The 47,073-nt window shown below is 72.5% G+C and carries 35 protein-coding genes and 4 pseudogenes; 8 read left to right on the top strand and 31 right to left on the bottom strand.

From position 1 onward, the window contains the following. From CLM62_RS03570 to CLM62_RS03590, 5 genes are all read right to left on the bottom strand, one after another. The coding region (locus tag CLM62_RS03570) for a hypothetical protein (protein ID WP_143658914.1) at window positions 1-398 on the bottom strand (398 nt) is incomplete at its 3' end. 131 nt (window positions 399-529) lie between these two features. Then, the gene (locus CLM62_RS03575) at window positions 530-1,795 is read right to left on the bottom strand and encodes a wax ester/triacylglycerol synthase domain-containing protein (RefSeq protein ID WP_095748411.1); all 1,266 of its coding nucleotides are present in this window, start codon (window positions 1,793-1,795) and stop codon (window positions 530-532) included. 32 nt (window positions 1,796-1,827) lie between these two features. Next, window positions 1,828-3,039 (bottom strand): beta-ketoacyl synthase, encoded by a 1,212-nt coding sequence (locus tag CLM62_RS03580; protein WP_095748412.1) that lies wholly within the window; start codon window positions 3,037-3,039, stop codon window positions 1,828-1,830. Beyond that, window positions 3,036-3,308, bottom strand: a complete 273-nt coding sequence (locus CLM62_RS03585; RefSeq protein WP_095748413.1) for an acyl carrier protein — start codon at window positions 3,306-3,308, stop codon at window positions 3,036-3,038. Before CLM62_RS03585 ends, CLM62_RS03580 begins: the two co-directional genes overlap by 4 nt. A gap of 82 nt (window positions 3,309-3,390) precedes the next feature. Next, a complete protein-coding gene (locus CLM62_RS03590; RefSeq protein WP_179381922.1) occupies window positions 3,391-4,632 on the bottom strand; it encodes a WS/DGAT domain-containing protein in 1,242 nt (413 codons plus the stop codon). 620 nt (window positions 4,633-5,252) lie between these two features. Here CLM62_RS03590 and CLM62_RS03595 point away from each other — a divergent pair. Further along, window positions 5,253-10,742, top strand: coding sequence for an SDR family NAD(P)-dependent oxidoreductase (locus CLM62_RS03595; RefSeq protein ID WP_373559100.1), 5,490 nt, complete (start codon window positions 5,253-5,255; stop codon window positions 10,740-10,742). Between the two features lie 29 nt (window positions 10,743-10,771). Here CLM62_RS03595 and CLM62_RS03600 read toward each other — a convergent pair whose 3' ends face one another. Further along, window positions 10,772-11,461 carry an ANTAR domain-containing protein gene (locus CLM62_RS03600; protein WP_095748416.1) on the bottom strand — a complete coding sequence of 230 codons (690 nt, stop codon included), beginning with the start codon at window positions 11,459-11,461 and terminating at the stop codon, window positions 10,772-10,774. Between the two features lie 196 nt (window positions 11,462-11,657). Between CLM62_RS03600 and CLM62_RS03605 the strand changes: the two genes are divergently transcribed. Together CLM62_RS03605 and CLM62_RS03610 are read left to right on the top strand one after the other, a co-directional pair. Beyond that, window positions 11,658-12,008 carry an STAS domain-containing protein gene (locus CLM62_RS03605; protein WP_257003644.1) on the top strand — a complete coding sequence of 117 codons (351 nt, stop codon included), beginning with the start codon at window positions 11,658-11,660 and terminating at the stop codon, window positions 12,006-12,008. Beyond that, window positions 12,008-12,958 (top strand): sensor histidine kinase, encoded by a 951-nt coding sequence (locus CLM62_RS03610; protein ID WP_095748418.1) that lies wholly within the window; start codon window positions 12,008-12,010, stop codon window positions 12,956-12,958. Before CLM62_RS03605 ends, CLM62_RS03610 begins: the two co-directional genes overlap by 1 nt. Before the next feature lie 16 nt (window positions 12,959-12,974). On the opposite strand, the gene CLM62_RS03615 is transcribed toward CLM62_RS03610, so the two are convergent. The 8 genes from CLM62_RS03615 to CLM62_RS03650 all read right to left on the bottom strand — a co-directional run bounded on the left by CLM62_RS03615 (window position 12,975) and on the right by CLM62_RS03650 (window position 25,313). Next, window positions 12,975-14,012 carry a rod shape-determining protein gene (locus tag CLM62_RS03615; protein WP_095748419.1) on the bottom strand — a complete coding sequence of 346 codons (1,038 nt, stop codon included), beginning with the start codon at window positions 14,010-14,012 and terminating at the stop codon, window positions 12,975-12,977. 206 nt (window positions 14,013-14,218) lie between these two features. Further along, a complete protein-coding gene (locus CLM62_RS03620; protein ID WP_257003645.1) occupies window positions 14,219-17,950 on the bottom strand; it encodes an SAV_2336 N-terminal domain-related protein in 3,732 nt (1,243 codons plus the stop codon). A gap of 49 nt (window positions 17,951-17,999) precedes the next feature. Further along, complete coding sequence (locus CLM62_RS03625) at window positions 18,000-19,004, bottom strand: MoxR family ATPase (RefSeq protein ID WP_095748421.1); 1,005 nt, start codon at window positions 19,002-19,004, stop codon at window positions 18,000-18,002. A 36-nt stretch (window positions 19,005-19,040) separates the two neighbouring features. Beyond that, on the bottom strand, window positions 19,041-20,714 hold the full coding sequence (locus CLM62_RS03630; protein WP_095748422.1) for a trypsin-like peptidase domain-containing protein: 1,674 nt from the start codon (window positions 20,712-20,714) through the stop codon (window positions 19,041-19,043). Next, the gene (locus tag CLM62_RS03635; RefSeq protein WP_095748423.1) at window positions 20,711-21,061 is read right to left on the bottom strand and encodes a CU044_2847 family protein; all 351 of its coding nucleotides are present in this window, start codon (window positions 21,059-21,061) and stop codon (window positions 20,711-20,713) included. Before CLM62_RS03635 ends, CLM62_RS03630 begins: the two co-directional genes overlap by 4 nt. 49 nt (window positions 21,062-21,110) lie before the next feature. Further along, window positions 21,111-22,439, bottom strand: coding sequence for a carboxyl transferase domain-containing protein (locus CLM62_RS03640; RefSeq protein ID WP_095748424.1), 1,329 nt, complete (start codon window positions 22,437-22,439; stop codon window positions 21,111-21,113). Continuing rightward, window positions 22,432-23,895, bottom strand: a complete 1,464-nt coding sequence (locus CLM62_RS03645; protein WP_095748425.1) for an acyl-CoA synthetase — start codon at window positions 23,893-23,895, stop codon at window positions 22,432-22,434. The genes CLM62_RS03640 and CLM62_RS03645 overlap by 8 nt, the downstream gene beginning before the upstream one ends. A gap of 44 nt (window positions 23,896-23,939) precedes the next feature. Further along, window positions 23,940-25,313, bottom strand: coding sequence for an SLC13 family permease (locus CLM62_RS03650; protein ID WP_095748426.1), 1,374 nt, complete (start codon window positions 25,311-25,313; stop codon window positions 23,940-23,942). 197 nt (window positions 25,314-25,510) lie between these two features. On the opposite strand from CLM62_RS03650, the gene CLM62_RS03655 reads away from it, so the two are divergent. Next, complete coding sequence (locus CLM62_RS03655) at window positions 25,511-26,212, top strand: FadR/GntR family transcriptional regulator (RefSeq protein WP_095748427.1); 702 nt, start codon at window positions 25,511-25,513, stop codon at window positions 26,210-26,212. A gap of 160 nt (window positions 26,213-26,372) precedes the next feature. Here CLM62_RS03655 and CLM62_RS03660 read toward each other — a convergent pair. The 5 genes and pseudogenes from CLM62_RS03660 to CLM62_RS03680 all read right to left on the bottom strand — a co-directional run. Further along, a pseudogene (locus tag CLM62_RS03660) lies at window positions 26,373-26,529 on the bottom strand (transposase family protein); the annotation flags it as partial. 71 nt (window positions 26,530-26,600) lie between these two features. Then, window positions 26,601-27,638, bottom strand: a complete 1,038-nt coding sequence (locus tag CLM62_RS03665) for a LacI family DNA-binding transcriptional regulator (RefSeq protein ID WP_257003646.1) — start codon at window positions 27,636-27,638, stop codon at window positions 26,601-26,603. Between the two features lie 637 nt (window positions 27,639-28,275). Beyond that, window positions 28,276-28,752 carry a hypothetical protein gene (locus CLM62_RS03670; protein ID WP_257003647.1) on the bottom strand — a complete coding sequence of 159 codons (477 nt, stop codon included), beginning with the start codon at window positions 28,750-28,752 and terminating at the stop codon, window positions 28,276-28,278. Beyond that, window positions 28,751-28,999: pseudogene (locus tag CLM62_RS50995) on the bottom strand (VapC toxin family PIN domain ribonuclease); the annotation flags it as partial. The gene CLM62_RS03670 and the pseudogene CLM62_RS50995, both read right to left, overlap by 2 nt. Window positions 29,000-29,082: 83 nt before the next feature. Continuing rightward, entirely contained in the window at window positions 29,083-29,286 is a 204-nt protein-coding gene (locus tag CLM62_RS03680; protein WP_095748429.1) for a DUF397 domain-containing protein, read from the bottom strand. A 7-nt stretch (window positions 29,287-29,293) separates the two neighbouring features. Here CLM62_RS03680 and CLM62_RS03685 point away from each other — a divergent pair. Beyond that, window positions 29,294-29,575, top strand: a pseudogene (locus tag CLM62_RS03685) (Uma2 family endonuclease); the annotation flags it as partial. A gap of 164 nt (window positions 29,576-29,739) precedes the next feature. On the opposite strand, the gene CLM62_RS03690 reads toward CLM62_RS03685, so the two are convergent. After that, window positions 29,740-30,813: a MerR family transcriptional regulator gene (locus tag CLM62_RS03690; RefSeq protein ID WP_095748430.1), complete on the bottom strand. Its 1,074-nt coding sequence runs from the start codon at window positions 30,811-30,813 to the stop codon at window positions 29,740-29,742. Window positions 30,814-30,948: 135 nt separating this feature from the next. On the opposite strand from CLM62_RS03690, the gene CLM62_RS03695 reads away from it, so the two are divergent. Continuing rightward, a complete protein-coding gene (locus tag CLM62_RS03695; RefSeq protein ID WP_095748431.1) occupies window positions 30,949-31,821 on the top strand; it encodes a RimK family alpha-L-glutamate ligase in 873 nt (290 codons plus the stop codon). On the opposite strand, the gene CLM62_RS03700 is transcribed toward CLM62_RS03695, so the two are convergent. The 10 genes from CLM62_RS03700 to CLM62_RS03745 form a co-directional block, all read right to left on the bottom strand. After that, on the bottom strand, window positions 31,811-32,425 hold the full coding sequence (locus CLM62_RS03700; RefSeq protein ID WP_095748432.1) for a hypothetical protein: 615 nt from the start codon (window positions 32,423-32,425) through the stop codon (window positions 31,811-31,813). The genes CLM62_RS03695 and CLM62_RS03700 overlap by 11 nt on opposite strands. After that, the gene (locus CLM62_RS03705; protein ID WP_095748433.1) at window positions 32,385-33,233 is read right to left on the bottom strand and encodes an FkbM family methyltransferase; all 849 of its coding nucleotides are present in this window, start codon (window positions 33,231-33,233) and stop codon (window positions 32,385-32,387) included. The genes CLM62_RS03700 and CLM62_RS03705 overlap by 41 nt, the downstream gene beginning before the upstream one ends. Next, window positions 33,230-33,454, bottom strand: coding sequence for a Trm112 family protein (locus CLM62_RS03710; protein ID WP_095748434.1), 225 nt, complete (start codon window positions 33,452-33,454; stop codon window positions 33,230-33,232). Before CLM62_RS03710 ends, CLM62_RS03705 begins: the two co-directional genes overlap by 4 nt. Then, entirely contained in the window at window positions 33,451-34,356 is a 906-nt protein-coding gene (locus CLM62_RS03715) for a hypothetical protein (protein ID WP_095748442.1), read from the bottom strand. The genes CLM62_RS03710 and CLM62_RS03715 overlap by 4 nt, the downstream gene beginning before the upstream one ends. Before the next feature lie 15 nt (window positions 34,357-34,371). After that, window positions 34,372-35,115, bottom strand: a complete 744-nt coding sequence (locus CLM62_RS03720) for a class I SAM-dependent methyltransferase (protein ID WP_095748435.1) — start codon at window positions 35,113-35,115, stop codon at window positions 34,372-34,374. Then, window positions 35,112-36,512 carry a condensation protein gene (locus CLM62_RS03725; RefSeq protein ID WP_095748436.1) on the bottom strand — a complete coding sequence of 467 codons (1,401 nt, stop codon included), beginning with the start codon at window positions 36,510-36,512 and terminating at the stop codon, window positions 35,112-35,114. Before CLM62_RS03725 ends, CLM62_RS03720 begins: the two co-directional genes overlap by 4 nt. Beyond that, window positions 36,509-40,702, bottom strand: a complete 4,194-nt coding sequence (locus CLM62_RS03730; protein ID WP_095748437.1) for a DUF3367 domain-containing protein — start codon at window positions 40,700-40,702, stop codon at window positions 36,509-36,511. The genes CLM62_RS03725 and CLM62_RS03730 overlap by 4 nt, the downstream gene beginning before the upstream one ends. Beyond that, complete coding sequence (locus CLM62_RS03735) at window positions 40,699-41,424, bottom strand: class I SAM-dependent methyltransferase (protein WP_095748443.1); 726 nt, start codon at window positions 41,422-41,424, stop codon at window positions 40,699-40,701. The genes CLM62_RS03730 and CLM62_RS03735 overlap by 4 nt, the downstream gene beginning before the upstream one ends. 5 nt (window positions 41,425-41,429) lie before the next feature. Continuing rightward, on the bottom strand, window positions 41,430-42,584 hold the full coding sequence (locus tag CLM62_RS03740; RefSeq protein WP_095748438.1) for a glycosyltransferase family 4 protein: 1,155 nt from the start codon (window positions 42,582-42,584) through the stop codon (window positions 41,430-41,432). 198 nt (window positions 42,585-42,782) lie between these two features. Continuing rightward, window positions 42,783-43,766 carry a DUF3068 domain-containing protein gene (locus tag CLM62_RS03745; RefSeq protein WP_095748439.1) on the bottom strand — a complete coding sequence of 328 codons (984 nt, stop codon included), beginning with the start codon at window positions 43,764-43,766 and terminating at the stop codon, window positions 42,783-42,785. 412 nt (window positions 43,767-44,178) lie between these two features. Here CLM62_RS03745 and CLM62_RS49705 point away from each other — a divergent pair, with 412 nt between their 5' ends. Beyond that, complete coding sequence (locus CLM62_RS49705; protein WP_172629387.1) at window positions 44,179-44,331, top strand: hypothetical protein; 153 nt, start codon at window positions 44,179-44,181, stop codon at window positions 44,329-44,331. Between the two features lie 3 nt (window positions 44,332-44,334). Next, a complete protein-coding gene (locus CLM62_RS03750; RefSeq protein WP_095748440.1) occupies window positions 44,335-45,570 on the top strand; it encodes a helix-turn-helix domain-containing protein in 1,236 nt (411 codons plus the stop codon). Window positions 45,571-45,879: 309 nt separating this feature from the next. Here the strand turns inward: CLM62_RS03750 and CLM62_RS49710 are convergent. Further along, window positions 45,880-47,073: pseudogene (locus CLM62_RS49710) on the bottom strand (hypothetical protein); the annotation flags it as partial.

Genomic DNA, 47,073 nt, shown 5'->3' on the forward strand with positions numbered 1-47,073 from the left:
TCCCCGTCGCCGTCGGTTCCCGCCTCCGGCGCGCCGACGTCCGCGGCGGAGACCAGGGCTACGACGCGCTCCAGGTCGGCGTCGGGTCCGCAGCCGACGTACACGCAGCCCAGCGTGCCGTTCACCTCGGCGCGGTACACCCCCGGCATCTCCCGCAGCGTGGCCTCGACCTCGCGTGCCGCGCCGGCCGTCCCGGGCCGTCCCAGGCGCTGGACCTCGATCTGCGCGCCACCGGGGGTCCGCCAGAGCCGGGGCGCACGGGGCCGCAGCAGGGGTCCGACCACCGGCAGGGCCGCCGGTACGCCGCTCAGCCACAGCGCGGCGGAGCGAACCGATCCGAACAGCTCGGGACCGGACGGCACGAACCGGGAGAGTGGGGACAGCACTGGCCGGATCACGCGGCCTCCACGCTCGGCCGACGGGGGTCGTGGCCGCCGCCCGGAAGGACACACGGCTCACTCCAGTATGACCATGTTTCATCCGTATCGTCCTGCGTGGGCGCGCCATATACGCCAGAAGGCGTCCCCTTTCAGGCCCGCTTCTGGCCCGCCGCGAGTTGCTCGAGCTCACGCGCGACCGCGTCGCCGAGCACCGTGGCTTCACCGGGCCTGTGGTTGCTGACCACGGTGAGGGTGTAGGTGTCGCCGGTCTGCATGAGGCAGAGGTTGGCCGTGCCCGGCCGGTGCAGTTGGGGAAGGGGGATGACGCGGACCAGCGGGCGTCCGTGCAGAGTGCTGGCCCTGTCTCTCCACTTGAACGCCGTGCACACCGTCGGTGTCACGTCGGGCTGCATCAGATGCCTGGCCAGAAGCGCGGGAACCCAGGGGCCGGGGCGTGCCGCGGCTTCGAGGAGGGGCAGTACCTTGCGGTGGACCTCGGTGCGGGCGGGCAGCTCGGCACACAGCCGCTGGCAGGCGCGCAGGCGGTCCGCGGGGGAGCCGCCGTCGACCGGCAGCGGCAGGCGCAGAGCGGTGACGATGTTGCCCAGTACGTGAGCGTCGGCACCGGAACGCAGGTCCACCGGAACCGTGGCGTGAAGGGGCGCAGGCGCCTTGGGCCACCTCCCGACCGGTCCGTAACGGGCTCGCAGGGCGCCGGCCAGTGATCCCAGGAGCAGCTCGTTGAGCGTGGCGTCCGGCCCACCGGCCGGGAGCCGTCGGGCTGCCCGGATCACCTGGGCCGGAAGGTCCGTCACCGCGACCGAGGCCTCGGCGGCGCGAGGTGAGGGCAGCGGGAGTGCCTGGCCGACTGCCCGCATGCGACGCAGTTCCCTGCCCGCGTCCTTCATCGTCACGGTGGACGCCGGTGGCGTTCGGGCGAAGCGGCGCCAGGACGGAGGCTCGTCCATCAGCAGCCGCATCAGGGTCTCCAGCGAGCGGCCGTCCATCAGACCGTGGTGGGCCAGCAGTACGACGGCGAAGTCGCCCCCGCAGGAGGTGCCCTCGGTCAGCCACATCCGCCACAGCGGCAGGTCCGCGGGAAGCGGCTGCTCGATGACGGTGCGCAGCAGCGGTTCGAGTTTCTCGTCGGCCGCGAGGACCTGGGACTCGGGATCGAACGCGGAGCCGGCGGCGGCCCACCGGTGGCTCGACAGCGAGTCACCCGCGCGGATTCCAGGTCGCCGCGGTGGCGGTCGTAGAGTCCAGCTCACGCGGGGCAGTTCGCTCCAGCGTTCGACGACCCGGGCGCGGATCGTGGCGAGATCGGGCGTACGTCCGGAAAAGACGGCGGCGATCCCGATGACACCGGGGCGGCCCGTACGGATGTGGCCCTCGTCCACAGCCGGCAGTCTCATCGAGTCAGTCATTCCGCATCACCGCATCCTCATCACTCATCTGCACCGGCTTCCGCGAAGACGAGGCAGGCGTTGTGGCCGCCGAAGGCGAAGCTGTTGCTGATCACGGGTCCCGCGCCGAGTTTGCGCGGCTCACCGGTGACCACGTCGATCTCGCACCGGGTGTCGGGCTTCGTCAGGTTGGCTGTCGGCGGTGCGAGTCCCTCGGCCACGGAGAGGACCGTCGCCACGGCCTCCAGGGCGCCGGCCGCGCCGAGGGCGTGACCGAGAACCCCCTTGGGCGCGGTGACCGGCACTCTCCCGGGCCCGAAGACCGCGGCGAGAGCCCGCGCCTCCGCCAGGTCGTTCAGCTCGGTGCCCGTGCCGTGGGCGTTGACGTGGACGACGTCGTCGGGTGTCGTGCCGGCATCGGCGAGCGCCTGCTCGATACAGGCGCGTGCTCCCGCCCCTTCGGAATGGGGCGCGGTCAGGTGGTAGCCGTCGGAGGTACGTCCGTACCCGGTCAGCAGCGCGTAGACACGCGCGCCGCGGGCGCGCGCGGCGTCGAGTCGTTCCATGACCAGGAAAGCCGCCCCTTCGCCCAGGACGAAGCCGAGACGGTCGGCGTCGAAGGGGCGTGAGGCCGTCGACGGGTCGTCGTACCCGTCGGCCATCGCGCGTGCTCTGGCGAAGGCCAGGGCGGTCGTGGCGGTGAGAGGGGCGTCGTGTCCGCCCGCCACCACGACGTCGGCCGCACCCGACCGGATCAGCTGCATGCCTTCGCCGATCGCGTGGGTGCCGGAGGCGCACGCGGTGGAGACGGTCAGACTGGGACCCGTGATGCTGTGCCGGGCGGTGATCCAGTAGGCGCCGGCGTTGTGCATCAGGAGCGGCGCGTACAGGGAACCGGGGTTGCCGAGCCCGTCTTCCTGGGAGATGACCCCGCCGTATCCGGTTCCGGTCACCACGGCACGTCGACGGGGCGGGGCGGCCAGGCCGCCGGCGTCGCGGATCGCGTCGGTGGCGGCGCACACGGCCAGCTGTGCCGACCGGTCCGTACGACGGGCCTCCTTCGGCGTCAGGTAGCCGTCAGGGGTGAAGTCGACGATCGGGCAGGCGGCGTGCTGTACGGAGCGGGCGTCGTCGAAGGCATGGAGGCGTGCGGTGGGCCGGGCCCGCAGCAGGGTCTGCCAGAACTCCGGTGGAGTGTGTCCCGCCGCGCTGCGCACGCCCAGCCCGGTGATGGCGACGTGTCCGCCCGTCATACGACCACACTCGACTGGCTCCCCGCGCGCAGCTCCATGATGAGGCGGACGACGTCCTCGACCGTGGCCACGCCCCTGACCCGGGAGGCCTTGGGCCGCACGCCGAACGTCGCTTCGATGGCGACCTCGAGTTCGGTGAGGTCCAGACTGTCGGCCCCGAGGTCGGCCACGAGTCGGGCCGGGGCGACGACCCGTTCCAGGGGAACGCTCATCACCTCGGCGCACAGGGGGCGTAGCGCATCCAGCACCTGCTGCTGATCAACTGTCATGCGTCCTTGCGGGCCTTCCTGTTGTCCGGCGGCGGCGGCCCGCCGACGGATCGTGGGCATGGTGGACTTTCGGGAGCGGGCGTCAGCCCGCGTACTCGGCCAACGCCTCCATTTCCTGAGTGACCGCCTCCACGAGTCGTTGTGCCTCCCCCGCGGAGAGGTGACAGACCACGGTGAGGGTGACCGTGCCGACTGCGTCCGCGAGACTGAAGGCGGCGCTTCCCGGCCGGTGCAGGGGGGAGAGGCACACGAGCCGGATCAGCGGGCTGCCGTTCCAGGAACCGGCCGGGACCGGCCACTTCAGCGTGGTGATCGCGGCAGCCACGTGGGACGCGTCGGCCCCGTGGGTGCCGAGGGCTCTGGTCAGCCACGGGGCGAAGTGCCGCGCGGTCTCGAGCGCCGACCCGAGCGCCTTCTGAGCCCTGCCGCGGTGCCGGATGTCCGCCACGAGCCGGCCACTGGCCCGCAGCCGGTCCACGGGGTCGTCGAGGTCGAGGGGCAGGGGGAACCGGGGAGCGGCGACGATGTTGCCCAGTTCCGAGGCCTCATGACCGCCGCGCACATCGCAGGGCACCATGGCGTAGACGGGACGGGAACCCCGCGGCCATCGGCCGGCGGGCCCGTAACGGGTGGACAGGGCGCCGGTCACCGAGGCCACCAGCAGGTGGTTCAGCGTGACGCGGCGCCCGTCGATCCGCCGTCGGCAGGCTGTCCGCACGACCTCCGACGGCAGCGCGGCGGTCGCCACCGAGGGGCGGGATCCACCCGTCGCTCCGAGCGGGATGGCCTGACCCGGCGCGAACAAGGTGAGCAGTTCCCTGCCGACCTTCCTCCAGCCCGGGCCTTCCGTGCCCGCGGCACAAGGGGGACGCAGGGCCGGGGCAGGGTCCGGCGCGTCGTCCAGCAGCAGCTCCAGGAGCGTCACCAGCGACCGGCCGTCGAGCAGGGCGTGCTGTGCCACCAACGCCAAGGCGAAGTCACCGCCGTAGGCGGTGTCCCGGACCACCAGCAATCGCCATGGCGGGAGTTCGTATCCGAGCGGACGGTCGACGTGGGAGGCGAGCAAGTCCTCGAGTTTTTCACCCGAATCGAGCACCTGGACCGCGGCGTCGAACCTTCCCGGACACGTCCAGTGAAACCGAGCCGGCTGGTTGTGGGGGGCTGCCCGCACCCAGCTCATCCGGTCCAGCGGTCCCCACCGCTCCACCACCCGGGACCTCACCTCGTCGAGAGGCGGCGGATCTCCCGAGAACACGGCGGTGACACCGACTACTCCCGCGCATCCGTTCGACGCCAGCAACTCATCCGCAAACGGGAATCTCATGCGATTAATCATCATGAACCCTTAGGAGGCAGTGCTGGCGGGAGAAAATGGCGCAATCACCATAACGCACGTTTGGGGCGTTTTTGGACAGCGATTCTTGTGGTTATATGACACATATGAAATTGGCGTGGCCACTTCACGCGCCCGTCACAATGCTGTGCGAGATTCAGATATGGTGTGTGCGGGGCTCAGGGAATTATACGATTCTCATTAACATGCCTTTTACTGGACATTGCAATCGCACACCTCTATCATCGCTCGGGCAGCCGGAAATTCACCGGCTACTGTGTTGTGTGCTGGGATGGGCGTTGCGAATGCAGAGCAAGACGGTGGATTTCCAACTGCTGGGCAGTCTCTCTCCGGCTATGCAGCACACCGCGCTGCTGGAACTGGTGAAGGAACAGATATCCGCAGTCACCGACGCGGAAGGGGCCGGCCGCCCCGTCGAGGCTCAGGCTCCGTGGCGGCGCCTCGGTATCTACCGGCACGTGGCGCAGAAGTTCCGGGACGGAGTGTCGGACGCGACCGGGCTTCGACTGCCGGCCACGCTGCTGTTCGATTATCCGACGCCGCGCGCCCTGGTCGAATATCTGCGTTCCGCACTGCTGGGCGTCTCGGCCGTGCCCGAGGCCGCCGCGACGGAGCCCCGGAGCCTCGCCGACGACCCGGTGGTCATCGTCGGTCTCGGCTGCCGCCTGCCCGGCGGAATCGACTCCCCCGAGGCCCTGTGGCGGCTGGTCGACGAGGGCGGGGACGCGATCGGCGGCCTGCCCCAGGACCGGGGCTGGGATCTGGACGGGCTGTACGACCCGGATCCGGAGCAGCACGGCACCGCGTACACCCGGCACGGCGGATTCCTGGACGGGGTGGGCGAGTTCGATCCCGGATTCTTCGGGATCAGCCCGCGCGAGGCGGCGGCACTGGACCCGCAGCAGCGGCTCATGCTGGAGATCTCCTGGGAGGCGATGGAGCGGGCGGGCATCGACCCGCAGTCGCTGCGCGGCAGCCGTACGGGCGTCTTCACCGGCGTCTCGCTCCAGGACTACGGGCCCGCCTGGCACGAGGCCCCGCACGAGGCGCAGGGACAGATGCTCACCGGCAACGCCCTGGGCGTCGTCTCCGGGCGCGTCTCCTACACCTTCGGGTTCGAGGGGCCGGCCCTGACGATCGACACGCAGTGCTCGTCGTCGCTGGTCGCGCTCCACGCGGCGGCGCAGGCGCTGCGCACCGGTGAGTGCGACCTCGCGCTGGCCGGGGGCGTCACCGTGATGTCGACGCCGGGCATGCTGCTGGAGTTCAGCCGCAAGCGCGGTCTGGCCCCGGACGGACGCTGCAAGGCGTTCTCCGCCGACGCGGACGGCACCGGATGGGCCGAGGGCGCGGCCGTACTGTTCCTCGAGCGACTCTCGGACGCCCGTCGCGCGGGCCGCCGGGTGCTGGCGGTGCTGCGCGCCACCGGCACCAACCAGGACGGCGCGAGCAACGGCCTGACCGCGCCCAACGGGCCGTCCCAGCAGCGCCTGATCCGGCAGACACTGGCCAAGGCCCGGCTGAACGCGGCCGACGTGGACGCGGTGGAGGCGCACGGCACCGGCACCGCGCTCGGCGACCCGATCGAGGCGAACGCGCTGATCGCCACGTACGGCCAGGGCCGGCCCGAGGGCCGGCCGCTCCGCCTGGGATCGCTGAAGTCGAACATCGGGCACGCCCAGGCGGCGGCGGGCGCTGCCGGAGTGATCAAGATGGTGATGGCGATGCGCCACGAGGTGCTCCCGCGCACCCTGCACGTCAAGGAGGCGTCCCCGCACGTCGACTGGTCCGCGGGCGCCGTGGAACTGCTGCGCGAACCGGTGCCGTGGCCGCGCACCGGACGGCCGCGCCGGGCGGCCGTGTCCGCCTTCGGCGTGAGCGGCACGAACGCGCACGCCATCATCGAGGAGGCCCCCGAGCCGGAGCCCGTCGCCGCACAGCCCGCCCTGCCGGTCGTGGTGTCCGCGCGGACCGACGTGGCGCTGCGCGAGCAGGCCGGACGCCTCGGTGCGTACCTGTCCGGCCGCCCGGAAGTCGACCTGCCGGACGCCGGGTTCACCCTTGCGGCCCGTACCCGCTTCGAACATCGGGCCGTCGTCGTCACGGCCGACCGCGACGAGGCCGTACGTGGCCTGCTGACGGTGGGTGAGGGCGGTACCGCGCCGGGCGTGACGCGCGGCAGCGTGCTGCCGGAGGTCGTGGACGGGCGGCTCGCGGCGCTGTTCACCGGGCAGGGCGGCCAACGGCCCGGCATGGGCCGGGAGTTGTATGCCGCGTACCCGGTCTTCGCCGAGGCCCTGGACGAGGTCTGCGCCCGGATGGACGTCCATCTGGAACGGCCGCTGCGGGAGGTGATGTTCGCGGCTGAGGGATCTGATGGGCCAGAGGGATGTGATGGACCAGGGGGCTCTGATGGACCAGAGGGGGCTGAGGGATCTGACGGGGCCGCGCTGCTGAACCAGACCGCCTACACACAGCCCGCCCTGTTCGCGTACGAGACCGCTCTGTTCCGTCTCGTCCAGTCGTGGGGCGTGGTCCCGGACGTGCTGATCGGGCACTCGATCGGCGAGTTGACGGCCGCGCACCTGGCCGGGGTGTGGTCACTGGACGACGCGTGCGCGCTGGTCGCCGCGCGGGGACGGCTGATGCAGTCCTGCCGTGCGGGCGGCGCGATGGCGGCGGTGCAGGCGGCCGAGGACGAAGTCCTGGCGACGCTGGCCGGCTTCGGCGATCGGGTGGTCGTGGCGACGGTCAACGGCCCGGCCGCGACCGTCGTCGCGGGCGACGCGGACGCGGTGGACGAGGTGGTGGCGCTGTGGCGGGAGCGGGGTCGCAGGACCAAGCGGCTGACGGTCTCCCACGCCTTCCACTCCCCGCACATGGACGACATGCTCGACGCCTTCCGCGAGGTCGCCGCGCGCGTCACCTACCGGCCCCCGCTCCTGCCCGTGATCTCCAACCTCACCGGGCGGCCGGCCACGGCCGAGCAACTCGCCTCGCCCGACTACTGGGTACGGCACGTGCGCGAGGCCGTCAGGTTCCTGGACGGCGTGCGCTGCCTGCACGAGCAGGGCGTGACCGCGTACCTGGAACTCGGCCCCGATGCGGTGCTGTCCGCCATGGGAACCGGCTGCCTGCCCGAGGACGCGACAAGCTCCGCCTTCGTGGCGGCGGCGAGGGCCGGACGCCCCGAGGCGGCGACCCTGCAGACGGCGCTGGCCGAACTGCACGTACGCGGTGTGCACGTCGAATGGCGTGCGCTCTACGAGGGGTTGGGCGCGGCGCACGTCGAACTGCCCACGTACGCCTTCCAGCGCAGGCGCTACTGGCTCGAGTCAACCGCGCGAGCACAGAAGCCCGCCCCGACGGCGACGGTGTCGGATCCGGCCCGGTGGCGCTACCGGGTGCGGTGGCGGCCGGTGGTGGCCCCGCCGACCGCGGTGCCGCCCTCGCTGTCCGGCACGTGGCTGCTGATGACACCGCCGGCCGGCGCCGACGAGGAACTCCTCACGCGCATGACATGGGTGATCGACCGGCTCGGCGGCCGCGCCGTGCGGGTACCGGTCGGGCCGCAGGACGCGGACCGCAGGCGGATGGCGGAGCTGCTGGAGAAGCGGATGGCCGACGCGGGCGGCGAGCTCGGGGGCGTGCTGTCGCTGCTGGCGCTGGACTCGACGGGGCATGCGGGGTTGGGCTCGGTCGGGGCTACGGCTGCGGCTGCGGCTTTGGGCTCCGCCGGGGCCATGGCGCTGGATGCCGCTGGGCATGCCACGGCCCCCGCCCCCACCCCGCACACAGCCCCCCACCCCGTCGTCTCCGACGGCCTCGCCCTGACCTGTGCCCTCGCTCAAGCCCTGGCCGACCTGGCCCTCGAGACGCCGCTGTGGTGTGCCACCCGCGCCGCTGTCGCCACCACCGACGACGAGCCGGTCACCGAACCCGGTCAGGCCATGGTGTGGGGGCTGGGCCGCACGCTCGCCCTGGAGCGGCCGCGCGGCTGGGGCGGTCTGATCGACCTTCCGGCCGAGCTGGACGACGAGGCGGTGCTGTGGCTCGGTGCGGCCCTGACCGGCCCGGAGGATGAGGATCAGCTGGCGGTGCGCGGTGCCGGCCTGTTCGCTCGTCGGCTGGTGCGGGTGCAGGACGGCGCCGGTGGCCCGGAGAATGCGTGGCAGCCGCGCGGGACCGTGCTGGTGACCGGTGGTACGGGTGCGCTAGGCGCGCAGGCCGCGCGGTGGCTGGCCGCCAACGGAGCGCGGCGGCTGGTGCTGACCGGCCGCCGGGGCCTGGACGCGCCGGGTGCGCCGCAACTGGTCGGCGAATTGTCCGGGTTGGGTGTGCACGTCTCCGTCGAGGCCTGCGACATGGCCGACCGGGAGCAGGTCGAGCGGCTGCTGGCGTCGATCCCGGCCGACGAGCTGACGGCCGTGGTGCACGCGGCCGGAGTCAGTGGCCGGCTTGCGCCGCTGACGGACATGGACCTCGCCGAGTTCGCGGAGGTCGTCGCGGCGAAGGCCGCGGGAGCCGTCCACCTGGACGCGGCTCTGGGCGATGCCGAACTGGACGCGTTCGTCCTCTTCTCGTCCATCTCCGCCACCTGGGGCAGCACCGGCCAGACGGCCTACGGCGCGGGCAACGCCTTCCTGGACGCCCTCGCCCAGCACCGCCGCGCCCGGGGTCTGGCCGCCACCTCGGTGGCCTGGGGCCCGTGGGCCGAGGCCGGCATGGGCGCCGAGGCCGGCATGCGGGACTTCCTCGCCCGGCGCGGCCTGCCGCCGATGAATCCCGCCGACGCCACCGCCGAGCTGTGGCGGGCCGTCGCCGCCGGGGAGACCACGCTGACGGTCGCCGACGTCGACTGGGACCGCTTCCTGCCGCCGTTCACCGCGACGCGGACCAGCCGGTTCTTCGACGAGATCAGGCCGCCGTCCGCCGCCGAACCCACGGCCGAGGAGGCACCGCGGGCACCCCGGCCGGCGGACCCGCTCCACATGGTCCGTACGGAGGCCGCCGCTGTCCTGGGCTACGCGTCACCGGACGAGATCGATCCGGCACGGCGCTTCCTGGAACTCGGCTTCGACTCGCTCGCCTCGGTGGAACTGCGCAAGCGGCTCGTCGCCGCGACCGGCCTGACCCTGGCCACCCCGGTGGTCTTCGAGCACCCGACCCCCGCCGAACTCGCCCGCCGCATCACCGAGTTGATGGCCGCGCAGCGGCCGGACGAGGCCGCTCCCCGGCGGGACGGCGGCGGGTCCGGGGTGCGCGACCTGTACCGGCGGGCGTGTGAGATCGGCAAGTTCACGGAGGGAATCGGCGTCCTTCAGGCCGCCGCCAAGCTGCGGCCGGTGTTCGCCGGCGCGGCGGAGTTCGGGCGTGAGCAGGAACTCGTACGGCTCGCCTCCGGCCCCGAGCGGCCCGCGCTGGTGTGTCTGCCGTCCATGGTGGCCCCCTCGGGCCCGCACAACTTCGCCCGTCTCGCCCTGCACCTGCACGGGCTGCACGACGTGTACGCGCTGCCGCTTCCGGGCTTCGGCGACGACGATCCGCTGCCCGCGAGCAGCGACCTCGTCGTGGACCTGCACGCCGACGCGGTCGCCCGCGAGCTGGGCGACAGCCCGGTGGCCCTGGCCGGATACTCCTCCGGCGGCTGGCTCGCCCATGCCGTCGCCGCCCGCCTGGAGGCCCGCGGACTCACCCCATGCGGGGTCGTCCTGCTCGACACGTGGTTCCCGAAGGACGACATCCCCGAGGGGCAGATCCGCAGCCAGTTGCAGGGCATCGCGGTCGACGACCGAGCGTTCGCGCTGATGACGGAGGCTCAGGTCACCGCCCAGGGCGCGTACCTGGACCTGTTCGACGGCTGGCGGCCGCAGGCGGTCACCGCGCCGGTCCTGCTCGTACGGGCCGGCGAGCGGATGCCGCAGGCGGCGAACGAAGAGGTGGCCGAGTCCCACGGGTGGAGCAAGGAGTGGGAGTTCGACCACGACACGATCGACGCCCCCGGCGACCACCAGACGATGATGAACGAGCACGCCGCCACCACCGCGGCCGCCGTGAGCGGTTGGCTGCGCCGGCCGTGACCGCCCAAGGCGCCCGGGGTGGCGGGTGCTTACGAGTCGCGTCGCGCTATCGCCGTACGCAGGGCCGTGCGCACCCCCTCCGGCGGTGGTGGGCCGTCGCTCTCGGTGCTGGCGGTGAGCGACGCGGCCACCGTGCGCAGCTTGGTGTTGGAGACCTGGGAGGCCTCGCGGAGGATGCTCCAGGCCTCGTCGGAGGTGATGGCGTGGGTGGCCATGAGGATGCCGCGTGCCTGGTCGATCACGGGCCGGGAGGTGATCGCCTGACGGAGCTGGTCCACCTCATCCTGGAGGCGCCGGAGTTGTTCCTCGCGTTCCAGGGCCACCGCGGACGAAGCGGGCGGGTGCGGCTCGGGTGTGGAGCCGTGGGCCGTGGAACACAGGGGGTCCGTGGTGTCCAGACCGACCAGTTCCAGGATCCGGCGCGGCTGGCCCCGCCAGTTCACCGTCGTGACCGGCATCCTCTGCTGGAGGCCGTAGGTACCGAGGGTCTCCAGGAACTGCAGTCCCGCCGTGTCCATGAAGACGACCCCGGTCATGTCCAGCTCCAGCCGACAGGTACGGGCCGGAAGCTCGGCCAGCGTCCCGGCCAGCACGTCCGCGCTGCCGCGGACGAGCTCTCCGCGCGGCGCGAGCACCGCTCGGCCGCCCTCGTCCACGTGGCTCTCGATGACCAGGGCGTCCAGTCGCCCCGCGAGAGATGTGTGTGCCGCTGAGGTCATTTCCCCGCCTCGATGGTCCTCGACTTTCTTCCTTCTCATGACGTTGCGTTCCCCGTCGCCACCGGGCCGGCCCGCGCGGGCCCGGCTGTGCTGACAGTCGCCTGCCCGCCGTACGGCCCACTACACACCCGCCCCAGGAATGTCATGTTCCTTCCCGGGTAAACGCGGTCTCGTCCGGGACGAGTGGGGAGACGGTGTGGGCATCCGGTATCAGACGCCTTCCGGCGCGGTCGGCGCGGCGCCGGAGTTGAGGTTGTCCCCGCTGCCCGAGCGGAGCGGGCTGCGGGTGGCGGGCGAGGTCGGCCTGTCCACGCACGCGGCCTGGGAACGGGCACTGGAGCAGGCCGTGGGCGGTGATGTGGACGTGTACTACTTGGAGTTGTCCTCCGTGACCTTCGTCGACGTCGCGGGCGCCGAGGTGCTCGCCACAGCCGCCCAGCGGCTTCAGGACGGCCGGCGGATCGTGCTGCACCGGCCGCCGCCCGCCCTGCGGCGGGTGCTGGAGTTGTTCTGGCCCGACCTGCCGGCGATCGAGGTGTCGAAGTGATGAGTGCCGCGGCCGAACCCTTCGAACCCTTCGTCCACCCCGCCCTGTTCTACGGCGACGAGCGTGAGTACCTCGCGGGCACGGTGCCCTTCGTGCGCGCCGGACTGGAGGCCGGCGACCCGGTGGCCGTGGCCGTGCCCGGGGAGAACCTCGACCTGATCCGGGACGGGCTCGGCACGGACGCCGACGCCGTACGCCTCCTCGACATGCGGGAGGCCGGACGCAACCCCGGCCGGATCATCCCCGGTGTACTGCGCGCCTTCGCCGACGCCCAGCCGCCCGGCCGGCGTGTGCGGATCATCGGCGAACCGATCTGGGCGGACCGTACGGAGACCGAGTACCCCGCCTGCGTCCAGCACGAGGCGCTGATCAACGCGGCGTTCCAGGGCCGCACGGTGAGCATCCTGTGTCCGTACGACACCCGGCGCCTGGCGCCGCACGTCATCGCCGACGCGTACGCCACCCACCCCACCGTCGTCCACGCCGCCGGCGGACCGCTGCGGAACAGCGGCTCCTACGCCCCCGAGGACGTCGTCGCCCGCTACAACGCGCCGTTGCCACCCGCCCCCGAAGTACCGCAGGTCTCCTTCTTCCCCTACGACGCGGAGTCGCTCTCGCAGGCCCGGCACATGGCCACCGACGTGGCCGGACGGCTCGGCGTCGACGGCACCCGGCTGCAGGACGTGGCCCTCGCCACCGCCGAACTGACCACCAACAGCGTGGTGCACGGCGGTGGCGAGGGCGTGCTGCGGGTGTGGGCGGAAGGCGAGTTCGTGGTGTGCGAGGTCCGGGACAAAGGACGGATCGCGGACCCCCTGGCGGGGCGCCGGCCGGCTCCGCGGGAGCAACGGGGCGGACGGGGAATGCTGTTGGTGAATCTCATCGCGGATCTGGTGCGCGTGTACACGGGGGACGAGGGGACGACCGTACGGTGTTACGTGCGCCGCTGAGGCGCCGGTGGTGCGCTCACGTGGCCAGAGGGTCCAGCGACAGCGGCTGGACCTTGCCCTCCACCATGTAGCCCAGTCCCTGTACGGCGCACACGTCGGGGCGTTCGGCGATGTACACCGGCATGCCGGTGGCCTGTCGCACCATCTGGTCGAGCCCGGGGAGCAGGGCGCTCCCGCCGACCATCATGATCCCGCGGTCGATGAGGTCGGCCACCAGATCGGGCGGGCAGACCCGCAGCACCCTGCCGATGCCGTCCAGGACGGCGGTCAGCGGCGTCTCGATCGCCTCCCGTACGGCGGCGGTGTCGACCTGCACGGCACGGGCGAGGCCGGTGGCCACGTCCCGCCCGTGGATCTCGGTGGAGGCCGGGCCGTGGGGCGTGAGCCCGTTGCCGGACAGGGCGAGCTGCAGCGGCCGTACGGACTGGCTGGGCAGCATCAGCTCGTGCTCGTGGCGCAGGTGCTGCACGATCGCGTGATCCACCGCCTCACCGCCGACCGGGATGCGCTCGGCGGTGACGATCGACCCGAGGGAGAGCACGGCGACCTGGGTCGCGGCGGCCCCGCACACCATGATCATGGTGGCCTCGGGCCGCTCGACGGGCAGTCCGCACCCCACGGCGGCGGCGATCAGCGTGTCGACCAGCTCCACCCGCCGCGCCCCGAGCCCGACCAGCGTCTCGATGGCCGCCCGCTGGGCCAGCGGGTCCGCGTCGTGCGGGGTGCAGGCGGCGGCGCGCAGGCGGGGTTTGCGGCGCAGGTTACGGCGGATCTTGTCGCCGAGCAGGTGCCGCAGCATGCGCTGCGCCATCTCGATGTCGACGACCGTCCCGCCGGAGACGGGCCGGACGACACGGATGTAATGGGGCGTACGCCCCGTCATCTTCTCGGCGAGCTCCCCGACCGCGATCAGCGCGCCGGTACGGGTGTTGACGGCGGCGGCGGACGGCTGGTCGACGACGAGCCCGGCCCCCTTCACGTACACCCGCGTCCGCGCCGCCCCCAGATCGACGGCGAAGTGGCAGCGGCGCAGCTGCTCCAGACTGGCGGTCATGGAGGCCTCCCGAGAGCACGGACTGTGGGGCCGCCGGGTGGCGGCCCTACTGGCATCGTGCGGGGGTGGGGGAGGGGGCGCCTTTTGGAAGGGGCCGGGTGGGGGTGCCGCTGAACGGGCGTTCTTCAGCGGTACCTGGCTTGAGGGCCTGGAGGAACGCCCCGGTGCAGTGGCTCGCCGGAGGTGCACGGCCCCGGCTTCGGGCGTCAGGGGTGGACCAGGAGGTACCAGCCGGTGTCGTCTTCCAGGGGCGTGAACGGATCGCGGCCTACGGAAGCGCCCTCGACCTCCACGTCGTGCCAGAACTCGGAGACGGCGATGACCGCTCGCGCCTCGGACGCGTCCAGCGCGGCCGCGACCGCCCCGGAGTCGGGCCGGTCGTCGTGGTACTCGTCTTCGCCGTCCCGGGTCTCCGTCTGCCAGAACTCCACCCGGAGGCGCTGGAAGCCGCTCAGATGTGCCAGTCGGTCGCGCAGCCCGGCCGCTGTGGCCCGGAACAGGCCGCCCCCGTCCTCGTACGCCTCCAGCAGCACCGTGCAGCCCTCGTCGTCATCCTGCCGACGGTACTGGTCGAAGGCGAGTCCGCTCGCCCTGAGCAGATCCGTGACGAGGCGGCGCAGCTCCTCCTGCGCCTTCACAGGCTGCGGGCCGTCGGCGAACTCGTAGCGGGCGCAGTCGCGACGCTCGACGTCCGGCTCCTCGTCCCCGGCCCCCGCCGGTTCGTCGTACGCGTCCCCGGCCTCCGCCGGTTCGTCGTATGCGTCCTCGGCCTGCTCGGCCGACAACGCGTCCTCCAGGGCGAACAGGCTGTCCGGCACCTCGTCCCGGGGGAGCGGGGTGCCCTCGGGCAGCTCCTCGCGGAGAGAGGGGAGCGGAGTTTCGTCCTCCGGAGGGATGAAGCCCTCCGGCAGCTCGTCGGGGGCGGCGACGAAGCCGTACGCGGTGTCGATGTCGATGGGAGCGTCGGGGTGTTCCTCGTGCGCCGACTCGTCCGCCGCGTCCTGGGGGGCGTCGCCGAACTCCTCGCGCAGTTCCCGCCCCAGGGCCAGCAGCTCGGGATTCCGGCCGCCGGACAGCTCGTACTCCTCGTAGGCCTCCAGGGCCTCCTCGGTCCGCCCCTGGCGCCGGAGGGCGATGAGGTACAGACGGCGGAAGTCCTCGCGGGCGGGGTGGGCGCGCAGGAGCTCCGCGAGGTCGGTTGCGGCGCGTTCGAACTCGCCGAGTTCCAGGTCGAGTTCGGCGCGGGTGCGATAGAGACCGAGGCGGAGCTGCTGGAGCCGGGCGCGGGCGGTGCGCGCGGCGGGGCCGGGGACGCCGGCGAGGGGTCCGCCGTCGCGCCAGAGCTTCAGGACCCGGTCGTAGTCCGCGCGATCGCGGGGCTTGCGGGCCACGAGGCGTTCGCACGCGAGCAGGTCGACGAAGTCGGCGCTGGTGTGCAGGGCGTAGCCGTCGGGCTGAGTGGCGAGGACGCCGGGCCCCAGGAGGGTGCGCAGCGCGGACGCCTGCCGGTCCAGTTCGGCCATGGTGTCCTGCGGAGCCTCGCCCGGGTCCCACACGCCGGCTGCGAGCTCCTCGTGGGTCACCTTGCGGCCGTGTTTGAGCAGCAGCATGGCGAGCATCGGCTTGAGATCGGGTGGGACGGGAACAAGGTCCGGCCCTTCGACCCGCAAAGGGCCGAGGAGATAGTAGAAGCGCTGGTCGTAGGCCTCCTTGGCCAGATGCGCGGAGTGCAGGGCGGTGAGCTGTTGCAGGCCCGCCCTTCGGGTGCTGAGGTCTGGGGACAGCAGTTGGTCGAGGGCGTCCGCCAGCCACGGCCGCATGGTGTCCGGCAGATGGGCAAGCTGGTCCGGCTGCACCGGCCGCACCAACCACGCGGTCCCCGCCGCCAGTTCGAGCAGCAGCTCGGCCACGGCCCGCAGGTCCTCCGCGTGCCCCTGAGGGCCGGAGGTCCGCCCCGGTGAGAAGAGGCTGAGCTTGACCGTCCCGTCAGGCAGGAGCACGACCCGTGTCATTTCGAGCCCCCCGTGGGTGATGCCGGCCTCGTGACAGGCCAGGAGGGCCCGCGCGAGCTGGTCGCCGATCGACACCAGCAGCGGGGGCGGAAGGCGGTAACCGCCCACCGCGGCCAGCGCGTTGAGCGGGATGCCGTCCAGGTACTCCATGACGACGAACGGCGTGTCGTCCTCGATGCCGAAGTCGTGGACGGTCACCACGCCGGGGTGCTCGAAGCTCTGGAGGATCCGCGCGTCCCGCAGGAACGCCTCCCGTCGGTCCGGATCGGTGACCGGCCGGTGCAGCCGCACCACGACGGTGCGGTCCGCCTCCGTGTCCCGGGCCCGCCACAGCGCCCCACTCGGACTGATCCGCTCCAGCAACCGGTAGCGGCCCCCCACGCCCGGCGGAACGGACACCGGAGTCTCGGCCTCCCCGCCCAGCTGCCGCACACTCTCCGGACTGACCGTCGCGAACGCCTCGCCGTCCACCGCCGTCCGCATACCGCCCGGCGCCGGGGTCGACGCCCGGAACTCGCCCGGTGCCCTTCCGGCCCGCTCGTCGATCAACCCGCCCACCCGGGCCAGCAGTTCCGTGGTGCGGCCCCGCGCGGTGCGCGGCAGACCGCGCAGCAGCAGCTCCCGCACGCCGGGCCGGAACGCGTACGAGCCCGGCGGCCCGGCCACCCCCGTGAGCATGCCGCTGAGGATCACCTCGGCGAGGTGCTGGGGGCGCGGGTGCGGTTCGAGGGCGGCCTGGACCAGGCGCATGACCGGCAGGTCCGGGCGCCCGAGTGCGAGGTGGCCGGCCAGCCGGTACGCCTCCGGGGAGGCCGCCGCGCGAAAGCGCAGGACCAGCTCCTCGGCGGACAGACCGGTGACGTCCGTGCGGTCGTCGGAGTCGGTCGGCAGCGGTCGGCTCAACCGGGCGGCCGCGCCGGGGACTTCCTGGCCCGAGGCGGCCGCGATCAGGGACGCCCAGTTCGCCAGCCAGCGCGGTCCCGGTTCGAGTACGGGCAGCGGGACGAAGCCTTCGGTGCCGTCGCCGTCGCCGTCGTCCCGCTCGTACGGCGTGAAGGCGAGCGCGGTGTTCGGCGCCGCCGGGTGCGGTGCCGACAGCAGACCGGGGGTCGTCGGCAGGGCCGTGTCCCGCCAGAGGTGTTCCGGGAGGGGCTGTACGACGGCCAGCGGCATCCGGTGCGCCCAGCGGCGCAGGGTGCCGTGCCAGAGGGTGCCGGCCGGGCCCTGCCGCCACTGCGGTCCCATGCAGTCGCTGACCAGGAGGGTGACCGTGCGGCCGTCGGCGGGGGTGTGGGCGCCGTGGTGGCGCACGGTGCCGTCGGGTTCGGCGCGGTGCAGGGTCACCGTGCGGAAGATGCCCGACTGGGCGAGCGCCGTGTGCAGTTCGCGGACCAAGGGGCGCCACACCGGCATCGTGGGACCGGCGTCGTACACCAGGTTCAGACGCAGCCAGCGCTCCTGCGCGGGGCGCAGCACCGGCAGCCACCACTTGGGGGCGGCGCCCAGGCGGGCGATGCGGTCGGCGGTGGCGCGCTCGTCCAGTTGGAGGCGGTCGGGTGCGTCGGTACGGCGTTTGAGGGGGCGCAGGGAGCGCTGCAGGGCCAGGGGGTGGCGCAGCATCGGGGGCGCGGGCGCCAGCAGGGTGGTGTGGAGTTCGTTCGACGTTCCGGGCGTCCGGGCCGGGGCGGGCAGGTGCAGTGGGGCGCGGGGGGATTCCGGCGGCGGGGAGGTGGCGCTGTCCTGCTGGTTCGGGGGGAGCGGCGGGGGCGTCCGCCTGGTGGGTTCAGGGGGGCGTACGTCCTCGGTGGGGGGTCGCGGTGCCGGGGCGGCCGGGGTGTCGGCCGGGGGCTCCATGTGGCGGGCCAGCCACAGGAGCTCGGCGAGTTCGAGCGGCGTCGGGCGGACGCCGCCGGCCGCCTCGGTCAAGACGTCGGTCAGGCGGATCAGGGGTGTCCCTGGGCGTGGTCCTGGGCGCTCAGAAGGCATCGGCCTGCGACGCCTCGCCCAGATACGGCATCAGCTGCTCGGCCAGTTCGTCGAGGGACTCGGCGGCCAGGTCGGAGGAGCGGGCCAGGTAGATCGCGTTGAGGAGCTGGTCGGTGGCCAGGTCACCGCCGCCCACCCGGGACAGGAACCGGCTGATCAGGGTCTGGGCGTAGGCGTCGGGCGCCTCGCCGAAGTGGGCGCGGACGATGTCGGCGAGATGGCTGTCGTCGGGCTGCCTCAGCCGCAGGGTCACGCAGCGGCGCAGGAAGGCGGGCGGGAACTCGCGCTCGCCGTTGCTGGTCAGCACGACGAAGGGGAAGGCCCGGCTGCGGATCCGGCCGCGCTCCACCGGGACCCGCTGGTCGGCGCCGTCGATCATCACCTCGGCGGTGGGGGCGTGCCGGGCGGTGCGGAGCAGTTCGGGGATCTCGTACTGGCCCTCTTCCAGGACGTTCAGCAGGTCGTTGGGCAGGTCGAGGTCGCTCTTGTCGATCTCGTCGATCAGCAGGGCGCGGGGGCGGGCGTAGGGGAGGAGGGCGGTGCCCAGGGGGCCCAGACGCAGGTGGTCCTCGATGCCGGCCTCCGCGGCCGGTGCGTTCCTGGCCGCGTACAGCCGGGAGAGCGGGTCGTACTGGTAGAGGCCGTCGTGGAGCGTGCTGCGGCTGGTGATGTTCCAGCGAAGCACCGGGCCCAGGCACAGCTCGCGGGCCACCGCGTACACGAGTGAGGACTTGCCGGTGCCGGGCGGGCCGGTCACGAGGAGCGGACGGCGCAAGTACAGGGCGGCGTTGACCAGTTGGACCGTCGGTGAGGTGGCCCGGTACGTCTCCGCGCGGTGCGTGCGGTCCGGGGAGACGGCGGAGGTGTCGGCGGCCTCGTCCGGCGGGTCGAGCACCGGTCCGCCGTCGAAGGCCCGCCAGGGCGGGGGCGGCGGCAGCCGGTCGATGCCGTCGTGCGGCTCGTTGGTACCGGTGTAGACGGGCCACAGGGGCATGGATCTTCTCTCCGTGGGGGCTGTCGGGGCCGGGGCTCAGGCGACGGGTGAGTGCAGGCTGGCGGGGGGCTCGGGGAAGCGGCGCGGGTCGTCCCAGAGGAGCTGGACGTCTCTCGCCCAGTGCCGGTCCGGGTCCTCGTCGGCGTCGGCGGTCTCACGCAACGCCATGACGTGCCGCGGGAGTTGCGCGGGCGGGACGCCGGTGACGGCGGCGGCGAGCTCGTCGAGGAACGCGGCGCCGGAACAGGGGCCGTCGTGCCCGGTGTCGGCGCAGCCCGTGCGCGGCCACACCAGGACCGGCACCGGGGTGTTGAGACCGACCTCGAAACGCGGTCGCGCGGTGGCGGGCGGGAAGGAGAAACCGGCCAGGTCGGCGTCGTCGTCGCGCAGCCGCTTGCGCAGCATCGGCGGCCGTTCCGGGGTGCCGCACTCGACGCGGTGCAGCCGCGCCCCGGGAAAGGCGTCCAGCTTCTGCCACTTCTTGGCCAGCTGGTGGCGCAGCCGGCCGCTGCGGTGCCGGGACCGATCCACGACGACGAGCGGGTAGGCGCATCCCAGCGGAGTGGAGTCGTCGGCGCCGCACTCCCAGTGCGCCACCGGTTCGTTCAGCCACTCGCGGGGCAGCACGAACGTGATCAGCTCGTCCGCGTCCGGGGCGAGCTGGGTGAACGCCTCGTCGATGCGCTCCTGGACGTACGCCCGTACCGCGGTGCGCGGCAGCCGCCGCGAACCCACGCGCCGCCGGTGTCCGTCACGGTAGGCGGACACCTCGACGGTGACCTGGTCGGGCCCGGCGCCGCTGTGCTCGATCTCGACGAGGATCGGGGACCAGGAAGGGGCGACGGCGGACCGCGCGGGCCGTGCGTCCAGCAGCTCCCGCAGACGGTCGGCGAACCGGTCCACCGCCTCCGTGCCGGGAACTTCCCACTGCACGTACCCGGCGGCCGCCCCCAGCGAGGCAAAGCCGCCCTCCGGCAGCGGCGGGCCGAACAGCCCCACGGCGTCCACGTACAACCGGTCGGGATCGCAGGCCACGCCCTGGACCACCGCCCGTCGCACCAGGCTGTACAGGCGGCGCACCGCGTCCGGGCGGTGCTCGGATGTGGGGACCAGTTCGCACAGCTCGGGCCAGTAGCGCACCATCACCTGGGTGGGCAGCATCCGGCCCACCCGTGCGTCCCGCGCGCCCGCGACCGTCGACACCATGCCGACCACCCGGCCGTCCGCCAGGGTCGCCGCCGCCCCGCTGAACCCGGGTGCCAGGGGCTGCCCGTGCGCCGTCACGGCCTCCAGCTGCCGCCACTCGTCCGAGACCAGCGCCCCCGGCACGGCTTGGTACCGGGCGAGCATGCCCTCGTCGTAGCCCTTGGGAAAGCCGTACGCGACCAAAGTGGGGGCCGCGGCGTCGGGGCCGCCCAGCTCGGCGCCGGGAGGCGCGAACTCGGCCGGTTCCACCGGCACTTCGCGGTCCAGTTCGAGGACGGCCAGGTCACCGGGGTCGGCGGCGCCGCCCGCCCAGCCGCCGTGGACGGCCACGGTGGCGCGCACCGGGCCGGACTCCCTGCTGTTGGGAAAGGTCACCGTCACCTCCGACGCCCCGCTCCACCGGACGACATGGGCACAGGTGACCACGCGGCTGGCGGAGACCAGGAAGCCGGCGCCGACCTCCTTCCCGCAGACGATCCGGGCATGCCAGGCAGCGCCGCTCATGACCGGTCGGCGGCCTCCGGATCCGCCCCGGACCGCCCAGGTGACCAGCTGAGCTTCACCACCAGGTGGCCCTCCGTGGACCCCTTGGCGATGACCGCGCCCGCCTCCGCGCTGAGCTTCACGCCGAATTCGAGCTCCACGGAATCGGGCCGGAGCGAGCCGTCCCTAAAGACCCGCAGCGCGGACTCGGCGGCCGCCCGGACTCCGTCCAGCGCACCCTCGAAGGTGCGCGCCGCCCGGGCCGGCCCGTCGCCGCGCGAGACGAGACGGGCCCCGGACTCGTCGTCGACGGACTCCACGACCACCATGGCGCCGTCTTCGGTCTTGAACTCCATCAGCCCGTCCATGGCGCCGCCGGCTCCCCCGTGGTGTGTGTGACTTGCACGAACTCCATTGTTACGGACGGTGCTCCCGAATCACACCCAGCTCCACCAAGTCCTGCGGCCGGATCCGCAGTTCGTCCGCCGTCGCCTCCACTTCCTCCGCCGGCCGCTTCAGGATCGCCGCCGCCAATTCGGGAGCTATGACCGAGAAGTAACTGTCCGGCGTGGCCCATGTGTTGCCGGGTGCGGCCAGGGCCAGTGCGCCGCCCGAGCCGCCCTCGCCGATGACCAGCGTGGTGATCGGTGTGCGAGCGGACGCCACCGTGAGGAACAGGTCCGCGATCGCCGCGCCCACGGCCTGTCGTTCGGCCTCCGCGTCGTTGGCCGCGCCGGGTGTGTCCACCAGGGTCAGCACCGGGATGCCGAGGCGTTCCGCGAGGCGGATCAGGCGGGTGGCGGTGCGGTAGCCGGCGGGGCGGGTCGCCGTTGCGGTCTGGGCGGCGTACGCGATCGTACGGTCCTCGTGCTCGCCGAAGCCGCAGAGCATGCCGGCCGGGTCGGTACCGCCGCAGCGGTCGCCGCTGATCGCCACCCGGTGCGTGAAGTAGGCGTCCAAGTAGGCATCGGCGCGGGGGCGTCGGGGGTCGCGGGCGCGGTGGACCGCGGCCCAGCCGGTGGCCGGCAGGTCCGTCGCGCCGAGGGGCGTGGGCACGGGGGCCGGTGCGTCCGACGGCGCCGTCAGCAGCCGTAGCCACAGGCCCAGCGTCTCCCGCAGTTCCTCCGGCCGTACGATCGCGTCGGCCGAGCCCGCCGCCACCTGCGCCTGAGCCGTGTACGCCGCCGGGTCCGCGTCCGGCGGCCGGATCCGGGAGCCCGCGAAGCCGACCTGGGCGCCGGGGAGGGCCAGGATCACGTCGGCGCCCGCGCCGAGGGTGGCCCAGCCGCCGCCGGTGGTCGGGTCCCGCAGTACGGCGATCTGCGGCAGGCCCGCCTCGCGGGTGAGCGCCGACTGCCGTGCCACGCGCTGGAGTTGGGTGAGGGCGAGCATGCCCTCCTGCATGCGGCTGCCGCCGGTGGCGACCAACGGCACGACCGGCAGGCGCTGTTCACGGGCGTGCGTGTACGCCGCCTCCAGCCGGTCGCCGGTGCGCTCGCCGAGCGAGCCGCCGAGGAAGCCGAACTCGAAGGCGATCAGCACCGCCCGCGTGCCCTCGACGTGCGCGGTGCCGCAGACCACGGACTCCTGCTCGCCGGTGCGTTCGGCGGCGCGGGCGCGCGAGGCGTCGTAACCCTGCCAGGCGAGGGGACCGTCGGGTGCGGAGTCCTTCGGCGGGTACGGGAGTTCGGTGAAGTCGTCGGAGACGAGGGCGATCGTCTCGCGGGCGGACAGGCGGTCAGTCATGGCTCAGCGCACGCTTCATGATCTTGCCCATGTCATTGCGGGGAAGAGCGTCCAGGTGGTGGACGACCCGGGGCCGCTTGTGCGGGGCGAGGCGGGCGGCCACATGGTCCGCCAACTCCTCGGTGGACGGGGGTGCTTGGGGATCCGCCGGGACGATCCACGCCACGATCCGCTCGCCCAGGTCCGCGTCCGGCTCTCCGGTGACCGCTGCCTCCCGCACCCCGGGATGTTCGAGGAGCGCGTTCTCGATCTCGCCGGCCCCGATCTTGTAACCCCCGCTCTTGATCAGGTCGGTGGCCTTGCGGCCGACGATACGGACATAGCCGTCGGGGTCGCGCACCGCCATGTCGCCGGTGCGGAACCAGCCGTCGGCGGTGAAGGCGGCGGTCGTGGCGTCGGGCCGGTTGAGGTAGCCGGTGAACAGGTTCGGGCCGCGCACCTGGATCTCGCCCACGGTCTCGCCGTCGTACGACGTGATCGGCGCCCCGTCCTCCTCCACCAGCCGCAGCTCCACGCCCGGCAGCGGCACGCCGACGGTTCCGGCGCGCGGTTCGCCGTCCGCCCGCACGCTCGTGTTCATCAGCGTCTCCGTCATGCCGTACCGCTCGATCACCCGCCGCCCGGTCGCGGCCGCGATGCGCTCGTGGTCGTGCACCGGCAGCGCGGCGGAACCGGATACCAGCAGCCGGGCCCGGCCGAGCGCCTTGGCCAGCTCCGGGTCGTCGGACAGGGCCTGGGCGATGCGGTGGTACATCGTGGGGACGCCGAAGAGCATGGTCGCGCCGGCGTTCAGCTCGCGTGCCACGCCCTCGGTGGTGAACCTGCCGAGGTGACGCACGCAACCGCCGCGGCGCAGCGGGCCCAGGATGCCCAGCACCAGGCCGTGCACGTGGAACAGCGGCAGCCCGTGCACGAGGACGTCGTCGCCGGTCCACTGCCAGGCGTCGGCGAGCGCGTCCAGGGTGGCGGCGACGGCCCGGCGGGGGATGAGGGCGCCCTTGGGCGGGCCGGTGGTGCCGGAGGTGTAGACGACGAGGGCGGGGGCCTCGTCGTCGGAGGGGTTCGTGCCGGGGGCGGGGCCGGTGGCGCGCACGTCGACGTCGATGCGGTTCAAGTCGCTTACCGGAGGCGGTAGTTCGTCGCCGGGTGCGGCCAGCACCAGCGCGGGCGCACTGTCGGTGAGGATGTGCCCGAGTTCCTTCTCCCCGGACTTCGGGTTGAGCGGTACGGCGGCGACACCGGCCTCCAGCGCCGCCACCACCGCCACGGCGGTCTCCAGCGCCGGGGTCGCCCAGACGGCCACCCGGGCGTGGCCGGCGATCCGGTCCGCGAGCGCACCCGCCGCGACGGCGAGCTCCGCGTACGTCAGGGACCGGTCGCCGAACCGCAGGGCGGGCCGGGCGTCGGGCCGGGCGTCGGTCCGGCCGTCGCTCAGGGCCGGGAAGAGAGAGGACACGCGTTGTACTCCTTCACTCACTGTTGTTGTCGGGACCTACGGACCTACCCCCAGCCGGGCACGACCATCACCAGCCACGCCACCGCGGGTACCACCGCCACCACGATCCCTCCGTACACCATCAGCTGCCTGAAGAAACGCTCGCGGTCGACGTCCGGTGCCGCGGCCAGCACCAGCGCGCCGTTCGTCGAGAACGGGCTCACGTCCACGACCGTCGCCGACACGGCGAGCGCCGCCACCATGCCGACCGCGCCGATCTCGCCCTGCGCGAGGAAGGGCACGGCGAGGGGGATCAGGGCGCCCATGATCCCGACGGACGAGGCGAACGCCGACACGAGCGCGCCGATGTAGCAGAGCAGGACCGCGGCCAACAGCGGCACGCCGATGCCGCTGACGCCCTCGCCGGCCCAGGTGATGGTGCCCATCTCGTCCAGGACACCGACGTACGTCAGGACACCGCAGATCAGCAGGACCGTCGACCAGGCGATCTGGCCGACCGCCTTGCGGCTGTCCTCCGGCCAGGCGGTGCTCAGGACGACCGCGAGGGTGATCGCGGTCAGACCGGCGTCCAGGTCGAAGGCGAGGACGGCGACGACGAGGGCGACGAGGGAGGTGAGGGTGGCGATCCGGGCCGGGGTGAGGCGGGTGGTGTCGGGCGTGGTGGGTGCGTCGGGGCGGGTGGCTACGGCGGTGTTGGTACCCCCAGCGCTACCAGCGGGCTGCGGGCCGGAACCGCCCTCCGGAAGGCCCCCCGTATCAGACGCGTCCTTGGAGGCGTCCTCTGCGGATTCATCCGGCGTCACCGCCCCCCGAGCCCACAGCTTCAGCCCGCCGAAGAGCACGAAGACCACACCCGCGATGACCAGGTTGGCGAACAGGGAGGCGAGGAAGAGGGCGATCTCGTTGCCCGGCAGCTTCTCGCGCTCGACGATGCCGTTGACGATCGAGCCGTAGATGCTGATCGGCGAGAAGCCGCCGGCCTGGGCGCCGTGCACCACCATCGCGCCCATCAGCAGCGGGCTGATGCCGTAGCGGGCGGCGAAGCTCAGCGCGATCGGCGCGACGATCGCGACCGCGGCCGGGCTGACCGCGCCGATCGCCGTGAGCGCGCCGGTGATGGCGAACATCACCCAGGGGATCAGCGCCACGCGTCCCCGGACGAGGCGGATGGAGGCGTGCACCAGCCAGTCGGTGGTGCCGTTGGCGCGGGCGATCGCGAAGAGGTACGTGACGCCGACGAGCACGACGAACAGATCGCCGGGGAAGCCGGCGAAGATGCCGTCGGCGTCGAGGTCGGCGACGAGCTCACCGACCGCGAAGGCGGCGGCGAAGGCGAGCGCGCCCATGTTGACGGAACGGGTGGTGGCGATGACGAACACCACGACGAGGACGAGGATCGAGATGAGTTCGGGGGACATACGGGCTCCCGTCTTTGGGTCCCGAGCGGCGGGGTGGGTATCCGGGGGAGTGGTCGAGTGGCTGAGCCACTTACGGGTCGGTTGGCTGGTTAGCGTGGGCGCGGCACGCGGCGGCGTCAAGGGGTCGCGCAAAAATTGGCTCAGCCACTCGGCCACCGCGGAGCCCGGTGCTACGCTCCCGACGAGAGGGGGACCCCGTGACCGACGCCCTGCGACCCATGACGAAACAGCGCCTCTACGAGCAGGTGCTGGACCGGCTGCGCCAGTACGTCGCCGAGGGCGGCCTGCGCGCGGGGGACCGCCTCCCGCCCGAGCGCGACCTCGCGCAGCGCCTCGGCGTCAGCCGGGCCTCCGTGAAGCAGGCGATCGTCGTCCTGGAAGTCCAGGGCCTGGTGGAGGCACGGCACGGCGGCGGCACGTACCTGGTCCGCGACAGCCTCGACGTCGAGCCGGTCGAGAGGATGGTCGAGCGCCGCCGACGCCTCCCCGACGTACTGGAAGCCCGCGAAGCCCTGGAGACGAAACTCGCCGAGCTGGCCGCGGAGCGCCGCACGGAGGACGACCTGGCCGCGATGAGGTCGGCGCTCGCCCACATGACGACGGAGATCGAGGAGGGCGACCCCGGCGTCGAGGGCGACCGCCTCTTCCACGCGGCGGTGACGGCGGCCGCCCACAGCAGCCTCCTCGCGGAGTTCATGCGCTCCATCGCCGACCAGATCGCCGAGAGCCGCACCGAGTCCCTCCGCCAGCCCGGCCGCCCCACCCGCTCCCTCGCCCAGCACCAGGCCATCCTCGACGCGATCGCCGCCGGACAGCCGAAGCAGGCGGCCACCGCGATGCGCCGCCATGTGCGTACGGTCGCGAAGGTGCGGTTGCTGGACTGGGAGCCGGGGGAGTAACGCTGAGCCCTGCCGGTTCGACGGCAGGGCTCTGGGGGCGGGAAGTGTCAGGCGGCCGCGGGGGCCCGGACGCTTACCCAGTGATTGGCAGATCTGTTCCACCGGCACGGCCACCTCACCTGGGGTTTTTCTTCGCGAGGGTGGAACAGACCTGCCAATCACCCGCTGTCACCCACGAGCCGGCGCCCATGTAGGCCCGGTCAGCGGAGGACCGGGACGCCCTGGCGTTCGCAGATCCGGATGATCCGGTGGGTGCGAGCCGCCGTCAGGTCGTGGGCTCGGCCGGGCCATGCGGACGAGAGCCACAGCAGCCGTCCGGGACATTACGGGGGAACCACCGAGCCGCTCAGCGACCGAACCCCGCTGACGGATCGAGGTCAAAGGTGGGTCACGTCGTGCCGCGGACATTCAAGCTTGGTGTCAGGACGATAGGGGGTGGCACTTCGCCTGCGAGGAGTTGGTCGACTTGGTGGATGGCCAGTTCGCCCAGCCGTCGCTTGTCGAGGTGGAGGGTGGTCAGTGGCGGGTCGACCAGATCGACGACGCTCAGCCCGTCGTAGCCGACCAGTGCGCAGTCGTCCGGTACTTGGACGCCGAGCCGGCGGGCGGCCCGGAGCGCGCCGATCGCAACCAGGTCGTTGAAAGCGACCACGGCCGTGAGGTCTGGGCGCGCGGCGTACAGCGCCTCGAACGCGGCGGCGCCCCCGGCCGGGGACTGCTCACCCATGACAACCCAGCCCTCGTCGACGGGCAGCGCATGTTCGCCGACGACTTCGAGGAAGGTGCGGCGCCGGACCATCGGGGCGCTCATGCACTCGCAGTCGATCATGCCGATCCGGCGGTGACCCCGGTCGATGAGGTGCTGCATCCCGGCCCGGATTCCGGCCGCGGTGTCGATGTGGACCAACGCGTGGTTCGACGAGTCCAGCCCGCGATCGACTAGAACCAGCGGCACGGTGCCCACGTACGGCTCGAGCTGCGCATCGGGATGGCTGATGTAGCCGACAAGAGCGTCAACCTGTTGGCCGAGTGAGCGGACCAAGTCCAGCTCCCGGGACCGATCGTTCTCGGTGCTGGCCACGAGCACCTGCCAGTCGCGTTCGTCCGCGGCCGCAATCACTCCTGCCACGAACTCTGGGAAGAAGGGGTTGACCACGTCGGGGACGATCAGCCCGACGGATACGACGTCCCGGCGGACCAGCCCCCGGCCGAACCGGCTGGGCCGGTACCGCAACTGCCTTGCGACATCGAGCACGCGTTGCTGAGTCCCCGGGTCGATCTCTCCCTTGCCATTGATCGCCCGGGAGACGGTCTGATGGGACACGCCTGCCGCCTGAGCAACGTCGCGGAGCGTGACGCGCTTGACGGTTCTCACACCCCGCGCCCGCTGGTCTTCCGTTTCCCGCTGTCCGGCCACGCTGCCCACTCACTTCTGTTCCTGTGCCGCCCTGTGTCCAAGTCAATCAGGTTCACCGGCCTGCCGCGCCATCACCAGCCCGGCACTGCCACGAGAGCAAGGCAGCGCCAGAACGCCACCGGCGGATCGTGAGCCGTCCGGCGGCGGGCGTTGACGGAATCTGCTCCCCTGAGCAAGAATCCCGTTAGCGGTCACGTTAGCGGTCACGTTAACGCTAACGGAACAAGCGAAGGAGAGCACAGTGGCTTCTTTGAGGGGCCCCCTAGCGCACGAGCCCCACCCGATGTTCCGTGGCGTGTTCCGCAGCTGGCACGCAAAGGCCGGCGTCTTTTCGGCGCTGCCAGACGCACCTGTGGAGCCGGATGATCCGCAGCCTTGGTGGCGCCAACTGAGAGTTCGGCGGCGGAAGCCGAGCAGCGGTGGATCTTCGCTCAGTCGGTCCACGGCGCGTCCCCGGGGTTGTCCTGCTCCCAGCGGGAATGGTCGGAGCTGAGTGCCTGTGTCTGATCCAGCCATGCCAAGACTGGGTCCTGGTGTTCGATGACACGCGGCGCTGTGAAACACCGCGAGGGGCAGCCGGATGATCTCGGCTGCCCCTCGCACCTGCTTCAGCGGTCCGGCGTCGCGCTCCGGACCTGCTGCCTGGTCAGGTCAGGCGTCGGCGGATCCACCAGGCGCAGAACCCGGTCAGGGCCAGGGCGAGGCCGAGGTAGAGCCCGGTCTCGGCCCATTGAAGGGCCCAGAAGTTGCCAGCGGGCTGGTACGTCACCTGCTGCTTGTAGCCCAGGTCGCCGAGGTCGGCGATGCAGCGGTCGAATTGCTGCAGGGTGGGCGGGCCCGACTCGGTGTGCAGGCAGTCGGCGAAGGACGACGGCACCGGGACCGGCTGACCGGCGGCGTGCGGTGTCTGTTGGGAGGTGACCCAGGCACCGGGCACTTCGGGGTGCGTGACGATCTGCTTGGTGCCCTCCTGGATGCTGATGGGGGCGCCGCCGGGCTCGATCGGCACGGTGGTCCGGTCCGTGGCGGGTAGGTGGGGCCGGATCCACAACGGCACACTGATCTGGACGGCGGCGTAGACGCCGGAGACCGCGTCGCGCCCTGCGGGGGGCGGCTTGAGCACGGCCGGTTTCTGGGCCGTACCACTGGAGTGCCTCGCCGGTGACGGCGATGAGGCACTCGAAGTGCCGGTCTGGTGCAGGAGGGCGCAGTCCCTGGAACTCGGCCGTGGCGGCGACTACGAGGTCGACGGGCCCGGCGCCGCGGTGCCGGCCGCGCCGGGTGATGATCTCCTGGACCTGCCAGGCGCCGTCGTGGGCGCTGTCGTCCACCGGGACCCAGTCGAAGGGCATGCGCATGTCCTCGATGCCCTACTGACCCGCTGACGGCCTGATGGCGTTCATATGACCCGCCCCCGGGCCCCGAAATCGTCACGATCCACTGCAGGAAGGGCTCACCAAGGGCAGCGACTGTGGCGCAAGTGGTCAACGAACGCGGCGAAGGCATCCGGCGGGAGGGTGACAATGGGGCCGTGGGGGAGCTTGGAGTCGCGGACGGCGACCGAGGTGTGGGTGGGGAGGTTGACCACCTCGACGCAGTTGCCGCCCTGGTCGTCGCTGTAGGAGGACTTGAACCAGACGTCTTCAGGGATGTTCATGTCTCCCGACCCGGACGGCGCGCTCATGGTCGTCGAGGTCACCTCGTACGACTCGGACACCGACCGACGGGACCGGCACGAGAAGCCTGCCGCGTACGGCCAGTCCGGGATCCCTTTGTACCTTTTGATCGACCAGGGCTCCTGCACTGTCACGGTGCACAGCGCCCCGGACCGGACGGTCGGTGGCTACCGCGACATTCACACGGCGAAGTTCGGTGAGAAGGTGCTCATCCCCGACCCGATCGGCATCGAACTCGACACGGAGATCCTCAAGAACTACGTGCGGTGAGCAGATGAGGTCCTGCCCGGAACTGGGCGGGATCTCATCCTCATACGACCGTCGGCAGACCCCGCGCCCCGCACATGTAAAGGCGGCGCCGGGTCCCCACGAGCGTGGCCAGGTCCTCTGTCCCGGGGAGCGACATAGCGGTGATTGTGTCCCACCGCCGGAGGTCAGGCCGCGCCCTCCACGACGTCCGCCACCACACAGCTGACGTTGTCCGGGCCACCGGCGCCGTTCGCCTCGGCGATCAGCGTGAGGACCGCCTCGTCGGGGGTGCCGGCGTCGGTGAGGACGGTGCGGATGCGGGCGTCGGGGACGACGCCGTAGAGGCCGTCGGAGCACAGGAGGTAGCGGTCGCCGGGGTGGGCGTCGTGCAGACGGAGGTCCGGGGCCGCGGGGGGCTCGCCGGGCAGGGCCTTCAGGAGCAGGGCGCGCTGGGGGTGGGCCGTGGCCTCCTCGGGGGTGAGCCGGCCCTCGTCGATCAGGGACTGGACCACCGTGTGGTCGTGGGTGATGCGGAACAGGCCGCCGTCGCGCAGCAGGTACGCGCGGGAGTCGCCGATGTGGACCAGGGCCAGGCGGGAGCCCGTCCACAGCACGGCGGTCAGGGTCGTGCCGGCCTCGTCCGGGCCGCCCGCGCCGTTCGCCACGTCCCGGACCGCCTCGGTCGCTCCCCGCACCGCCTCCTCCAGGAGATTGAGGACGTCGCCGGCCGGCAGTTCCTCCGTGTCCAGGAATCGCAGCGCCTCCACGGCCGCGCTGCTCGCGGGGGCGCCCGCGGGTCCGAAGCCGTCCGCGACCGCGAGCAGTCGGCTTCCCGCATACGCCGTGTCCTGATTGCCGGGTCGGACCCGGCCTCGGTCCGAGTGGGCGGAGTAACGCAGTTCCAGCATGGTGGTGTCGTCCTTCCTCGGCTGTGCTGTCAGTTGGCTCACGAGGAACGCGGCGAGATCCCGCCGTACGGCCGTGTCCGCCTCGACCTGCGCCCAGTAGGCGCGGATCTCCTTGGCCGCGGCCGGGGGCAGCAGGGCACACACCTCACGGATCCGCGCGAGCGGCATGCCGAGCCGCCGTAGCCACGCCACCAGCCGGGCCCGCTCCAGCTGCTCCACCGCGTAGTACCGGTAGCCCGTGTCCGGGTCCACCCGCGCGGGCCGCAGCAGGTCCAGCTCGTCGTACAGCCGCAGCGCCTTGGGCGACAGCCGGGACGCCTTGGCGAAGGCGCCGATGGTCAGCCACTCCATGCGGGCTCCCCCTTCGTTCCTCGCCACCGATGCTGGGGCTTCACCAAAGGGGAAGGTCAAATGGGTTGCCGCGGTTGCGGCGGCGGCGGTTAGCCTGCGGACTCACGAGACATCCAGGACAGGAAGGGACCCGACGTGCCCCGTGTCGCCCTCGTCACCTACAACCCCCGGCCGGAGCCCAGCAAGGACGCCGACCTGCCCGTGCTGCTGGAGGCACTGCGCGCGGCCGGGGCCGAGGCGGACGCCGTGTTCTGGGACGACGCCGGCGTCGACTGGGCCGGTTACGACCTCGCCGTCATACGGTCCACCTGGGACTACAGCTGGCGGGCCGCCGAGTTCGTGGCGTGGGCGGAGCGGTGCGCCAAGGCGACGCGGCTGGCGAATCCGGCGGCCGTGGTGCGGTGGAACACCGATAAGCGGTATCTGGGGGATCTGGCGGACGCCGGAGTGCCTGCCGTCCCGACCCGCTATCTCGCGCCCGGCGATCCGGCCGACCTCCCCGACGACCACGAGTACGTCGTCAAGCCCACCTCCGGCGCGGGCGCCCGCTACGCCGCGCGCTACACGCCCGAGCAGCGGGAGACGGCCGTACGACACCTCGCGCGCATGCACGAGGAAGGGCTCACCGCGATGGTCCAGCCGTATGTGACGGCCATAGACACCGGCGGTGAGCGGGCCCTGCAGTTCTACGGCGGCCGGCTCCTGCACGCCAGCCGCAAGCGGGCCGTGCTCGCCCCCGGCACCGCCTTCGACGCGGACAAGGTCGCCCACCCCGGCCTGGAGCGCTGGACCCCGACCCCGGCCGAACTCGCCGTGGCCGAGCGCGCGTTGGCCTCAGTACCGGACGCGGACGAGCTGCTGTACGCCCGCGTCGACCTCGTGGACGGGGAGGACGGCCGGCCGCGGGTGATGGAGCTGGAGCTGGTCGAGCCGAATCTGTTCCTGTTCCTGCATCCGGAGTCGGTACCGGCCGTCGTCGAAGCCGTCCTGGCGGCGGCTACCCGGTGACCGCCACCCGCTGCAACAACCCCCACGTGAACTCCGCGACACACTCCCGCCGCACCCCCTGACCGTCCGGCGCCGTGAAGGCGAGCCCCCAGCGGGTCGGGGCCGAGCCCTGGAGGGGTCGGGCGGGGGCGAAGGCACGGGCCGCCTCGTCGACCGTGCAGGACCAGGGGGTGAGGTCGTCGAGGGTGCGGAGGGGAGGTCCTTCGATGCCGGGGGCGCGGATCAGCCATTCGTTCCAGACGGCGCCGTTCGGGGCGAGGAGGACCTCGAAGCGCAGGTCGGGCCAGAGGGGGACGGGCCACAGGCGGGCCTCGCACTCCAGGTCTCCGATCTTGCGGGTGAGGACGGACTCGGGTGCGCCGAGGATCGAGCGGTAGCGGGAGGCGGCGGAGCGGGACCGTGGGGAGCGGACCATCGCCTGCCAGCGCTTGTTGGCCTCGCGCATGTCCGCGATCGAGGCGCCCAGGGCGTGGCGGGCGTCCTCCACCAGGTCCGGATTGTGGTCGGCCATGCGGCGAAGCAGGACCAGCTGGAAATCCAGCGGGGTGAAGGGACGGAAGGGACTAGGACTGGCCGGGGGTTTTCCGGAGGGCATGGGAACCATCGTGCCGCACGGTCTCTTCGGCGCCCGGGCGGCGGCCGTCCGGGAGGAAGAGCACCGAGTTGACGTAGCGCGGTCGGCTGCGGAAGGGCAGCACGCGGCGCAGCAGGCCGTGCGTGACGACGTAGGCGGCGCGCTCCTGGTGGGCCTCCAGCGGGAAGTCGGTGAGGGGGACCCAGGAGTCGCCGGGCAGCACCCAGCCGTCGTAGCCGAGCAGGGACAGGTACGTCACCACGGGGGCGATCGGCTGGATACGAGACTCGAGCTCCACGAAGAGGGCCGGCCGGTCGCGGGCCAGCAGGCCCGTCGCCCCGCGCAGCACCGACAGCTCGCTGCCGTCCACGTCGACCTTGATGAAGCCGACGTTCCGCAGGCCCAGGTCGTCCAGGGCGACGCAGCGGACGTCCAGGGCGTGGCCGTGGATGTCCCGGCGGACCAGGGACGACACGCCCCGGTCGCCGGAGTCGTCCGCCGGCAGCCAGAGCCGGGCGGTGCCCGGTTGGTCCGCGGCGGCGGCCTGGACCACGTCGACGTTGGCCGGGGCCGCCGAGGTGAGCAGACGGGCCAGATGCGGGACCGGTTCGACGGTCACCACCCGGTGGGCCCGGGCGGACAGGCGGCGCGTCCAGGGGCCGTACCAGCCGCCGACGTCCACGGCCGTGCCGCAGTCCGCCGGGCACAGGTCGCCGAGGCGGGCCAGCTCCGGTTCGAATCGGGGGTAGACGGCTCGGGCTGCCGCGGCGACCAGGCGGGTGGGCAGGAGGGGGGCGAGCCGGGCAGCCAGCGTGGTGGTGGTGCTCGCGGTGCTCATGGGGCCATCCGTTTGAGGAGTTCCTCGTGTTCGTCGTCCGGGACCTGCTCCCCGGAGGCCGGCAGCAGCTGCGGGATCCCGTCGACGATCGGGTAACGGCGGCGCAGGCGCGGGTTGTACAGGGCCTCGGTCCGCGCCGGCCCGTCGGGGACGACAAGGTGCAGCGGGCCCTTGTCGAGCGGGCACGCCAGGATCTTCAGCAGTGGGTCGTCGGGTTTCACGGTGGAGTCAACTCCTTGGCAGCGGTGGGGGGTTGGGGTGCTCGGTCGTGTTTCGGCATGGTCAGCAGTACGGAGACGGCGAGGGCGGTGCCCGCGAGGCGCAGGGCGAGCCGCAGCGGGTCCTGCGGCAGGGCCTCGCCGAACGAGAGCGTGCCGAGCACCGCCGTGAACAGGCAGGTCACCGTCGTGCACACCGGCACGATCAGCGAGGCCCGGCAGCGCTGCAGCGCCGCCTGTGACATGACCAGGCCGAACGCGCCGGTGAAGAGGAGGAGGTACGGATACGGGGAGCGGAGCAGGTCGAGCAGCGCGCCGCCGAGTCCGCTGGTGGTCAGGTAGCCCGACACGCCCTTGATGGCGAGCGAGCTGACGCCGTAGAGCAGGCCCACCGCCACGCCGTACTCGACGCCCGTGGTCGGCGCCCGGTGGCGGTGGCGGGCGAGCCGCTCGGCGTTGTTGTACAGCCACACGCCCGCCGCCAGCGACGGCACGCACACCAGCAGGACCAGCGGGTACGGGGCCGCCTGACTCACGGTGTCGGAGCTCTCGTTCAGCGACAGCACGACCATGAGCAGCGCGGCGAGGATCGCGCCCAGCGCGTACCGCTCGCGGCCGGTGGTCTCCTCGCCCAGCAGCCGGGCGGACAGCAGCACGAGCAGCACCAGACCGGAGACGAAGATGCCCTGCGCGGCGGCGATCGGCAGGGTGCGGTAGACGGCGAGCTGCGCGCCGAAACCGGCGGCGAGCGAGAGCGAACCGCCGATCCACAGCGGACTGCGCAGCACCAGCCCGAGCAGCCGGGCCGGCTGCCGGACGCTGACCTCGGGCAGGGCGGTCAGGGCGCGTTTCTCCAGGACGAAACCGGTGCTGTACAGGGCGTTCGCCAACAGGGCCGCGGCCACTCCCCACCACATGGCCTAGGTCCTCCTCCGCGCGTGCAGGAGCAGGATCGACGCGAGGGAGGGTCTGGCGCAGGCCAGCCGGTCCAGTGGTCGCAGCGGACGCGGTACGCCGTGGAAGGGGGCGCCTTCGAGGCGTACGACGTCGAAGCCGGCGGCGGTGACGAACTCCCGTAAGGCGCGGGCGGTGTAGAGCCGCAGATGTCCTACGACCTCCCGCCCCGGCCGACCGTGAATGGCCCGCAGGCTGACCTCCGAGAACACCGGCTGGACGCCGGCCAGCAGCAGGGCGCGGTTGTACCAGGCGGCCAGGTTCGGGGTGGAGAGCATGAGGTGGCCGCCCGGGCGCAGGACGCGGCGGATCTCGTCGAGCGCCGCGTCCGGGTCGACGAGGTGCTCGATCACCTCGCTGAACAGCACGGCGTCCGCGGAGGCGGTGCCGAACGGCAGTCCGTCGCCGCTGAGTTCGCCGCGGATCGTGTACGTCAGGTGGGTACGGGCGCGTTTCAGGGCGTCCTGGGACCAGTCGACGCCGATGAGGCGGTGGCCGGTGAGGAGGGGGGCGGCGGTGGCGGCGGCGGTGCCGTCGCCGCAGCCGATGTCGAGGATGGTGCGGGGGGTGCCTGTGCCGGTGGCCGGGCCGAGGGCGGTGGCCAGCATGCGGGCCTGGCGGAGGGAGCGGGGGGTGCCGGAGGCTACGGGGACGGTGGGGTCCTCGTAGAAGTCGCGTAGGTCCTTCGGGAGCTGGGCGGTGGTGGTCATGTGCCGGCCTCCGTCGTGTGCAGGTAGTGCTCGAACAGGTCCCGGAGGTGGGCGCCGTCGCCGTGACCGAGCAGGGCGCGGGACCAGCGCAGCGCGAGGTGCAGGCGGCCGGCCGTGGAGGCGGTGGTGACGGTGAGGCCGCGGGGCATACGGGCCGGCGCGGAGAACCAGACGGCGTGCGCGCGGCCGGCCTCCTCGCCGAAGTCCAGGGGGTACGGGATGCGGCCGATGTTGCTGAGGAGGGTCGTCGAGGTCCAGGGGGCGGCGGCTCGACGGAGGCCTCGGGTGAGTGCGGCTCGCCAGGCGACGGGGGTGACCGGGGCGGTGAGGAGCGTGGCGCCGTGGCCCAGTTGGGGGCGGGGGAGGGATTTGAGGGCGCGGGTGCGGGTTGCCGTGCGGCGCAGGAGGGTGGGCATGTCGGCGGGCGTGGTTCTGGTCAACTCGTCCGGGCTGAAGGGGACTTCGACGAGGCGGGTGCCGTTGCCCATGGGCATGGTGGTGTCTCGGGGGCGGTCGTCCACGGGCATGGTGATGCGGAGGGGGCGGGGGTGTGCGCCGTGTTCCCTGTTCCAGTGGGCGATGGTGAGGGCTGTGGTGACCATGAGCTGGTCGTTCACGGTGTACGGGGAGCCCTTGGGGCGGTGGGGGAGGGGGAGTTCGGTGACGAGGAGGCCGTTGCCGGGGGAGGGTTCGGGGGTGCCTTGGGCTACGCGGGCGGGTTTGGACCAGTTGGAGGGGGTGTCCGGGGGGTCCTGTGGGCTTTCGGGGGTGCGGAGGGGTGCCGGGGCGGGGGAGTTGTCCTTGCCGCCGTAGAGCTCCGCTGCGGTGGCGAGTACACGGAGGCAGGCTGGGCCGTCGAGGGCGGTGTGGTTGATGGTGAGGAACAGGACCGTTCCTTCGCTGTGGGCGGGTGGGGTCGCTCGCCCGCGCTCGCGGGGTGCCGCTCTCTGTGGGACGGGAGCCGCCCCAGCGGCACGACTGCCGGCAGCCAGACCCACTACATCCGTCGCCTCGCTCCCCTCGACCGGCCCCGCCCCCTCCACCACCTCCAACCGAATCGGCGGCGACAACGACAACGGCGGCGCCTCCACCAGCGCCCTTGTCCGCGCATCCCGCAACGCATCCCGCCCCGGAGGGAGAACGCTCACCACCTCCACATCCGGCTCAGCCGTCAGCTCCCACTCGTACCGCCGCCGGTACCACCGCCCCCGAGCCTCCCGCATCAGAATGCGCGGATGCCGATGCAGCGCCTCCGTGAACGCCTTCCGCAAACGCACCGGATCGAGCCGCCCCGGCAGATGCACCTCGATGTGGACCGTCTCCGGCTCCTCCTCCTGGAGGCAGTGCCGGGCCACCTCGTCCACGACCGGGAACGGAATGCGCGTGGGTACGGTCATATCGGCTCGCCCCTCCCCTTCTCGACCTCGACGACCGGGGGCAACTGCTGCGTCGGCGCCTCCGTTGCCGCAGGCCCCGGCTCGCGTACGCTCACCAGCCCCGCGAACAGCCCGATCAGCGCCAGCAGTTGGGCCGCAGGCCCGAACGCGCCCTCCTCGGCCCCAACGGGCCGGCCCGCCCCCGTCGCCGCCGCGATCCCCGCCCCCGCGAGGGCCACGAACGCGATCGGCACGAGCAGCGCGTGCCGTCGGTACGCGAGAAGCGCCAGCGCCGGCACCAGCAGCGCGAACCACCCGGCCATCACCGCGCCCACCAGCGTGAGCGCCACCGTGCCGAGCCACAGCCCGGGCGCCGGCGGGAGCGGCTGCGGCACGTCGGGGTTCGGTGCGCGTCGCCGCCACAGGACCAGGGCCAACAGCACCGCGACCGCCACCCCGCTGCCGATCAGCGCCGCGTCGTACGTCGTCGCGGGCTCGTACGACAACTCGACCGCGCCGCCCGCCCCGGCCGGGATCCGCCAGCCCTGCTGCCAGCCGTCCAGCCGTACCGGCGTGAGTTCCTTGCCGTCCAGCGTGGCCTTCCAGCCGTCGTTGAAGTTCTCGTACGTCGTCAGGTACGAGGCCGCTCCCGAGCCGACCGTCACCGCCCGCTGGTCGCCCAGCCAGTCCCGTATCTCCAGGTCACGCGCGACCGGCGTGGGCTCGGCGACCGTGCCGCGGGTCAGGGTCACGTCGGTCAGCGCGAGCGGACCCGCGTCCCCGCCCTCGACCCGGTGCGCGCCCGCCTCGAGCTCCAGCTCCGCATCGTCGCGGCCCGACTGGCAGAGCGTCACATCGACCGGCCGACGCTCCGTCAGCTCCCGTATCCTCCCCTGCACACTCGTCTGGTACAGCTCCCCGTCCACAGCCACCACAGGGCCCTGCCCGCACGGCAGGGAGAACGTCCGGCTGGGCTTCGGCTGCGGTGTGCGGTAGCCGTCCAGGGCCGGGATGTACGCCTCCGTGAGGCCCACCGGCAGTTGCAGGTCCTCGTCGGCGACCGGGTTGTGCAGGGTCAGCGGGGCCGTCTTGGTGATCGTGATGTCCAGCCGGTCCGTGGTGATCGACGGGAAGCGGACCGCGCCGTTCTCGTCCACGCCGGCGATCGTCGCGCCGTCGGGGGAGCTGATGTGCACCTCGGTGGGGCGGGTGGACAGGCCGCCCGCGCCGGGCAGGACGATCTCGTCGATCGGCTGCTTTCCGGTCCAGCTCAGATGGATCGTGGGACGGTCGCCCGCGATCCACGCCGTGGTCAGGTCGCCGTCGGTGAGGTTGCGCGCCGACAGTCCCGCGCCGAGGGTCGCCGTGGTGTCGGCGGTCGCCGTGATGCGGTCGCGCTGGTCGGGCGCGACCTCGTACAGCATCCGGTCGAGCGCCTCGCCGGACACCGGCACCGCGCTCGCCCTCACCTCGTACGTCCCCGCCGTCGCCGTGGAGAAGCGGCGGTGCAGGCCCGCCTCCGTGCCCGTCGGGGAGAACCCGGCCGGGTCGGCGGCGCGGTGCAGCGAGATGACCTCGGCCGACGCCTCGGCGCTCTGGGCGTCCGTGGGGAGGCGAAGCAGGCGCGTCACCTGTACGTCCGGCAGACCGATCTCGGAGAAGCCCGCACCCGCGAGGCCGGTCCGGCGCGCCACCGAGTCGGTGATCGTCAGCTTCATCCAACCCGTCACGCCCGCAGGTGCCTTGACGGTCTGTGTCGAGCCGTCGGGGCGGAGGAAGCTGCTCACCGACCCCTTCTCCGTCTCCACCCGCACCCGCGTCGCCGCCGACCGCACGCTCTCCTGCGGCAACGGCGTGACCTTGAAGGACGACGGCATGTCGTACTCGTCGTCGGTGAAGGCGATCCGCAGCCACTGGCCGTTCGGCGAGCCCGCCACGCCCTCCGTCCACGCCGTGTCCGGGTTGCCGTCGAAGGCGTTCACCGGATCGAACTGCGGGAGGTGGAAGAGCCAGTTGCCGTACGAGGAGGCCGTGACCGAGCGGGCGCCGCGCAGTTCGGCCACCGTCTGGTGGTCCAGGCCCTTGGTGGGCAGGATCTGGTGGGGTTTCTCACCGGCGTCCTGCGCGGCGCCGGACGCGTTGCGTTCGTTCCGGGTGTATGTGTACGACGTGTTGGCGTTGACCAGGCCGAAGCGGGTGTCCGCGCGGCGCAGGCCGTCGCCGACCACCTGGAGGGCGGGGGTGCCGAGCCCGGGATGGTTGTCGCCGGTCAGGACCGTCGCCCGGCCCCGCAGCTCCGACGCGAGCGGCAGCAGCGCCTCGGGACCGCCGGACACGACCGCCGTGTCGGCGACCGGTGCCAGCCCGGCCTGCCCCGGCCGCGGCACGTCCTCGCTCGCCGGCCGGTAGATCTCCACCGCCCGCTGCCTCGGGTAGAGGCCCTCGACCTGGAGCGGGGCGGCGGGTGCGATCCGGCCGCCGGTCATGACCGGGCCCAGACCGGTCACCCGCTGGTAGCCGGACTGCTCCAGGGCCCGCTTCACGGTCGAGGTCGGTGTGTAGCCGATCTGGTCGGGGTCGAGGTCGTTGCGGACGACGACGTAGTACACGCCCGCGCGGCTCAAGTAGTCGGCCAGTCCTGGCACTTCGCCGCCGGTCAGCAGCGCCTGCTCGACCGCGTCCATCGCGCGCCGGTTGCCGGGGGTGCCGAAGGGGACGTAGTCGCGCTGTGCCCAGCGGGACTCGGCGAGCGCGTCGAGGGGCTGGTCGATGGGGGAGCCCCAGGTGTAGATGCCGTGCGCGGTCGCCGGGACGACCAGGGCGCGCGAGTCGGGAGAGTACCTCTCCAGCCAGTCGGCCGTGGACTGCCAGTACTTGGGGAGCTCCTGGAAGGAACCGGGGTTGAGGATCGAGCCGTTGAGGTACGGCCACAGCAGGCCGGGGAGGATCAGCACCGCCGCGATCAGCGGGGCGAAACGACGGCCGCGGATCGGGCGGGCGCCGCGCCGCTCACTCGCCACCCCCACCAGATGGGCGATCCCGAGCACGAGCGCGAGGGCGAGGCCGACCTGGAATTTGTAGATGTTGCGGAAGGGGGCCAGACCGCCGTTCAGCCAGTCCTGCACCACCCCGTGGAAGGGGGCGCCGAACGGGCCGCCGTACCCCGCGAGCAGCACCAGCGCCGCCGTCAGCACGGTCAGCACCAGCCAGCGGCGCTCCGGCATGTCCCGCCGGGCCAGCCCTGCCAGGCCCAGTCCGGCGGCGAGCGCCGAGCAGACGATCACGACCACCGCGGACGCCACCGTCCAGCCGGCCGGCAGCCAGGCCTCGACCAGGTGCAGATAGGCGACCCAGTTCCCGGCGCCGCGCAGGGCCTCCGTCGCCGACATGGTCTCGGTCGTGGTCTGCGAACCCTCCACGTACGGAAGGAAGTTCTCGCCGTAGGTGCCCAGGAGGAGGAGGGGGATCCACCACCAGGCCGTCGCCAGGATCACGCCCGGCGTCCACCAGGCGATCAGCTTGCGCTGCCTGGGCCCGGGCGGGCGGGAGAGCAGGTACAGGCCCGCCGGGAGGAGGGCGGCGAGGGTCGAGGCCGCGTTGACGCCGCCCATGAACGGGACGAGCAGCGCCGAGCGGAGGGCGGCGACGCGGGCGCTGTAGCGTTCGTCGGCCAGCGGGAGCAGCACCCAGGGCAGGAAGGCGCCGGGCAGCGCGGCCGCCGAGGTGGAGCCGACGACGATGGTGAACACCGGCCACAGCGCGTACGCCGCGGCGGCGAGCAACCTCGAGGCGCCGCTGCCGATGCGCAGCCGCTCGGCCAGCCGCAGCGCGCCCCAGAAGGCGACCGACACGACCAGCGACAGCCACAGCCGCTCCACCAGCCACACCGGCAACTGCACGGCGTGGCCCAGCCAGTAGAACGGCAGCATCGGCCACAGATAGCCGACGTACTGGTCCTGGATCCCGCCGAACGAGCCCTGGTCGTGCCACAACTGGCCGAGGTCGGAGATGAACCGGCCCGGGTCGACGGTGACGCCCAGCTTGGTGTCGAAGGTCTGCCGGCCCGGGTGGACCGCCAGGAAGAGGACGAACGCCACGGCCCAGAACCCCAGCAGCCAGCGCCGCGTGCGCGGGACCTCCGGCGGTCCCGACATGATCGCGGTACTGGGGACGGCTGCCGGAGGAGGAGCCTGGACCGTGGACGTCGTCATCGTGGACACCGCCGGAGGATGAGGAGAAGGTTCCAGGTGGCCACCTCACGGATCCCGGGCGCTCTGACCACGGTCTCCGCGAGGAACGGCCAGTAGCGGGAGCGCGCCGAGACGACCGTGACGTCGTCCCGGGCGCGCACCTGCCGCAGGGTCGGGCCGATGTGCACGGCGAACAGGTTCTCGCCGAGGGTGTGCTTGGCGGCCCTTCCGGTACGGCGCCGGTAGCGGGCGCGGGCCCGCTCGGCACCCAGGTAGTGCCAGGGCGCCCACTCGTGACCGCCCCAGGGGGACAGCCAGTTGGTGAACGACACGTAGATCAGCCCACCGGGCCGGGTCACCCGCACCAGCTCGCTGAGGAAGGTCTGCGGATCGGCCACGTGCTCGAGGACGTTGGAGGAGAAGGTGACGTCCGCGACGCCGTCGTAGAGCGGCAGCAGATAGCCGTCGGCGACGACCGTCCCCTCGGGCGGCTTCTCGCCCAGCTCGTGCACGTCGGGCTCGAAGAGGTAGGCGTGCGCGCCGCGGCTGCGGAACTCCTCGGTGAAGTGGCCGCTGCCGCCGCCGACGTCCACCACGGTGTGGCCGGCGACCGGGCCGTCGTAGGCCTCCACCTGGTCGACGGCGTCCCGGGCGAGCAGTGAGTAACAGGCGTCCGGGTCCTCCTGCTCACGCAGGAAGGCGCGGAAGAGGGCCACCGACCGTCGTATCGAGGGGTCCTTCAGACCGGTCACGGCGGCCAGCTCCTCACCGCCTCCGCGGCAACCGCCCGAAACTGTCTCACCGTACGGTCCCAGCGATAGCGTGCCGCCCGATCACGAGCCGCCTTGCCCATGAGTTCGCGGCGATGGTGGGAGAGCGCAAGGGTGCACCAGGCCGCCGCGAACGACGACTCGCCGGCCGCGAGGACACCCGTCTCCCCGTCCACGACGGAATCCCGCAGCCCAGGGACATCGAAGGCGATCGACGGGGTCTCGCGGGCGGCAGCCTCCGTGACCACCAGCCCCCACCCCTCCACCGCCGAGGGATGCAGCAACAACCAGGCCGCGCACAGCAGCCGGTGCTTCTCGGCCTCGGAGACATGCCCCGTGAACTCCACACCGGGCCCGGCGAGTTGCTCCAGCCGCTCCCGCTCGGGCCCGTCGCCGACGATCAGCAGCCGGCCGCCGGTGACCGGCCGCACCCGCTCCCACAGCCGCAGCAGCAGATCGATCCGCTTGTACTCGACGAGTCGGCCCACCGCGACGAACAGCGGGTCGGGCGACCGGTCGGCGCGCGGCCCGGGCTCCTCGACGCCGTTGTGCACGACCCGGATGCGGTCCCGTTCGACACCGATCGCGCGCAGGGCGTGGGCGGTCGAGGGGGAGACGGCGACCAACAGGCTCCGATGCTGCGCCGCACCGGCCAGTGCCCAGTGTTCGAGTCTTCGGCCCAGGCGTGCGGCCGGGGTCAGCGGCCCGCCGAACCGCATCTTCCACAGGTCGGTGTGGACGTGGTTGACCAGGCACAGGGTGGGCCCGTGGTGCCACAGGGGTGCCAGGTACGGCATGCCGTTGCAGACCTCGACCAGCAGGTCGCAGTCGCCGACCTGGCGGGCGAAGGCCGAACGGGCGCGCAGGTAGTGGCCGAACTCGCCGCCGGCCGACACGACCCGGTAGTCACGGTACGAGGCGGGCCCTCCGCACAGCAGGGTCACCTGGTGGCCGAGCCGGGTCAGTCCGTCGGCGAGTCGGTCGACCAGCAGCTCGGAGCCGCCGGCGGCCGGGTTGTCCAGATCTCGATGGGCGAGGAAAACGATGCGGCGCGGGGGTGGGGGGAGCGCCGAGGGGTGCTGCGCGGCGCGTGGGGCCGCGGCGCGCAGCTGGGAAGGCACGTGCTGGGGCATGGGTGCTCCAACTCGTCTCAGGGTGCGGAACGAAGCGTGGGGGAAGAGGGTTTGCGTTCCTGTGGGGGGTCTGAGTGCTTTTTGCGTGGTGGGTGTGGACGGACTGTGCTCGGGTGGGGTGGACAGTTTTCGCCGAGCCGTCCGCCACGGCTACTCACGCACGTGACAATTTCCGGCTTTATTAGAGCTGACGTCACGTCACATCGTGAGCGAGGGCTCTGGGGTAACGACCGTATCGGTCGAATCCGGGCGCCGCCCTCGTGCCACCAAAACGCCCCCCACTACCGCCAGGACGAATCCGGCCACTGCCGCCCCGATCGGCAAGGTCGCGCTCACCAGGCGCAGTTGACGGCTGTCCTGCTCGGCCTGCCGCACGGCCTCCTTCTGCGTATCCGTGGTGAACGCGATCTTCCGGCTGTCCAGCAGCACCGCCGCGTCCTTCTTCGCCCCCGGCGCCCTGAGCGTCCGCTTCGGGCCGATCTGCGCGTAGATCACCCGGCCGGTGGCCTGGTCGACGACGAGCTCGATGCCGTGGTTGGAGTACCACTCCTCGGCCAGCACCTGCGGCCGGTCGGGCTCGTCGACGATGCTGCCCGGGACCAGCCGGGAGCCGGCCTTCGTCGGCGGGACCGTGCCGGTGAACCGGTATCCCGTGTAGCCCTGGATCTTCTTGGTGCCCTGGTAGCGCAGGACGACCGTCCCGCCGAGGGTGTTGTCCCACCACTGGTAGGAGCGTTTCTGCACGTCGAAGGGGAACTTCAGGTAGGCCTCGCCCTCGATGTACGGGGTCTCCTCGCAGCAGTGCACCGGCTTGGTCGTCCTGCGGTCCATGACCCAGCGGTGCGGGGTGAACAGCAGCGCGTCGTGCGGGTCGGCGGCCGGCAGCGACTTGTCGGTGTCGACCGTGGTCGTCACGTCCCAGACGGCGTTGCCGCTGCGCTCGCTGTCGTCCACGTTGCCGCGCACGCGCTGGGTGATGGTGATCCGCTGGCCGGACACGGTCTCGATCCGCTCGGTGTCGAAGACGCTGCCCGTGCCGCGGTAGACGGCGGTGGTGTCGATGTCGATGGGGTTCACGGCGGCCCGCGGTGCCACGTACCAGGCGAGCAAGGGCGCCAGGACCAGCAGAAACGTGCCGAGACCCAGCAGGATCAGGGAGAGAGGTGAGGCTGTACGGCGCATCCGGGCACTCCTGGGGCGTGGGATTGCGGAGTTGGGGGCCGTTCTGGGCCCTGTCGTCACACTCCCGTCGTCCGCCCGGAGGGCGGGCCCCGCGGCGTCTGGTGCGTGCAGCTGCAAGGCGGAGGAAGGAGTCGACGCGGAGCGTCGGCGACTGACGACAACGCCGCAGATGCGCGTGCCAGGCGTCGCGGGGCAGGCGGGAGTGTGACGACAGGGCCCTTGGGCCGGGAACCGTAGGCGCCCCTTGACGGAGTGTCAATGTCTTGTCGACACTGGGCCGGACAGACAGGGTGGGACGCCCGGGTGGGGCGACCTCCGTACGGACTCGGACGACTCCGTACGGATTCCGGACCGATTCGGGACGGATTCCGAAGATTCCGGATGGATTCCGGACAGAGAGGCTGACCCTGCGATGTCCAGACTGCTTGCCGCCGCACTCACCGTCGCGCTCGCCGCCGCCCTCGCCGTCGGGGCCGCGCTCGGCGTCGTCGCGCTGCTCGAGGCGCGGCCCGACCAGCCGAACACCCCCTTGATCACATACGAGCAAGCAGGCCAGGGGAGTTGACCCGTGACGAGCCGCCCGGCAACCGTCACCCGCTCGGCCTGGCACGACGTACCCCGCTTCCAGGTACGCCAGTTCGCGGCGATCGCCATGGCCGAGGCACCCGCGCTCGCCGAGGAGATCATGCGCGAGATCCGCCGCGAGTACCCGCATCTGCCCGTCGTCCTCGACGAGTCGGGCGAGCCGATGGCACTGATCGGCATCCGCCGCGCCATCGAGGTCTTCGTCCAGCACCTTCAGACCGCGGAGGGCCGCCCGACGGTCCCGCCGGGCGTCTTCCAGGAGTTCGGCCGCGGCGAAGGCCTCAACGGCCGCAGCCTGGACTCCTTGCAGGCGATCTACCGGATGGGCGTACGGCTGGCCTGGCGCCGTTTCGCCGAGATCGGCCAACGCGTCGACATCCCGCCGCCGGCGATGTACGAACTGGTGGACGCGGGCTACGAGTACCTCGACGGCCTGGTCGACCAGTCGGTACGCGGCTACGCGGAGGCGGCCGCACGACAGGCCGGGGAACGCCTGCGTCTCCAGCGCCGCCTGATGGAACTCCTGCTCGCCGAACACCACCGGGGCGACCCGGCCGACGCACTGACCGAACGTGCCGCCCGGATCGGCTGGCCGCTGCCGGAGAAGGTCGCCGTCGGCGTGTTGCTGCGCCCGGCGCGGGAGGCGGTGGCGCCCGCGGTGGGGCAGGGCGTGCTGCTCGACATGGAGTACGAGCAGCCGCGGATGGTGGTCCCCGAGCCGGACGCCGCGGGCCGGTCCGAGCTGCTGCACCGGGCCCTGACGGGCTGGGCGGGGGCGATCGGCCCGCCGGTCCCCCTCGCCGACGCGGCGAAGTCGCTGCGCTGGGCCGAGGCGGCGGTACGGCTGATGGAGCGGGACCTGCTGCCGGTGGGCGAAGTCCTCTACTGCACCGAGCACACGGAGGCACTGGTCCTGCTCCAGCCGGAGGAACTGATCGACGACCTGGCCCTGCGCTGCCTGGCCCCGCTGACCCACTGCGGCCCCACCCACGGCCGACGCCTCGCGGAGACACTGCTGGCCTGGCTGGAAACCCGGGGCGGGGCACCAGAGGTGGCGACCCGCCTCGGCGTCCACCCCCAGACGGTCCGCTACCGCCTCCGCCAGATCCGCGAACTGTGGGGCGACGAGATCGACGACCCGGACCGCCGCTTCGAACTGGAACTGGTGCTGCGGGCGCAGCGGTTGCGGGGGACGTTGGGGGAGATGCGGCGCGGCTAGGGCCTGTTGCGAAAGTCCCGTCGTCCGCCCGTAGGGCGGGCCCCGCGGCGTCCGGTGCGTGCTCTCGGCGTGCCGGGTGCAAGCCCTCGTACTGGATGTACTTGGGCTTGTGCCCGGTGCGGCGAGAGCGCGTGCCGGGCGTCGCGGGGCAGGCGGGACTTTCGCAACAGGCCCTAGGGCCCTTCTGATGGCCCTAGGCGTGCTGTCCGGCGGATCAGGTCGCGGACAGGCCGCACGTGAAGCGACCGGGGTGCGGGGCGCGCGACAGCGCCCCGCACCCCGGTCGGGAGATCGACCGGCGTCAGGAGATCAGCGGCGGTTCTGGAAGCGCAGCTTCAGCCGCGGCGAGAAGCGCACGGCCGCGACACCCAGGGCCGCGAGGGCAGCCGCAGCGCCCAGCATCAGGCCGATGCCGCCCGCGCCGGTGCTGGCGAGGCCGCCGCCGCTCGTGGTCTGCGTCGAGTTGTCGTTGCCGGAACCCGAAGCGTTGTTGTCGTCCGAGGTGCCGCCCGAGGTGTCGCCCGTGGTCCCGGCGGCGGAGTCGGACGGGCTGGGCGAGGCCGACGGGGACTCCGACGGGTCGGTGTCGACCTTCTCGACGACCTCGACGGTGAAGGTGGCGGACGCGCCGCCGCCGACCGTCGCGGTGATCGTGTACGTGCCGAGCTCGTCACCGGCGACCAGCTCGCGCGAGACGGCCTTGCCCTCGGCGTCGGCCGTCGCCTGGACGCCGACGGCCCTGCCCCCGAACGTGGGGCCGTTCCAGCTGTCGCCCTGGACGAGGTAGTTCACCTTCGCGCCGGCGGCCGGCTTGCCGTCCTCGGTCACCAGGACCTGGAGCGCCTCGGCGAAGGGCTGGCCGGGCTCGGCCTGCTGCTTGTCACCGGCGACGACCTTCACCTCGTTCGCCAGGTTCTTCATGTGCACGGTGAAGTCCGTGGAGAGGCCGCCCGGCGCCGTCGCGCGGACGGTGAAGTCGCCCTTCTTGCTGCCGCTGGTGTAGATGACCGGCGTCTGCACGCGGCCCTGGGCGTCGCTCGCCAGCACGACGGACGTGGTGTTCTCGCGCTCGCCGAAGTTCAGGCCCAGCTTCTCCGGGTCGTTGATCGCGAACTTCACCGAGACGCCCTCGACCGGCTTGCCGTCCTTGTCCCGGACCACTGCGGCCATCGGCGGAACCTCGTAACCCAGCTCGACGGACTGCTCCGCGGCGGTGGCCGGGCTCAGCTCGGCGGGCGCCACGGCACCCTTCCACTGGATCACCACGCGGCCGTTGCCGCCGATGAGGTTGGCGCCGCCCTCGGCGATCCCCTCGGTCTCCGGCTCCCACCCCTTCGACCAGAACGGGTCGTCCTTCGCGGGCGCCGTGTTGCGGTCGCCGCTCTCCAGGCGGGCGCCGGTCACCCGGTCGGGGTTGGCGTACCCGGTGCCGCCTCCGCCGCTGCCGCTGCCGCCGCCCTTCGGGTCGTCCGTGCCCGCGCCACCGCCGCCGCCGGCGTAACC

Origin of the sequence: Streptomyces sp. SA15, assembly GCF_002291145.1 — a bacterium.
In the GTDB taxonomy this organism is placed as follows: Bacteria; Actinomycetota; Actinomycetes; order Streptomycetales; family Streptomycetaceae; genus Streptomyces.

What these genes read in the sequence shown, in the direction of transcription:
- CLM62_RS03575 (WP_095748411.1), bottom strand. Translation starts at nt 1,795, where the DNA reads ATGAGACTGCCGGCTGTGGACGAGGGCCACATCCGTACGGGCCGCCCC.
- CLM62_RS03580 (WP_095748412.1), bottom strand. Translation starts at nt 3,039, where the DNA reads ATGACGGGCGGACACGTCGCCATCACCGGGCTGGGCGTGCGCAGCGCG.
- CLM62_RS03585 (WP_095748413.1), bottom strand. Translation starts at nt 3,308, where the DNA reads ATGACAGTTGATCAGCAGCAGGTGCTGGATGCGCTACGCCCCCTGTGC.
- CLM62_RS03590 (WP_179381922.1), bottom strand. Translation starts at nt 4,632, where the DNA reads ATGAGATTCCCGTTTGCGGATGAGTTGCTGGCGTCGAACGGATGCGCG.
- CLM62_RS03600 (WP_095748416.1), bottom strand. Translation starts at nt 11,461, where the DNA reads ATGACCTCAGCGGCACACACATCTCTCGCGGGGCGACTGGACGCCCTG.
- CLM62_RS03610 (WP_095748418.1), top strand. Translation starts at nt 12,008, where the DNA reads ATGAGTGCCGCGGCCGAACCCTTCGAACCCTTCGTCCACCCCGCCCTG.
- CLM62_RS03615 (WP_095748419.1), bottom strand. Translation starts at nt 14,012, where the DNA reads ATGACCGCCAGTCTGGAGCAGCTGCGCCGCTGCCACTTCGCCGTCGAT.
- CLM62_RS03625 (WP_095748421.1), bottom strand. Translation starts at nt 19,004, where the DNA reads ATGCCCCTGTGGCCCGTCTACACCGGTACCAACGAGCCGCACGACGGC.
- CLM62_RS03630 (WP_095748422.1), bottom strand. Translation starts at nt 20,714, where the DNA reads ATGAGCGGCGCTGCCTGGCATGCCCGGATCGTCTGCGGGAAGGAGGTC.
- CLM62_RS03635 (WP_095748423.1), bottom strand. Translation starts at nt 21,061, where the DNA reads ATGGACGGGCTGATGGAGTTCAAGACCGAAGACGGCGCCATGGTGGTC.
- CLM62_RS03640 (WP_095748424.1), bottom strand. Translation starts at nt 22,439, where the DNA reads ATGACTGACCGCCTGTCCGCCCGCGAGACGATCGCCCTCGTCTCCGAC.
- CLM62_RS03650 (WP_095748426.1), bottom strand. Translation starts at nt 25,313, where the DNA reads ATGTCCCCCGAACTCATCTCGATCCTCGTCCTCGTCGTGGTGTTCGTC.
- CLM62_RS03680 (WP_095748429.1), bottom strand. Translation starts at nt 29,286, where the DNA reads ATGAACATCCCTGAAGACGTCTGGTTCAAGTCCTCCTACAGCGACGAC.
- CLM62_RS03690 (WP_095748430.1), bottom strand. Translation starts at nt 30,813, where the DNA reads ATGGAGTGGCTGACCATCGGCGCCTTCGCCAAGGCGTCCCGGCTGTCG.
- CLM62_RS03700 (WP_095748432.1), bottom strand. Translation starts at nt 32,425, where the DNA reads ATGGTTCCCATGCCCTCCGGAAAACCCCCGGCCAGTCCTAGTCCCTTC.
- CLM62_RS03705 (WP_095748433.1), bottom strand. Translation starts at nt 33,233, where the DNA reads ATGAGCACCGCGAGCACCACCACCACGCTGGCTGCCCGGCTCGCCCCC.
- CLM62_RS03720 (WP_095748435.1), bottom strand. Translation starts at nt 35,115, where the DNA reads ATGACCACCACCGCCCAGCTCCCGAAGGACCTACGCGACTTCTACGAG.
- CLM62_RS03725 (WP_095748436.1), bottom strand. Translation starts at nt 36,512, where the DNA reads ATGACCGTACCCACGCGCATTCCGTTCCCGGTCGTGGACGAGGTGGCC.
- CLM62_RS03730 (WP_095748437.1), bottom strand. Translation starts at nt 40,702, where the DNA reads ATGACGACGTCCACGGTCCAGGCTCCTCCTCCGGCAGCCGTCCCCAGT.
- CLM62_RS03740 (WP_095748438.1), bottom strand. Translation starts at nt 42,584, where the DNA reads ATGCCCCAGCACGTGCCTTCCCAGCTGCGCGCCGCGGCCCCACGCGCC.
- CLM62_RS03745 (WP_095748439.1), bottom strand. Translation starts at nt 43,766, where the DNA reads ATGCGCCGTACAGCCTCACCTCTCTCCCTGATCCTGCTGGGTCTCGGC.
- CLM62_RS49705 (WP_172629387.1), top strand. Translation starts at nt 44,179, where the DNA reads ATGTCCAGACTGCTTGCCGCCGCACTCACCGTCGCGCTCGCCGCCGCC.